The following is a 49,658-nucleotide window of genomic DNA, read 5'->3' as shown; positions in this document are numbered from 1 at the left end:
GTAAAAAATGAGCGTAAGGCCTTTAAACAAAAGGTTTGCGCTCATTGTTGCGTTATATAACTGTCGAAAACGGGATAGTATAACACTATGTATACGATTGTGCAAAAAGAATATTAACATTTGTTTCTTTAACTGATGGTTTTGCCTAATATATAGCGTGATTATATATTTTATTTTTTGATTATTCTATAGTTATAGAACCATAAAAAACAATTTTTGTGATTTTTGCAGATTCGTTATACCATACAAATCCAACGGCACCACCGTTTTTAATCATCTTAAAAGCTTCATTTTCAGTCAATTTAGTAAAGTTTGATTCAATATCCGATTGATCCACATTATGAGTCCATAAATAAAATTGGGCATTATCAACTAGTGATTCTGAAAGCTTATACTCCTTAAATTCTGGATCATCTCCATCATAATTTGCAGGGGCAGTCGTAATTTGAGAGTCATTCTTATCAAGAATTGCCAGATAAGAACTAAAACCATTTGTTATATTATCTGTATCATACGCAATATCACTTGGATTAGCTCCATCCATAATCTTATCTTTTTGATCAAAAAACTCTTTGACATCACCATCAATATTTAGAAGAAGTCTTGATTTTTCATAGCGTAACACCTGAATTGACATATCACCAGTTGGTAAAAGATTAATCTTCTTACTATTTGAATCATAAGAATACTTATCATACAAATCTGAATCATTCACTGGATTTCCTTCATCACTATAATATGAAAAGTGACCATCCTTACCAAAGTAGATGGTTTCAATACATGTAGAGTCATAGTGAACCCAATCGTGTTCCGTCAAGAAATCTGTTTTACCACATCCGACAAGCAATATACTAATCATCATAATCGCAAACATTCTTTTCATACCTATACCTCTAAACCTATTTTAAATCATTCAACAAAATTATGTTGAAAAAGATATATATCTTAGAGATAATTAAGAAAATAAATGGGAAGAAGTGTTTGATATGATAAATAAATTACATTTAGCAATGATTGAACTTTATAAAGGAGACGCAAAAAGAATTCAGCATTTTTGTAAGGTGCATAGCTACGCAAAATTAATTGCAGAAACAGAACATGTTGATGAAAGAACGCTATTTATTATTGAAACCGCAGCATTAACACATGATATTGGTATTCATGTGTGTGAAGAAAAATATGGTGATTGTAGCGGTAAATTACAAGAGAAGGAAGGGCCTGCACTAGCTGAACAATTGTTGAAACAATTGGGATTTGATGATGATATATCCAAACGAGTTCAGTATTTAATTGCACACCACCATACGTATGATCATGTGGATGGTATTGATTATCAAATATTGATTGAAGCTGACTTTCTTGTGAATATTATGGAAGATCATTTATCAAAAGAAGCTGTAAAAAAAGCTTATAATCGTATATTTAAAACAGATTGCGGTAAAACAATTTGTAGGGAAATGTTTGGATTATAGGTGGAATATGGAAAACAAAAATACAATAACAAAGAATGAATTTAAAAAAAGTTTTGTTAAGCATTATAGAGTTGGAGAAAAAGTTGTTTGTTCTAATAATATGATTGTAGAAATCATCGCATATAGAAACCATAAAGATATTGATGTAAGATATGAAGATGGATATATTATTGAGCATACAACATATCAAAGTTATTTCCAACGAAGCTGTCCTAGATCAGATAAAAAACCGGTAATATGGTGTAGAGGTTTCGATGTTGTAAAAAAGATGATTGGAAAGAAAAGACGTACTTTACACGGATACAGAACGTTACTTAACGTAAGAAATTATTTCGATGTTGATTATATAGATGATAATGGTGAAACTGTATATCACAAATGCTTTGCGACATTTTATTATAATAATACAATGCTTCATCATCATATGCGAAAAGGGAAATTGGTTGCCTATGAACAATAAACCAATCTAACGTTTTAATGAAGCAGAAGTAAAATAATAAGCTCCAACGCCCATGTGATTACATCTCGAATGTTTAAGAACAAAGAGACTTTATGTTTCTTTGTTCTTAGGCATTCAAATGGATTTTATCAGTTTGACAAATTGGAAGTTGTTACATTGGCGAATGAATCCACATGTGTCCCAAAATCAAGATACTAAGCACTATTACAAGCAACAATGCTATACCAATTGCTTTGTGCTTTCGCTTAAAAGCGATAAAACTTCCCACACCCATTACTATGTATGCGAGAAGCAATAACATCGTAAAACTCATATGACCTCCTTAAATACCGATTTATTGATTTATTTTAACACAAAATATAAGTGGTTTGTAGAGAGGAAATATATCGTGTTTAATTTTCATACAAAAAATTTGAAATACCATCATATTACCAATTTGTAAACGTAATTCTAAGTTTAACCGTTTTAGTGCCAACTCACTGAATCACTTTTCTAAAAGAAGCTCTTAGTTTAAGAAAAACGAGCAAACGGACATAAAAAACCAATAATGGAAGTTGTTAGTTTTGGAGAGACAAAATGTGTCTCCCTCAAACTAACGACTTCCATTATGAAGTCTTTTTTTACGCTTATTTTCCGTTTTACAAGAACTTAACGACCCCTATAAGAAATCCAATCAGTCAGAAATGACTTTTTTAACCAAAGTAATAATCACCTAAGCAAAATCAAAACAGTGCAAACGTGTCAAAACGGGAAAACTAATAGGGAACTGATAGGAGAGAGACATGAAAAAAACAGAACCTCTATAATGAGATCCTGTGTGTTCTTATTTGTAGTTGACTGTTCCTGTTACGGTGTAATCGACTTTGGATAGGTCTATGACAAAGGCAGGACGGACACCAACCCAATCATACGTCACATAGCCGGTGCTGCTGTCCATTGAACGATCGGCGTAAATCAAATACACTGTGCTGCGAGGCGAGCAGGAGTTGCTGTCTCTGAGCCACATGTGGTATAAGGAGTTATTTGTTCCTTTCAAGAAATTATAAACCTTGTTAGCGTTGTTTAGATCCACAAGATTGGATACTTCTTCAACGCTTGGCAAGAATACACGTCTTGAAATCGTGTTATAAGTTGTGTTGTTATAGCCTTTTTCACTATACTTCCAACTGTTCATAGGATACGCTCCTTGTGCATCGTCTGGAATGTTTGCCTTATTATAAATGACCCATTTGGGATTTTCTGTAGTACCTTCATTATAATACCAGTCTGTGCCAGACCATCTCCATTTTGGATTTGACGAAGTATTATTATATGCAACCTGTTTGATATCCGTTGCCTGAATCGCTTTCTGTAGTTTCTCAGGAAGCTGTTTATACCAAGTGTTTTCTAGATAGTTATCAATATAGCTACCTTCATAAGTGTTGGAATACTGACCATCAGGACGCGTCTCATTCGGCGGTTCATATGTTCCAACTTTGTAGTTTCCATCTGAATCCACATTTGGCTGGTACTGTATATTTCTAATATTTGTTCCTGAAATCAATCTATAATTTCCGTCTTCAGTTTGACCCATAACTATATAATCATTTCCCTCAATATTTAGAACTGTACCAGTAGAATAAGGTGCTTTTTTCCATTGAGCGTAAACTGTTAAATTATTAGGATTTACATAACTAGAATCTTTCCAATAATTTCCATTGTTTATACATTTTCCATTAGAATCGTAAACTATATTTCCATTTTCAGGAGCGTCATACCATCCAAGAAACTCGAATCCTTTTCTAGTAGGTTTCAAATAATTTATATCCCAACAATTTCCAGTATCGAAATATAATTTTGTATCCAATACTTTCGAGCTTCCATCACCATTTATTAATCCACCGTTAGGATTAACAGTAAGAGTATATGTGTTTGCTGTCCATATTGGATACAAGTCTATCACTGTATCATTCTTTTTGAATTCATCCAACACTCCACAGTAATCTGCGACATCTTCCATTTTGGCCAACCCAACATTGTCCATTACCTTTTTATTTCCAGCCTCTTTAATCGTCCAAGTATTAGCGGCAGCTGTGTATCCTTTTTTTATTAATCTATTAATGTTAGCTAAACCATCTTGAGAATCAAATGTATCTCCATATTTTTTTTGTTTCAGAATATACCACATCTTTGTTTGAAACGTTTTGGACAATATCCCCAAAATCATTCCAGCTCTGTGCTCCATCTGCATGGTAATTAAGCGTTAATTTATTTGTATCAAATTTTAAATTTATTTCTTGATAAGGGGAGTCAAATGTTCCTTTTATAATTGTGTCTCCAATATAATGCTTTCCGTCAGTAGCTTTAATGTTGAATATTTCATAAGTTGTTCCTTCCACTTGGCTCTGATAAAAATCAGTCAAATCGCTTATGGTTCGTCCGTTAATTTTAATACCAAAGGTTCCGTATCCATTTAACCAACTGACTGTATTTCCATCCAATAATCCATTTACATTTAGTGTATACAGTTGTTTTTCTTGTATATTAAAGGTAAGCGTGTCTTTATAATCACCGCTATACATTGGATTTTTACTCTTATCAATGAAAATGTTCAATGATTGAGAAACAGTATTACTAATGTCAGGACGACTATTAGACAATGTTATTAAGTTGTCGGAAATAGAGTATGGGATAGTATCATCTCTGTTTGTTAAATTAAAACCGTTTTGAGAACTAGCTGTAATAATAATTTGTGTTGATTTATCTAAGCCAGCTGAAATATCAAAATTGGTTGTATCAGTTGAAAATGAAATTTCAGATGGGATTGTAATCGTATAACCAGACGTATCAGTTGTCTGTTCATTAATAGCTTCAGCTTTTACAACATCTGCATCACCACAGGTAATTGATCCTAAGATTAAGAAGCCACATAATGTTATAAATTTCTTCATGTTTTTCATCTCATCACAAATACCTCCTTACTGCCTACATTGAACCACAATTCGAATCCAACCAATTTCTCGTCATTTCTATGGATAAACACAAACAAAATCCTTGCAATACAATCAAAATCCACGTCAAATCTTCTAAAAGACCTTCTCGTAGCCCTCGAATCTATATCCAGATCAAAACATTACTATACAAAATGTGTAAATGAATAGAAAACTAAGGGAAAGGGCGGGGAAAATGTTTGTTTTTAGGTTTTACGCCAGCGTAAACTCATTAATAGACGGGAAAATGTTTGTGTTCAACGGGATTTTGTTTGTTTTCTGTCTTGAATCAAGAATATTGCAGTCATGTTCTGTATAAAAAAAATCCAGAAGTCTCATCATATGATGATTTAAGCTATTATACATATATAGATAACATATGTTTTTTATATGGAGCTAACAAAAAAATTAAAAAATTTTATGGATGCTATTTTTTTATTGATAAGATGTCCTCAAATGAATTGGAAAAAATGGAGCAATTTCTCAATTCAAAAAACCTAAGACCTAGAAGTTTATTATTTTAATCCAAATCTTTATCAGGTTTGGCTTTTTATATTCTTGATTTTCATCTATTTAAGAACTATAGTATCCATGAATTAGAAACATAAATATATAGATGTTCTTTTGCTTGTATTTAAATACACTAATTCAGGATATTTGTCATCCAAAATTGTTTGATAAAGAAAGAAGGCTTTAATCATGAAATTATTCAAATATATTCTCTGCTTATTTTGCGCTATATCTTTAACAGCTTGTCACCAAGATGAAAAGCAAGATTTTTGGGAAGCTACCATTGATGCTGTTCAATCCAAATCCAAAGATAATGCGTACTTAAAAAACAACTGGAATATTGGTATAAGTTCAGATGAAGGCAAAAAGCATCAAAATATGGTTGCCCGCTATATCGTAGAAAACGACAATGAAACAACTACTACCATATTTGCTTTGCAAAACCAAAATGATAAAGAATATATATCCTATACATATACAACAGATGTAATTGAAGATACAAAAGAATATCAAAAGACAATAACTATTAATTCAACGAATAAGAAATATACAAAGTATGATATCCAATATAATTACTACGAATTTGAGAATGGAAACTACACATATGGAGAAGACGCAACTGGCTCAATATCAATCAATAAAGATGGCATTACATATGATAATGTTCCACTTTTAAATGAAGCAATCCAAAGCTGCTGTACAATAATTGATGATTTCCAGGAAGAATTTGATATCGATTATGAAGAATATGATTTTGATCCTCTACCATATCAAATGAAGGATTTGAATATTCCAAGTATAGATGAGATTCAGGAGGAAACCGCAACTTCTACAGACTACTATGGAGAACAAAGAATCAACGCAAAAGGATATACACTTGTTGATTGTTTAAGTATTGATAAAGATACAAATGAAGCAACCTATTCAACTTTCAATTACGAAAGACAGAGTGATGAGGAATCAATTCCATGTACACTTTCATTACAAGGTAATAACATTTATCTATTGACGCCAGATATGGATATTGATTTTACTTACTATATTTATAAAACAGACGACACCGTTTACATGTATTCCATAGACTATTCAAGTAATGAAATCATTGAGGATATTACCAACAACGGCGGAAATATGGCCGAGCAAGTTTTAAAAACCACAAATGACAGCTTACGAAAAAAGATTGCAGAACAATAAAGGCTATGACTTGTTTGATAGGAACGATATCAGGCAAGTCTTTTTTGTTTTCTTGGAAAAGCTAAACTATTTCTCGATTAGTTTGAGAGCGGTCTTGTAAGACGGATGTTACTTTTATAGCTAATCCTATGAAAACATTATTTCCAAAGTGTGCAATTTGTCGTTGTTGGTTTTCGAGGACGTTGTGAGAGAAATCGAGAAAGGAGAAGGGTATAAAAAAAAGGACTCCATTTAAGGAATCCTAATGTGTTATATCGTGTTTTATCCGATTTCTCTAGTATAAGCATACACAATTTTCGGAGCTTCAGCAGCCTTTGCAGCTGTTTCGGTATAATACTGAGTCAGTTTGGAAGTATCGTTCAATTTTCGAGCTTCTTCAGAAAGTGTCTTAATAGTTCGGTTCACATCTTTCAAGACTTCATATAATGAGTATTGATTATCTCGAATCTTTTCCAAGTTATCAACAATATCTGATGATTTGTTTATGATTAGGTTTTGCCTTAGTTCGGTTTCATTCAGTTTTTCACAGTATTACGGTGGTGTTATAAAGCAATATAGGTTTTTACAAGTTTTTATTGGTAATATGATGGTGTTACAAATTTTTTGTATGAAAATTAAACACGATATATTTCCTCTCTACAAACCACTTATATTTTGTGTTAAAATAAATCTATAAATCGGAATTTATGGAGAAGACAATGATGGATAAAAAGACACAAAAAAAAGGCTTAAAAATTCAGTATAATACAAAAAAAAGTGTGATATATCTGATCATCGCAATTCCCACTATTGTGTTTACTATATGGGATTTGTTTTGTGGAAGCATTCAGATTCGTTGTAATGATCGTGATTTTAACATTGAAGCAAAAGGATGGAATGATTATACAGGGGAGTATTCGCAAATTGACAGCATTTCTTATGAAGTAAATGTATTGCAGAACGATAATGATTACAGAACTAATGGTTTTGGAAACCTGAAGTATGATATGGGAAACTTCAAAAACGATATCTTCGGAGATTATATCCGCTACACTCATGCCTCCTGCCATTCATATGTTGTCATGGACATAGATGGAAAAATATTAGTTGTAAATGGGGAAAATGACGCAGAGACAAAGGAAATCTATCAGAGAATAAGTGAGAAGGTGTCAAAGGAAAGAAAATAGTTGTCGAAACGCTGATGTATAGACAAAACTAGTAACGGGTAAACCTCATCAATTTACCCGCTTTTTTTATGCCCTCTATTTAACTATTGGGAGTGCTTTGGAGGTTTCCGTGAGGATGGTTTGTCCAAGTTGTAAAAAGAGAAGACCTTCATCGAAAGCACCTGCATCTAAGAACATCTGTGATTACATCTCGAATACCTAAGAACAAAGAGACTCAATGTTTCTTTGTTTTATTGTGCTTTTACAAACAAACGAAGCAAACTTTGGAAGTTCTTAGTTTCATGAAGTTAGAACAAATCTTTTTCGTAAAAGAAGTTCTTAGTTTCATAATGAAGAAACAAGATATTTTAGTAAAAGAAGTTCTTAGTTTCATAATGAAGAAACAAGATAATTTCTTAAAAGAAGTTGTTAGTTTCTTAAAGAAGCTGTTAGTTTCATGAAAACAAAATGATCGCTACGTATATATTGTAACATATATAGCACTTCGCATAATCTTACTTATGTAATAATTATGGAATTAAAAATAGAGCAGAAATTTACAAAAATCTGCTTTCTTAAATGATTTAGAATACTTAAACACATAATCTTTATTAATATTTCAAATAACATATCTAATTATTTGAATCAAGACATATAATTATTCATCTATTTGACTTTCACGGTAATTTATCAAACCTCTTAGATCATACTATATGTTTTAAACAAAACCAGATTTTAATCGCATCCTCTGATTTGATTTAAGACGTATAGTTGTCCATCTTTTTTGATTTCACGACAAATCAGAGAGTCTTGTTAATCTCTAGTTCTTACATAATATAAAGAACCTAACGCAACCTCGATAATCATATATGGTATTGCCATCAAATAAGCTGAATATGGATGAAGATCTGATGCAGCATACTGCATATCTGCAATTTTAAGTTTACCAGATTGAATTTCTTCAATCTTGGTTTTATACATATGAACACGATACGGACATACCACAGCTAATACAATCATAATTGTTAATAGAATACGTCCAGGCTTATTAAAAAAGTTCATATTCATCACTCCTAAATATTTTTTAAAGTATATCACAATTCAATATGTGAAACACTTCACAAATATATCTTTAAATCTTCTAAATAATGTAATGCATCCTTTCTTCCAATATCATAGATTTCTTGTAGATGATTAGGATCCTTCTCAATCATGGCACACGCAATCGGTTTAGATGGACGAATCACAAATATTCTACCTTCCCTTTCCAATTGTTCTATTCGATTCAATGTTTCATTATATACAATATGTCTATTTTCTAATGCATGTTGAAGATTTGGATATTCCTTAAAAGCCTTTTTTAAAAGATTGATATATTTCATCGGCTTTTTACGATATGTTTTATCTCGAGTTAATACTACAACTGTTTTAGTTGATCTATCTAACATCCAATCAACTGGAATCGAATCACTTACACCGCCATCTAATAATTCATACCCATCTAGTTTTACTGGTTTAGAAACAATCGGAATCGATGCTGATGCACGAATCCACTCAATATCTGTCGCATCACCATTCTTTATTTCATGATATACCGGTTTTCCCGTATGAATATCCGTACATACTAAAGTAAATTTTAATGGATTTTCTCTAAATGTTTTCGTATCAAACGGATCTAATATCGTTGGTACTATCCCGTACGCAAAGTCTTTGTTATATAAGTCACCGGTTTTAATAAAACTCTTTAATCCAGAATATCTTGGATCTCTACAAAAACGTTTGTTATAGCGAAGCGCTCTACCAATCTGTTTGGACTTGATGTTACAACCAAATGCAGCACCCGCACTAACTCCAACTACTTCATCGAAACAAATGCCATTTTCCATGAATACATCTATAACACCACAAGTATACATACCTCGAAAGCCTCCGCCTTCAAGAACTAATCCTTTCATTTCTTTCATAATCATCACCGCAAAAAATTATACAACAATGTGAACTAAAAAGAAAAGGACTTATTCAAGTCCAATCTTAAATGTATTCGATTTTCCAAAAGCCTTCGAATTCATATTGACCACAAAAGGCTTTGTACTCTTATCCGTAAAATCAGGCGCTGCATCCTCAAAATGAAATTCAATATCTGCATTGATTGTTTGTTTACTATCCAAGAAATACAACATATAACCCGTTACTTTAGCTTTAAAGCTTTGTGTTTTAGGCGCCATTCCATTCGTTGTGAAATCATGTTTTTGAATCTCTTCCATACTCGAAAATTCACCATTACCACTCAAATCAATACCCTCTAAAGTAGCACTAGGCGTAATATAAGGAACTGTGATACGACTATCCGTTTTATTTTCATAACAAATTTTAATATTTTTTAATACCGTTTCATTATTCTCATATACATATTTTGCTTTTGAACCATCCACACTAATTTTTAAAGTATCATCCTCAAAGAAAACATATTTCTTATCCTTCGAATCCTTTACATTTTTATCACTTGCTTTACGAATATCAATAGCTTTGAAAGGTAAAAATTGTTTTTTATTGTTGAAGGATAAACCTAAATTTTTCTGATCATTATTTGGAAAACCAATATAACCATAAATATAAGTGCTTTGTCCTTTAGTAATCGCATACGTTGGCGTAGATTGATATTTATCAATGACACTAATATCTTTTTCATTATTATCCGTAACCGTATAATAAAGCTCTTGTGTATTAAACGTCTTTTTACCTTTATTTTTTATACTTGCCAAATAATAATAGTACGTTGAATTATCTGTTTCATTTGTCACAGTTAAAACATCCAATAATTTACAAGATACATTTGAAGTTAAATCCACATGATTCTCTGGCTTTGAACAACCAAATAAAGATAAAGATAAAACACATACGCATATTAGACTTATTATTTTTTTCATGTTAATTCTCCTATGGATTACAGTTTTTACAAGGCAAATAGCCCTGGTCAATCAAAACATCTCTAGAATCCTTTGTTTCAATCCTATTTGAAGCCTTCATTCTTTTCACACTTGAACAAGTAGGCTTATGAAACTTATGCGTATTTACATTTAAAACATACGTCATATTTTCTTCACTTGCCTTATATTCCTTTATAATATTCTCTTTCGAACGACTCGAATCGCCCGTTTTATAATCAATTTCAATACCTGGCTGCACATTGTAACAATATACATTAAACGATATGCCCTGACCTTTATCTTCAATTGAATAAGCCTCCATTTGAACGCCACTCGCAATTAAATTATCACCATCATATATAGGTGTAACTCGATATAATACGTGATGATTTGTCTTTTTTATATAATCAGACACCTCATTTTCAAAAGGAAGCATACCCTCTACATTTAGATACCGTGTACCCGTAATTAAGTTTTTGCGATTCGCATTCTCACCCGTCAATTGATATCCAATCAAATGACAACGATTATATAAATACTTTCCATCAATTCCCTTATAACGAATGGTATGCCATCCAGCCGGCTTTACAGTACCAATACTGCCACGCTTTGTGTTTGGCATTAAATCCCTTGATATATTCGCATATGCGACTTGTGGACGATCTAAATCATCCAAATTCGAATACGATTCAAAACTCTTTTTATTCATATCACTCGAATTAAATTGAGGCTCATTATCATGAATCTTTACATAAGGCGTTCCATTATATTCTGGAATATCGTCCAATTCATAAGCGGATATTGGCGTAATTAAAGTTGAAAGAATGACGACAATGGATAAAATAAATTTTCTCATACTATTCCTCACATATTTGACATAAATAATGTCAATATAACTCATATACTAAAACCATGAAAGGAGTGAGTGTTAAAAAACATAGTACGCAATTATCGTTCGAGTCAAAAATTATAATAAACCCCTTATGTACTATGTTTTTAGATGTCTAATGACATCTTTTTTTATATTTCTAATTTTTTAAACACAGCCTCACGAGCCATCTTTTCAAATTTATCTTCCAAAGGTTTTAAATCACTATATTTAAAATCTGGATTCCTTTTTTGTATTGCTTTTGAAATCACAAAATCCGCAACCTCAGGATTTTTAGGAAGCAATGGACCATGTAAATATGTTCCTAAGATCTTACCATCATAGAAACCTTCAAAGCCTGCACCAAAACTATTACCATACCCCTTAACAACTTTACCTAAAGGATGTGTCACATTCAATGTTTGACCTCCATGATTCTCAAAACCAACAATACGCGTTTTTAAACCATCCAAATTGGCATCAATCACTACATTTCCAATACAACGACTACCAGCTTTACCTGTATCCGTATAATAATCATAGAACTGTAAACCTGAAATCTTTTCATTATTAGCCGCAATATAATATTGACCAAACAATTGATATCCACCACAAATCAAAAGAACAAACGTCTTTTCATCCATGGCCTTTTTTATATTTTCTTTACGCGATAATAGATCCGGAATCAAACTAATTTGTTCCTTATCCGCACCACCACCTAAGAAAATCAAATCATATTCACTTAAATCTTTTTCTTCACCAATACCACAAGTATCCAATTCAAAAGGAATACCACGATCTAAACAACGCTTCTTTAGAACCATCATATTTCCCTTATCCCCATAAAGATCCATGATATCATGATACATCCAAACTACTTTCATAGACCCATCTCCTTTTTGATCGCATTACGCGTAGGAAGCAATGCCGTATATGTCGCAATCGCATACGTTGTACGCTTTGTAGCTAAAGCCGCTTTAACGGCAATATCCAAAGTATCAACAACACTTAGAGGACCTTTATAACCTCCATAATAAATTCTTAAAGCCATATCATTCGCACGAAGACCCGTACAAATAATTTCTTTGGTGCTATCCTTCATGATCTTTTCAAAGAAAGTATCATAGATCCAACTTACATCTGTACCATCCTGCTCACGATCATTTAATACGATCACGATTGTTTTATCCGATTCATCTTTTTCAATGACCTTCATGACCTCGTTAGCTCCCGTAGGATTTTTAACTAGATTTAAAATACAAGTTTGATCATTCGACTTAAATGTTTCATTTCTTCCTGCAGGCTGAGGCGCATGACTAAAGACAGACTTTACACAATCTACAGAAATACCATAGTTTTTCGCAACATTTAAGACAACCGCACAATTATACATCGAATACATGCCTTCATAAGGCGATTTATAATTGACTCCATCACTCGTGAATGTTTCTTTATCTAAATCAATATCCTTTAGACACACATCCATTTCAGGTGTTTTAAAATCACATCTTGAACAATGGAATTTACCAATATGCGAATATTGATAATAACTATATTCAAGTCTAGCCCCACACTTTGGACAAAACTTTCCTTCACTCGCTTCTTTTGTGGTTTTCACAGAATATTTATTTTCATCCATCCCAAAATAAGAACAAGAAGCATTTTTCGCTATTAAATTTAAACGCACAACATTTGGATCATTCGCATTTAAAATTAGACGACCCCTATATTCAGGTAATACCTTTTCAATGGAATCAATCAATTGTTCCATTTCACGAGCACGATCTAATTGATCACGAAAGAAGTTGTTGACCACAAAATCCGTAACCGGAATAAAAGGAAGAATGTGTCTTACATTCAATTCATCGCACTCTAATACAACCGCATTGGCTTTGACTTCACCGTTTAATTTACAATTCGTTAAAAGTGTAGTCACAATACCGGCTTTTAAGTTATCGCCTTTACGATTTGAAATCACATTGTATCCTGCATTTTGAAACAAATCCGTAATCATGTTTGCGGTACTCGTTTTACCATTGGTACCCGTAACTAAAATGACAGGCCCATTAAATTTTAATTTTGTTAATATATTTTTATCAACCTTACAACCAATAGATCCCGGCATAGATCCACCTCTTCCAATAAGATGTAATCCCCAGGCACTTAGCTTTGTAGATAATATAGATAAAGTTTTCATTAAAATCTCCTTTTCCATACTTCTCTATTATACAACAATTGAAGTTGAATTTAAAAATTGAAACACATATAATATTGATGTTAGGAAAAAACTAACTAGAATAGGTGGAACAAATGAACGAATATTACCAATCTCCTCTTTCACAGAGATATGCATCTAAGGAAATGCAGGCATTATTTTCAAACGACAAAAAATTTACGACATGGAGAAGACTTTGGATTGCTCTTGCAGAATCTGAAAAAGAATTAGGATTAGATATCACAGAAGAACAAATCGAAGAATTAAAAGCACACGCTTTAGATATTAACTATGATGTCGCAAAAGCTAGAGAAAAAGAAGTACGTCATGACGTAATGTCACACGTATATGCATATGGCGTACAATGCCCAAAAGCTAAAGGAATCATTCACTTAGGAGCTACAAGCTGCTACGTTGGTGACAACACTGATTTGATTATTATGCACGAAGCTTTAGAGCTTGTACAAAAGAAAATTGTCAATGTATTAGAAAAATTAGAAGAATTCGCATTAAAATTCAAAGATATGCCATGTCTTGCGTTTACTCACTTTCAACCAGCTCAACCAACAACTGTAGGTAAAAGAGCTAGCTTATGGGCACAAGACTTATATATGGACTACGTTGAAATCCAACACTTATTAGACAATAAAAAACTATTAGGATGTAAAGGTACAACAGGTACACAGGCAAGCTTTATGGAATTGTTTGAAGGAGATACAGACAAAGTTAAAGCTTTAGATGAAAAAATCTGTGAAAAATTAGGTTACGACCAATATTTCGCAGTCAGTGGACAAACATATACGCGTAAATATGATACACAAGTATTACAAGTCTTAGTTCAAATCGCACAAAGTGCACACAAATTTAGTAATGATATTCGTTTATTACAACATATGAAAGAAATCGAAGAACCATTTGAAAATTCACAGATCGGTTCAAGCGCAATGGCCTACAAACGTAACCCTATGCGTTCAGAAAGAATGGCTGCACTAGCTAACTACATCATTGCCGATTCAATCAACCCTGCAATTACGGCAAGTACACAATGGTTTGAAAGAACATTAGATGATTCCGCAAACAAACGTATTTCAATTGCCGAAGCCTTCTTAGCTACGGATGGACTATTAGATCTTTACTTAAATGTAAGTGACGGTTTAGTTGTATATCCAAAAGTTGTAGAAGCTAACTTATTAAAAGAATTACCATTCATGGCTACAGAAAACATTATGATGGACGCTGTTAAAGCCGGTGGCGATCGTCAAGAGTTACACGAATTAATTCGTCAACACTCTATGGCAGCTGGTCGTGTTGTTAAAGAAGAAGGTAAACCAAACGATTTAATCGATCGTATCGCAGCTGATCCAAAATTTGGCATGACAAAAGAACAAATTCTTTCTATCATGAAACCAGAAAACTTCGTTGGACGTTCTGTTCAACAAACAGAAGAATTCTTCAAAGACTTCATTGATCCAATTCTAGCTAAAGAAAAAGATGCATTAGGAATGCATGCTGCAATTAACGTATAAAAAATCAGAGCTCATTTGAGCTCTTTTTTAATACAAATTTGGGATTGGCTTCTTTTTATTTTCCTTCATAATCTCTTTGTAGTTTGGCATCCAAGTACATAGTAAATCATAGAAATCTTTTGAATGATTCAAATGATACAAATGCGCTAATTCATGAAGAATGATCGCATCCACAAATTCAAGGGGCATGAAGATCAGGTTTACATTGAAACAAATCTTATGTTTACTAGGTGTACAACTTCCCCACTTACTTTTATAAAAGCCATATTGTAAAGAAATATCATGTATATGTAATTGTTCGCAAAAAAATTCAAACCGAAGATCGATATACTTCTTGGTATTTTGTTTCAAGAATTTTTGAATTAAAACTTTATCCGAATACACATACAAATCATGACCATCCACATAACACATTTTTTGATTGATATAATGCAGTCTGTACTCATTTCCTAATAAACAAATTAAATCATTTTCTTTCGATTGAGTATTTTTATCCAATTGATTCTTGATCCAAGCTTCTTGTTCTTGCACAAAATCATCGATGATCTTCTTAGAAACAGTGAAAGGAGCGCTTACACAAACCACTCCTTCAACTACACGTATTTTTATTTTTTTACAATTGGACTTACGATGAAGTACATACTCCATTACGCAATATCTTCTAAGATTTCGGATGCGATATCACTTAGATATGCATCTACTTTTTCTTGTTGCTCTTTAGAATAAGCATTATATTCATTGATATCACGAATCAAATCTAACATTGGAAGTGTTCCATATAATTTTGTACAAGTTGAATTACACAATGTTTCCACATCTTCCTTCTTATAGAATTCAATTCTTTCATGACAATTTGGACATTCTAAGTACGCCATATTTTCAATGATACCAAGTACTTTCACTTCCATCTTTTCACACATGTGACAAGCCTTTTCTACAATCATACTTACCATTGGCTGAGGTGTAGAAACCATCACAACACCCTGTACTGGAATCGACTGCATAATTGTTAGGGCAACATCACCTGTTCCTGGAGGCATATCAATCAATAAGACATCTAAATCACCCCATACAACATCCGTATAGAATTGTTTGACAACACCACCAATCACAGGACCACGCCAAATCACTGGATCGGATTCAGATTGTACCAAGAAGTTTAAAGACATAACTTTAATACCTTCTTTGGATTCAATTGGAATCAATTGTTGTTTTTCGTTTCCATACGCATGTTGGTTTGTTAAAGCTAAAAGTCTAGGAATACTAGGACCTGTAATATCCGCATCCATAATACCAACTTTTAAACCTTTTTTTGCCATAGCCTTCGCTAACATAACGGTAACAGTAGATTTACCAACACCACCCTTACCAGACATTACAGTGATAATATTTTTAATGTGGTTATCTGGATTCGATTGAATTCCACATGTTTCACTGTTCTTACCACATTTTCCTTGAGAAGGACAACCTTCACATGACATATACTACTCCTCCTTTGATTTTTTTATTTTTTGAAAACAACGATCATAAACACTCGATAAACGCTTATCTTGAATATGCGTATAGATTTGCGTTGTAGAAATATTGGAATGGCCTAAAAGCTCTTGTACAATTCTTAAATCTGCATCTCCATCTAATAAATGTGTCGCAAATGAATGTCTGAAACTATGCGCAGATATTTGTGGATTTAAATGTAACTCATTCACTTTTTGTTTGATCATCAAATGAACATATTGCCTTGTACAAACATGACCTAAACGATTCACAAAAAAATACGAAACATTCTTTAAATCCCAAACACAACGAATGGAATCTAAATAATATTTCATCTGTGATACACAATACGAAGATATAGGAATAATTCTTTCCTTATCTCCTTTACCAGAAACTTTTAAGATTCCCTCTGCCAAATGCACATCATTTAGCTTTAATTCACAAAGCTCACTCACACGCAAACCACAAGAATATAATACAACTAATATTGTTTTATTATATTGGTCGATCTCATTGTCTTGAAAAGATGAAAAAACTTTTTTTACCTCATCCACACTCAAATATACAGGTAGATGCTTTGATGATTTCATCCCATGAATTAATAAAGACACATCTTTGATTTCAGGATGCGCAATCGATATCTGTAAATGAAAAGAATGAATACTCGCAATCATGCGATTCAGACTTGACGCAATATGATCCTCGGCATAGACATCCAAAAAGGCTTCAATATCCAAAACGGAAATATCTTCACACTTGGTGATATTTTTTTTACTTAAGAAATCTAAGTAGACCTTGATATCATGAAGATACGATTGTTGCGTTTTTTTCGATTTTCTTTGCACAACACTCAAATATAAACGATAATCCTCGAATGCATCTTTTAATTCCATAAAAGTATTATAACACAAATTAAATATAAATAGGTTCTAATACACTCATATCACAATTAGACTCTTTGATGGCCTCTATCAATACGGATTTCACCTTATTGTCACGATGATCATACGCAAACTGTAAATTACGAATACTAAAGTTATTTTTATATAAAACTTGATTGATCTCATTTAAACGATTTGGTCGATGCACCATATAAAAACGCCCATAACTTTTCAATAGACGATTCGCATGAAAAACCAATTGTTCTAACGTTAGATTTTCTTCCATTCTACCCAAATGACGAAAATTTAAGTGTTCTGGTTGCTGATTCGCATTCATCTTAAAATAAGGCGGATTTGAAACAATGACATCAAACAATTCATCACTATATTCCTGAATGGGTTGATTGACAATTTTAACGGGATGCTCAATAAAGGTATCCGCATTCAATTTAGCCACTTTACTCGTTTCTTCTAATACCTCAACACCCACTAGCTCTTTTACATTAAACTGGTCAAAGTACACTAATAAAGCACCATTATTAGTACCAATATCTAAAATGCGCTCCTGCTTTTTTAAATGCACAAACTGCGCCAATAATTTCGTATCCGTATTAAAACGAAAGTGTTCAGGATCTTGGTATAACTTTAAATCTTCATCAATAAAATAATCCAATGTTAAACTCAATTCGACCCCTCCTTCTTCAATAAATCACTTGCCTTTATAAAACACTTACTATCCATTTTCTCATTTAAACGATTCAATATAAAATCTGTATTTTCTTGTGGCACTTCAAACATGTCAACCTGCTCTACAATTTGTTTGGCATCCTTTAATGAACCAATATGAACACCAATATATCGATATCCGATGGGTTCAAAATAAGCTTCTAATAGCTGCATACAAGCCCCATAGATCATTGGATATGTATTTGAATATGCACTTAAATTCATACTGTGACACACATTATGAAACGCCGTATCTCTTAATGTTAATGTGACAAGTTTTCCTTTTTGATTCTCTCGCTGCATCTTATGTGTCAATTCATTCACAATTGTTTGAAGATTACTACTCACCTCATCAATTGAATATAAATCATTTGAATACGTTCTAGATATTGAAATACTCTTTTGCGTTGTCGAATAACACAAAGCGGCACTTGAATTGCCACGCGCTTTTTGAATCAAAGAATAACTCGATTTACCTAATTTACGCAAAATCATTTGTTCATTCTTTTCATCCGCAAAATCCCCAATCGTATAAATACCCATCTCATTTAAAATAGGTACACTCTTTTTGCCAATACCATGCATTTCAGAAATTTTCAAAGGCCATAGCTTAGTTGAAAGTTCCGATTTTCTAAGTACAGTGATTCCTTTGGGCTTACGCATATCACTTGCCATTTTTGCTAAGAAACGATTGGGCGCCACACCAATCGAACAATTCAAATGACACTTTTCATAAACACCATTTTGAATTTCAAACACCAAATCTAAAGGCCTTTTATAACGCTTGATAATATCCGTTACATCCATATAACACTCATCAATACTGGCAGGCTCAATTTGATGGGTAAACGTCTTTAAATACGCAAAAAACTGAGCCGACATTGAACGATAATACCCATAATCACCTTGAATCAAGACTAAATCAGGACATAGACGCAAAGCTTCATAGACAGGCATTGCACTATGAACCCCATATTTTCGCGCTTCATAATTAGCCGTAGAAATCACGCCACGCTTAGAAGTCGATCCTACCGCAACCGGAAATTCTTTTAAATCAGGATTTTTTATTTCTTCACAACTCGCAAAAAAAGCATTTAAATCAATATGCAAAATCACTCTAGCCATGAATCTTCACCCATAGATCTTGCATGGATTCTTTTGCCTTTACACTCGCTTGCCCACTTGTCATGATGGCTAATTCTTGGATTGTTTGATCATAATCTAGTTCTTGCACACTTGTGATCGTTTCATTAGATGTCGATTTTTTACTAACTAAATAATGCGTATTTGCCATTACGGCAACACTAGCTAAATGCGTGATACATAATACTTGATATTTATTGGATAAAGCCTTCATTTTAGCACCCATCGCAAGAGCTACTTTACCACTAACACCCGTATCAATTTCATCAAAAATAATTGTTTCAATTCCGTTGGAAGCCTGGAAGACCACTTTTAATGCCAACATCAAACGAGAGAGTTCACCACCACTGGCAGATACACTTAAACTCGAAAAATCCTGTCCTGGATTCATGGACACTAAAAATTCAATATCATCAATTCCATTTGAAGATGGTTTCTTTTCTGTACAAGAAATCTTAAAACGAGCATTTTCTAACATCAAATCTTTACAATGTTCCATCACACTCGATTCGAGTTGAGAAAAGACAGCTTTTCTTTTTAATGATAATTCTTTTGCGAACTTCATATAAGCCGCAAAAGATTCTGCTTTTTCTTTTTCCAACTTATCAAACACATCCTGACGATGAATGATTCGATCGATCTTATTCATAATATTTTGTTTAGATTCCATTAAAGATTCATAAGAACCACCATACTTACGATACAGTTTCTTGATCAAATATTGACGGTTTTGAAGGCTATCCAAATCTAAGACATCGCTTGAATGCGTATCACGCACGTGTTTAAGCTCTTCATCGACAGTTTGTAAAGAATAATACAGATTTTTAAATGTTTCTTCATATTCATTTAAAATCGATGATTTTGAAGCTTGTTTATACAAAGTATATAAAGAATCCAAGGCACCATTTTCTTTATCCATTTCATATAAACACGAAGAAAGATCTTCTTTATTTTTATACCAATTTGAAGCATCATGAATTTGTTCATTTAAAGTCTCTAATTCATCTTCTTGTATATTCGCATTTTCAATTTCATCGAGCTGCGCCGTTAAAAACTCCAATTCTGCATCGGAAAACTCTTCATTTTTTAATGTTTCTAATTCATTTAAAATATTTGAATATTTAGAATATGAATCTTTAACACTCGATTTTAAATTCTCAACGTTGGCATAACTATCCAATAATTCCATTTGAAGTTTTGTATCCATTAAACGATATGTATCCATTTGCGAATGAACATCCACTAATAAATTGACGATTTTACGAACAAAAGAAAGCGTTGTGATCTGTTGATTGATACGTACAGTACTCTTATTATTATTTAAAATTGTACGAGAAATAATCACTTGATCATCTACTTCAAAGCCATTCTCTTCTAAAATCGAATTTACTTTTTCATTCGAAGTTAAAACCATAGATAATATGGCCTTATCTTTTCCATTACGAATCACATTGGATTTAATGCGATCTCCACTCAAATATCCAATCGCATCAATCAATAATGATTTACCGGCACCTGTTTCTCCGGTAATCACACTCATTCCATTTGTAAAATCTATGATACAAGATTCGAATAATACATAATCTTTTACTGACAATTGTTCAATCACAAAACCACCTCAAGTCTACTTATTATTTTAACTTAAATTCAAAGGAAAATAAACGATTATAATCCATTGTGAAACCACAAATAAAAAAATAAGAATATCTTCACATTAAGATACTCTTAAATCTTTGGCATACACCATATATTCTTGATTGCCACTTCTTCCTTCTAGAATACTTGGCATGGCTTCAACACTTTTATAATACTGAAATAAAAATGCTTTTACATCTTCTACAATTTGTAAGGCAAGCTTAGAATTCTTAAGCACTCCATGCTTATTCAAAGCAGCAGGCCCACATTCAAATTGAGGCTTTACAAGAATCGCAATATGAGCTATGGATAAAACTTTTAGTACATGCTCTAAAATGGTCTTACAAGATATAAAACTTACATCCATACACATAAAATCAATCGATTCATCAAACCATTCAGGAATGATTTCACGAGCATTGTGCCCTTCCATTTTGATGACACGAAAATCTTGGTCTAATTCTTTTGCGAGTTGTAGATGACCCACATCCAGTGCATATACTTTTTTAGCGCCATAACGAAGACAAACATCGGTAAAACCACCCGTACTCGCTCCAATATCAAGTACAACTTGATTAGAAATATCGACATTGTACTTGTCAATACACCCTTTTAATTTAAAAGCACCACGAGATACAAATTCATCTTCTGTATGTGTTACGACAATATCATCTTCCTCACTCACTAAAAAACTCGCTTTTGTGATGACTTTTCCATTGACACTGACTTTACCTTCTTTAATCATATCCTGCGCTTTTGCACGAGAGGATATCGTCTTAAGTAAAGCTTTATCTAAACGTATCTTATCCATGTTTCTCTAATTCCTCAAATAAACACTCTGTACTAATACCTTCTTGAATACGTAAAGAACGAATAGAACCATGACATACATAGTGATCATCAATACCTAATATATGAATCTTTTCATCGCGTGTATTCATATATTCTAAAATAGCACTGGATAGTCCTCCAATTTTAACATCCGTTTCATATACCGTAATCGGAAGTTCCATCTTTAATAAATCTTTCATCATAACTTCATCTATCGGTTTAAAGAAACGTGCATTCACGACAAGTAAACCAATTTGATTTTCTCTTGCCTTATTGATCACATGATCTACATCCGGACCATACGTGATTACGATTTGTGTAGGTGTTCCAACTACAAATTTTTCCCAAGAACCAATCGGAATCAATGAATACGATTTATTTTTGGCATACAACGCATTTCCTCTAGGATAACGAATACAGAATGGTTTCTTAGATTCAAAAGCTGTATATATCATATTCTGCGCTTCCTTGGCATCTTTTGGTTGCGATAAAATCAAATTAGGAACGCTTCTAAGCATGGCGATGTCAAATACACCTTGATGTGTTTCACCATCATCACCAACTAAACCACAACGATCGATCCCAATCACAACAGGTACATTCATTCTTGCCATGTCATGATTAACTTGATCATAAGCTCTTTGCAGGAATGAAGAGTAAATACTTACGAATGGTTTTAACCCACCTAGTGCCATTGCACAAGCCATTGTAACGGCATGTTGTTCTGCAATACCACAATCAAAGAAACGATCTGGAAACCGTTTTTGAAATTCTAATAACTTACTTCCCTGCGCCATAGCCGGTGTAATCGCAACGATTGTCTTATCTTTTTCAGCAAGATCCATTACAGTATTAGAAATCACTTGTGACCATGAAATTTCATTTGGTGGTAAAAGACTTAATGATTTTCCTGTAGATACATCAAAAGGACTTACACCATGCCACTTTCCAACCTTATCTTGTTCGGCATATTTATAACCTTTACCCTTTTGTGTTAATACATGGACTACAATAGGTCCATCATGTTCTTTGGCAGCTTCAAAAACCTTAATTAAACTTTGAATATCATGACCATCTACAGGTCCCATATAGTCTAAATTAAATTCTTTAAATAAAGGCGCATCAATCACTTCATCTTTGATTTTATCTCTAAAATGAGACAGTGTGTTTAATACATTACTACCTAATTTGTTCGATTTTAAGTTATTCTTTACATCATGTTTTAAATCAATATATAAATGGGATGCACGAATATCCGTTATACGTTTTTCAACTCCACTATAATTCTTTGAAATTGACATATTATTATCATTAAATATGATGACCATCTTCTTTTGTTTAGAGCCAATATCATTTAATGCCTCTAGTGCCATTCCACCTGTCAATGATCCATCTCCAATTAAGGCGATGACATTATAATCCTCATGTTTTAAATCGCGTGCAATCGCATAACCGAGTGCAGCCGATAAAGAAGTTGAAGAATGCCCGGCTTCCCAACAATCATATTTACTTTCACTACGCTTTTGATAACCTGAAAGACCACCTTTTTTGCGTAATGTCGCAAATTGAGTGGATCTTCCCGTTAATATTTTATGTGTGTAACATTGATGTCCAACATCAAAAATCATTTTATCTTTAGGTGAATCAAAGACATAGTGCATAGCCACTGTGACTTCAACAATACCTAAGTTACTTGATAAATGACCACCTGTTTTTGAGATTGAATCAATCAAAAAGGAACGAATATCATCACACAATTGTGTAAGTTCATCGATTGACATATCCTTGATTTGACTCGGTGATTCAATATCATACACTTGACTAATCTTTTTCATTATAAATCCCTCGTTAAAAAAACTAGTCCGCTAAAGACTAGTTTTAGCTACTATTAATATAACTCTTTTTGTGAAAAATTTCTATATATTAATATGTACGCTTTAATAAAGTATCCAATACTTTTGTGAATGCTGTTACATCACAACTGACTTGATCCAATGACTTACGAATGGTTTCATCATAACTTTTAACCATGTCTCTAGCTCCTTCAAGACCTAATAAAGATACAGCAGTTACTTTATGATTATCTTCGTCACTCAATGATTTTCCAACTACTTCTTCACTTCCAGTCACATCTAAAATATCATCCTGCATCTGAAATTCAAGACCTAAGACAAGACCAATTTTACGGAAGTGGTCAATATCATCAAATTTATTTGCCAAAATACAACCACATACCAAAGGCAAAGTTAATAATTTACTTGTCTTATAGTGATCAATTTCTTGTAATAGGGCAAATGTTGGATTCTTATCGTTTTCAGCCTGCAAATCTAATGTTTGACCATAGATCATACCATCAATACCTGCATACCAAGAAAGTGCTTTAACTAATGCTACTTTTTGTTTTGCACTACATTCACTATCTAATACCACTTCAAAAGCTTTCGTAAGTAATCCATCCCCTGCAAGTATAGCTGTAGCCTCATCATAAGCTTTATGACAACTTGGTTTACCACGACGTAAATCATCATTATCCATAGCTGGAAGATCATCATGAACTAATGAATATGTATGAATCATTTCAATGGCACAAGCACAAGGATATCCAACATGAGCGTCGATTCCATAGCCTTCTAGTACCGAAAACAACAACATAGGACGAACTCTTTTGCCACCATTCATCAATGAATAGGCCATCGCATCTTTTGTGCGACTATCATCATTTTCTTGTACACGCATCAATAAATAATCTTCAAATTCTTTATTCACCATCATCTTGATTCACCTCCATCAACTGATCCATCTTCGTTTCAAATTTCTTCAATTGCTTTTCACATTGAGCACTCAATTTTAAACCCTCTTCAAATAATGACATTGCCTCTTCTAGCTCTAATTCATTATTATTCAACAACGCCACAATTTCATCTAATCGTTTCATGGCTTCTTGAAATTTCAATTGTTTTGCGGCCATTTTATTCCTCCTTGCATGATGTAATACAAGAAGTAATCACACCATCATGCACTCTAGTTACCATTATATCATCACAAGTGACTTCACTCACGCTTTTAATCACTTTATCTTCTACTTTAGAAATACTATATCCTCTAGAAAGAACTTTTAAAGGAGAATATGCATCGAGCAAAGCACAATCTTTTTTAAGTACATGCCTTGCTTCTTGTATTTTATTAGACATACTCACTTCTAATTTTTCGGGAACTAAAGAAAGTCTTTGTTTAGAATCCTTTAAAATTTGATTCATGCTAAAACTTAGCTGTTCCTTATAATTCTGGATTACATTTATCTTTTGAAGTTCTAAAGAAAGCGCATGTTCCATTTGTGTATGATATGCATCTAATTTTAATTGTTTATCCACGATAAAAGCTTTTGGATCTTTTAAATACGGATGACTCTTATAATATTCTAATTTTGATCTATAACCATTTAAAATCAAAGACATATTACGACAAAGTAGATCGCGATTTTTTAAAACTTTATCCATCACTTCATACTGATCTAAAGTTACCCATTGAGCAGCTGCTGTAGGTGTTACACTTCTATGATCACAGACAAGATCACATAGAGTCGTATCTACTTCATGACCTACTCCAGAGACAATATAAGTATTTAAACTATAAATTGTTTTTATGAGTTCTACATCATTAAAACAAAATAAGTCTTCAAAACTTCCTCCACCACGAACGATCAATAAGGCATCATGTCCACAAGTATCCGCCTTTTTCAAAGATTGAATCAAACTTTTAGGTGCAAAATTACCTTGTACTAAGCTTGGATATAAAGTCACTTTCATCATCGGCCAACGCCTTTGAATCGTTGATAAAACATCTTGTAAAGCAGCCGCACCTGCGCCTGTAATCACACCAATATTTTCAATATATTCCGGTTTTGTTTTTTTATGATTTTCATCAAAATAACCAGCTTTTAAAAGGTCTTGTTTTCGCTTTTCAAACTCTAAATAAAGATCGCCTAGTCCATCTTGTTTCATTTGGCGAATGACAAGCTGTAAACTTCCTCTTTGTTCGTATACATTAATACTTCCAGAAACTAAAACGCGCATGCCTTCTTGTACATTAAAATTTAATCGCGATACATAGCTTGAAAACATAACACAACTCATTTCACCACTTTTATCTTTTAAAGAAAAATAATAGTGTCCAGATCTGTGCTTTGTAAGGTTGCTGATTTCACCTTGAATCCAGATACCATCTAGATCCATAGTTTGTGTTAATACATTTTTTATACGAGCAATAACACTTGAAATACTTACAACCATTTCATTTCTCATAGTTGGTCAAGAACTCCATTTAATAATTTGTATGAGTTATCATCGCAATATTTTTTTGCCAATGTAACAGCTTCGTTGATGACAACAGCCTTTGGAGTATCATTAGCTAAAATTTCCTGGAAAGAAATTAATAAAATTGCTTGTTCTAACATACTTAAACGATCAAAATCCCAATCATCACGTAATAATTCATTGATTTTTTGTTCAAAAGCTTCTTTGTTTTCAATCGTTCCCATTGTTAAACTGTATAAATATCCATCAATGTCATTTGAACCTTTCATTACGTCAAATACGCATTTACGAATATCCTTTCCTAATAATAAGTGTTGGTATACACTTTGCATCGCAATTACACGTTGTTCATGTCTATTCATCTACATTTCTCCTTCTCTATATGGTACACGAGCACTCGGCACTACATCACTTGCAGGGCCTGCATGCACGTCTTGATCATCAAAAAATATGTTGGCACCAAAACAAGCTAAGACATCCGCTTTTTTAGCACCTTGCATGAAGAATACTTCATCCACGACAATATTCCATGCTCTTAAAGTCTTGATCACACGAACTCCCGTATCTTTGTTTCGGGCGGTGACAATGGCTGTTCTTAATACATTTAAATCTTTCGTTTCATTTTGAAGCCAAGATAAACTCTTTAATAACGAAGCCATAGGACCTTTTTTCAAGGCTACATCTTGATTTAGAATTTCATTTTCAGTAAAAGCTTCTAAACCATGTTCTTGGTAGATCTTTTCAGATTCTGCCGAAAATAAGACGGCATCTGCATCAAAGGCAATACGAATCTGATGATCTGGAAAGTTATATTTTGTATCTCTGGCATAGATCATACCGGCCGCAAAGCCAGCATGGATCGCGTTGGATACATCATTTTCATTACACGACAAGAATAAATCAACACCAAAAGCCGATAAATAACGACTGATGTCTTCTCCACCACTTAAAACCATACGACCAATATCCATATTATAGTGCTCAAGTGAATGGATAATACGCAAAGACGTATCTGCACTATTTCTAGACATCACGATGACTTCAACCAATTTTCGTTTGGCCAGTTTATTGATGTTTAATAAGTTTTGTACTAACGTAAAACCACTTCCAGGACTTAATACATCATTCTCGTGAACAATTTGATATTCACGATATGCATCCAATCCTTCTTTTTCAAAAACTTCATTCTCTTTTTCTAAATTAAACAAAGCTCTTGAACTAATACCTACCACAAGATAATTTTCAAAAGATACACTCATAAATTTTAAAAAAAGGAAACCTTTGAAAGATTTCCCTAAAAAATAAATCCAGTAACCTGAATTTCGATGGCTTCAGGCTTAAAGTCTGTCATATAAGAAATACTTTCAAAGATCTTGTTTTGTAGATTTAAACATACGTCACTCACATTTGACTTGTGATTGACTTTAACAGGAATCGATAATGTCAATTTATTATCATCCACTCTTGTGACAATTCCTGTTTTAAATGGTTTTGTTCCCTGGGCAATCTGTACATTTTCATCTTCTTCGATTACGTTTTGTGCGATTGTAGAAAAAACTGTCTTATTTAAAGAAATAACACCATATTCATTTCCTGGTTCTAGTTCAATATATTCTTTCGCCATAATTTCACCTTCACTTCTCTTTTAGTATATCAAAAAAGTGATTTAAACTCAAAAACTTTCGCATCCCAAAGTGTTGCAGTTTTTTGAATATACTTCATTTCTTTTAAAATCACTTTTTTACAAGTAATAATATCACTCTCTAATTGTTTTTTTAATTCTTCAAATCCATTAAAACGAATTTCATTTCGCGTCTTTTTTAAGAAAAAGAAACGAACTCTTTGATCATAAATATCTTGGTCAAAATCAAAGATATGTGCTTCAATGGAAACCTTTTTATTTTCAAAAGTAGGATTGTTTCCTACATTGATCATAGCTCCATAAAATGTATCATCCACATATACAAAACCCGCATAAACACCACTGGATGGTACTAAATAATCTGGATTTGCGCCAAGATTTGCGGTTGGAAACTTCAATAGTGTACTCCCTCTTTTAAAGCCATGTTCAACGACTCCTTCGATGGAATACATATAGCCTAAAAGCTCATTAGCCAAATCAATTTTACCACTTTGAATCAAAGGCTCAATACGACTCGATGAGATCTTTTCATTTTTTGAATTCACGCTCTCAATCACAGATACACCAAAATAATTCTGAGAAGAAATTGTGTCTACATTTCCTGAATTTTTTGATGCATATTTAAAATCAAAACCACATGTTATGTAAGATACATTCATTTTATGCAGCAGCATATGAAATGCATCTACATCTAAAGCTGCAAAATCTTTAGAAAATGTGATGACATACATCACTTCAATACCCATCGCATTTGCCAAATGGATACGATCTTGAAGTGTTGTGATATGTCTACATACACGTTCTGGAAAGAAAATCTTCCAAGGATCTGGATCAAATGTAATCAATCCACTTTGAATATTTAATTCTTTTGCCTTCTTAATACAATTTTCTAGTAATGCCTGATGTCCTGTATGTAAACCATCAAAGAATCCTATGCAACAAGAGCTTTTTGATAAATCTTTAGGAACATTCAAATAATCAATACGAATCACTTCCATTACCATAGACCTCTTTTACTTTTATATAAGCCTTCACGCTCTTTTTCATAGATGGCAACAGGCTCTTCACCATCTAAAATACATACTTCTTGATTTGGATTATCTAAACGAATGCGTTTTCCCTGATACACATCTTCAATTGGTTGATAATTGATTTTATCTAAATGGTCAAGTACATAGATTGAAGGATATAATACAGGTTCTTGTGTCTCTAGATCTTCTAAAGTTTGTGCCTGATCAATTGTAAAGCGACCAACCTTAGTTCTTCTTAAACTTTTCATACAACCTAAATTATTTGTGTGAAGAGCAAGATCTCTACAAATACTACGAACATACGTTCCACTTGAACATGCCACTCTAAAGCTATAATCACCTAAATCTTCAATTGAATAAATTTCAATATCGCTATAGACTTTAGGAACTTCAAGCCCCTCTCTTTGATAGTCCATTAATTTTTTACCATTTACTTTTTTATTGGAAGTCTTTGGCACCAATTGATGATTCTTTCCAACAAATTTTTGAAGTTCATCGTTAAAAGAAAAATCCCAATTTATTTCTTTTTCAGCTTCTACTTCACCCCAAATATCATCAGTTGATGTACTTTTTCCAAATTCAATCTGACCAATATATTCTTTATCTGTATCACTTAAAAACTGAAGTAATTTACAAGATTTACCACAAAGAACAACTAAAACACCAGTTGCGTTAGGATCTAATGTTCCTGTGTGTCCAAACTTTTTTTGTTTATATTTTCTTCGAAGCCAATTTACAACATCATGGCTTGTCATACCATACGGTTTATCAATAATTAAAATTCCATCCATAATTTCACCTTTTATATTTTACTTGTTTTTAAAGGTACTTGCAACTATGCACATTTGGTACTAAAAAGTCAAGACTTGTATTCTATTATGAAGTTCGCTATTATAAAAATGCCTAAGGACATTAATTTTTCCTACACTCGAGATAAGGGAAATCGGATGTTGAATTGTTGTGTTGAAGACCCGCTACGCGTGGGGATCCTAATGCTGTTCACAGATTACCCACCTGTACTTAACAGGGAAAGATCTCATGTTCTTGGGCTTTTAATTTAGGTAAAAAGTATGAACGCAAAAGAAGAATTTATTCAAATTTATAAAGAAAATATCCATCGTGAAGGTGCGGATGCCTTTCTAGAATTTCTAGAAGGTCCTCACTCTGATTTTTTTACTGCCCCTGCAAGCACACGTTTTCATGGCAATATGGAAGGCGGCCTTTGTGCACATAGTGTACATGTCTATCATTGTTTAAAGGATTATCTAGATAGACAAAGAGTAAAGGACACGTATAAAATGAACTACAGTGATGAAACCATTACACTTGTTGCTCTGTTACATGATATATGTAAAATTGGTGTCTATAAAAAAAGTACACGAAATAAGAAAATTAATGGTGAGTGGCAACAAGTAGATGTCTTTGAATTTGATGATGACATTCCTTTTGGACATGGTGAAAAAAGCGTCTATATGATTCAGCCATTCATGCGTATTAGTCGTGAAGAAGCCTTTGCGATTCGTTATCATATGGGATTTTCAGGAAGTGATCCTGTTAATAATGTAGGTAAAGCTTTTGAAATGTTCCCTTTAGCCTTTGCGCTAAGTACAGCCGATATGGAGGCTACATATTTTCTCGATGAACAAGTCTAAGGACTTGTTTTTTTATTGAAAAATTAGTTTTGGAGAAGACTGATTTATGAATTTGATCACAGAAGAATACATTCCTGTTAGATACAAAATAAAGCAACTACTATTAATAAGTAATACTTTTTATGTACATTAGCAATGAATTTGCATATAATTTAAATGTGGAGGTGATGCCGTATGTCTACTATTCAAGTAAGAGTAGATGATGATTTAAAGTCTAAGGCCGATGCATTATTTAAGGAATTAGGTACAGATACAACGAGTGCAATTCGTATGTTTTTAACTCAAGCAGTTGCTTATGATGGAATTCCTTTTCAAATTAAAAAATTCAATAAAACAAAAGAAATGAAAATTATGACAGAAGATGAATTTTTGGATAGACTTGCCTCTTCTAGAGCTCAATCTAAAGAAGGAAAAGTAATAGATGCAGATATAGCAATAGATAGCATTAGAAATAAATATGGATTATAAGGTGATATTTACTGAAAATGCAATGGAAGATATGGATTCTATTGTAGAATACCTTCTTTTTCACTTGCGTAATAAACAAGCAACAAATCATTTTATCGATTCTGTTGAAAATGGAAAATTCGTATTAAGTAATTCCGCTGAGTCATTTCAACTGTGTTTAAATCCTAGACTTCAAAGCTTGGGGTATCGAAGATTTAATTTAGATAAAACCAAATATTTCTTATTGTACCGTACTGAAAATTCAACAGTTTTTGTGGATGGTATTTATCATCAATTCCAAGATTACGAAAATACAATTAAATAATTTTTCTACTAGACGAGTTACACTCGTCTTTTCTAGTTATAGCCTCTATTCTACAAATGAAGGGTCATCGATTGCTTATTTAATGAAAGAAAAGAATCGTTCTTCGATCTTTTGAAGTATGATGCGTGCTAAAATGTACCAATTCAAACACAAATTGGTTTCATATTAAAAAGCAGTACTTAGTACTGCATATAGGCCTATTTTTCAACCCATTTCATCCTGACATCTTTTCCATGATGAGCTAAACCGATATAAACAACATTCCCCTTTAAATCAAACGAATAATTTTTAGATTGAATCTGTTCAATTGCTTCATTTGATAAATTATCAAGTTCAGATTCTAAGTCTTTAGAATTGTTTTTTAAATATTTAAATTCCAATACAAATGAAGTAGATTTACTATTCTTTGCCTTTAAGACTAGATCAAAGCGCCCTCTTCCAGCTTCCCTGTTACTTAAAACTTCATAATCATTAGATAAGCATAAACACATCCCAAGCATCATCATGTGATAACTATTCTCATTTTTTAAATCATGATAACTAGGTAACATTAAGATATTTCTATATTCTTTCAGAAATTGCTTTGGTTGTTTTTGAATTAAGAAACGCATTAGCCGGTTCAATTGACCTTCATTTAACGAAAGATAATATTCAGTTAAATTTCTAAATTCTCGATTCACTTCCTGATTCGGAATTTTGATACGATAGAAGCTATCTGTAATATCAATGGCTTTATCTACTGTTAAGTATCCCGCATTCACAAACAAGCCCCATAAGTTTGGAGTGCTTTTTACTTCATAGAAGCTAGTTTGTGTATTGACTTGTGTATCTAAATATCCATTTCTTATTAATTCTTCATATTGATCTTTAAAATCTAAATCTGCATTCTTGATATTCTCTTTTATCATTGTATTTGCACTTGTATTGATCCAATATGGAATTAACTCTTTCTTTTGAGCATAATTTAATATAGACCAAGGATTATATATATCCATATTTCCGATTTTGTATCCGTCATACACAGATTTAACTTCATCATTTAAAGTTAGACCATACGTATCTAACAATTGATTCACTTCATCTGCATTAAACCCAAAATACTCACTATAAGCAGTGTCGAGTATGGAATTCACATCTAGATTATTCAGATCACTAAAAATATTTTCTTTTGCAACTCTTTGAATTCCAGTAAGAAGTGCATATTTTAAACAATTCGATGTTTTTAAAGAATTATGAAGCAAACCGGATAAACCACCACGCAATTCCTCATAGCATCCATTCACATGAGCTTCAACAAATGGTGTATCATATTCATCGATAAAAACCATGACTTGTTTATTATAGTAAGCATAGAGTCTTTCCATCAAGAATGATAATGCATCATTGATTCCATTTAAATTATTACTGTGAAAATCCATTAAATTAGATTCAATATAATCATGTTCTTTCTGATCATATTTGTTTAAGCTCTTAAACACAAAATCATATTTTGCCCATTCATTTAGAATCTGCTTCTTAATGGTTGTGATAATTGATTCTCTATCTCTTTTTGCGTTCGCAAATGAAATGAAGATAGTCGGATATTGATTCATCTCATATACATAATCCGAATTCATGATTTTTGTATTTTCAAAAACAAGTTTAGAATTTTTTGTGACATCAAAAAACGAAGCCATCATAGACATATTTAGAGTCTTTCCAAAACGCCTTGGTCGAGTAATTAATGTGACTTTACTTTTTCTTTCTAAAAATTCCTGAATCATATTCGTTTTATCAACAAAATAATAATCATTATTTCTTAGTTCCTCAAAACTTGAAATACCAATTGGAATTGCCTTCATCTACATCACCTATTTAATTATATCAGAAATAAATAAAGACAGGAAAAATTCCTGTCTTACTTTGTTTCAATACCTAATTCTTTTAATTGTGCTGCATCTACTGGACTTGGTGCCTGTGCCATTAAATCCGATGCACTAGCTGTTTTAGGGAATGCCACTACATCACGGATATTTTCAGTACCAGCTAGAATCATAGTTAAACGTTCTAGACCAATACCTACACCTCCATGAGGTGGAGTTCCATATTGGAATGCATCCATAAACCAGCTGAATTTTTCATGTGCTTCTTCTAAAGTCATGCCGATGGCTTCAAATACTTTTTCTTGAAGTTTTTGATCATGAATACGAATAGATCCAGATAATAACTCATAACCATTTAATACTAAGTCATAGGCTCTAGAATAACAATGTGCTGGATCCGACATCAATTTATCAACATCTTCTAAGTTAGGTGAAGTAAATGGATGGTGAGCCGCTACATAACGGTTTTCATTTTCATCATATTCAAACATTGGGAAATCTGTAACCCATAAGAATTCATATGCATCTTTGTTGATCAAATCTAAATCATGACCTAATTTCACACGCAATGCACCTAAAGATGTTTGAGCCACTTTCTTTTTATCCGCTACAAAGAATACGATATCGTTTTCTTCGATGTTCAACATTGTACGCAATGCCTCTTTTTCTGCATCAGACAATACTTTTGTGACACTACCCGCAAAGCCTTCTGCCGTTAATTTTAAGTTGGCAAGCGCTTTTGCACCATATACCTTTACATAATCTTGTAACTTATCCAATTGTTTTCTTGAGAACTTGTCTGCACCATTCTTCACATTCATAGCCTGAATGATGCCACCTTCATTTAAGCAGTTTTCAAACACTTTAAATTCAGTATTTGCGAATACTTCGCTCACATTATATAAAGGCATATCAAAACGTAAATCTGGTTTATCCGAACCATATTTTTCCATACAAGTATCGTAAGGAATACGTTTAAATTCTGGTAAATCAATACCTTTAATATCTTTGAAGATTTCTTTCATTAAACCCTCTGTCATTGACCAAATATCTTCTTCATCCACAAAACTCATTTCAATATCGATCTGAGAGAATTCTGGCTGACGATCGGCTCTTAAATCTTCATCTCTAAAGCAACGAGCGATTTGGAAATAACGGTCCATTCCACCAACCATCAATAACTGTTTATATAATTGAGGTGATTGAGGAAGTGCATAGAATTCCCCTTTACTAATACGACTAGGCACTAAATAGTCACGTGCACCTTCTGGTGTAGAACGACATAAAATAGGTGTTTCTACTTCTGTAAAACCATATTTAGCTAAATAGTTACGAACTAATAAAGTAATACGGTTTCTTAAAATCAAATTCTTTTGAAGACATGGTCTTCTTAAATCTAAATAACGGTATTTTAAACGCGTATCCTCTAATGCATCTGTTTCATCCGCAATAATCATAGGTGTAGTAATTGCAGAGTTCACAATTTTTACTTCACTAACGACAACTTCGATTTCACCCGTTTTAAGTTTAGGATTCTTGTCTTTTCTTTCTACAACTTTACCCTTAACTTGAAGTACATATTCATTACGTACATCACTGATTTGTGCAGCAATATCTTCATTGAATACTAACTGAGTAATTCCATAACGATCTCTTAAATCAATGAAAACTAAAGCTCCAAAATTTCTACGTTTACTTACCCATCCACATAATGTGACTTCTGAATTTACATCTTGAAGACGCAATTCTCCATTGTTGTGTGTTCTATACATTTCTATTCTCCTTCATGCTCGTGATGATGATGACTTTCTTCTTCTAATAAAGAGTCAACATAAGGAACTAATTCCTCAACATCAATTGCTTCTTGTTCTTTATGTGCAATATTTTTAACTGTGACTTTCTTCTCTTCCAATTCCGATTTACCAATTAAAATCGCAAGTTTTGCCTTTGAACGATCCACAGCCTTAAATTGTGCCTTAAAGCTTCTTTCCATCATATCCATATCACAACGATATCCATAAGCTCTAAGCTCAGTCAACACTTCAAATGCATACGTTCTAGCTTCTTTATCTAGGCACATTACATAGGCATCTAAAGCTGGTTTTGATTCAAGCTCGATACCTTCTGCTTCTAAGGCAATCAATAATCGTTCCATACCTAGAGCCCATCCAATACCGCTCATACCTTCTGGTCCACCAAAGTATGAAATCAATCCATCATAACGACCACCAGCTAAAACAGTTGATTGTGCACCCATTTCCTTATTCATAGATACGATTTCAAATACAGTATGCGTATAATAATCCAATCCACGAACTAATTTATCATCCACTTCATATGGAATTTCAAGTTTATCTAATAATTCACATACTGTGTTGAAATATTCTTGACTCGCTTCATTTAAGTAATCAGACATCTTAGGTGCATTTTTCATACATTCATGATCATGATCCACTTTGCAGTCTAAAATACGCAATGGATTTTGTTCATAACGACGCTTACAGTCACCACACAATTCATCTACATAAGGCGCAAAATATTCTTTTAATGCACTACGATAGTTTGCACGAGACTCATCATCACCTAAAGTATTTAAACATACTTTAATATCGTTCAATCCCAATGATTTAAGAATTGAGAAAGCAAGTACGATCGTTTCTACATCGACATATGGACTTTTTACACCCAATGCCTCTACACCAAATTGATTAAAGATACGCATTCTTCCTTTTTGAGGACGTTCATGTCTTGACATAGGTCCCATATAGTAGAATTTTGCAGGAAGATCAGGATTTGCGTACATTTTGTTTTCTACAAAACTACGAACAACACCAGCCGTACCTTCTGGACGTAATGTTAATGATGTTTTTGAGTTTTCAAGTTTAAAAGTATACATCTCTTTGTTTACCATATCACTTGAATCATTTTCTCTTTTGAAGACTTCTGTATGTTCAAAAATCGGTGTACGAATTTCATCGTAGTTGTACATGTAACAGAAACTTCTTAATGTTTGTTCAAGAGCTTGCCATTTGTAAGATTCTTCTCCAAATACATCCTGACAACCTCTAGGAATTTGATATGCCATGTGTTTTCCTCCTTTAAATAAACAAAAAAACGCCCTGATATAAGGACGTTTTAAACGCGGTACCACCTTATTTTATACGTAAAGTATACACCTCAAGTCTTAACGCGACGAACGGTTGGTTTTTGTCCAACTCCTCCAAAGTGTCCCAATAAGTATTCTACGAAAATTTTCACCAGCCATTTTCTCTCTACAGTATATCCTTATCTTCTTCTTTTTCTTAGGATTAATTATTCAGCTTCATCTAGATTTGAAACGTTGTGATATACATTTTGTACATCATCCACTTCATCTAGTAAAGTTACCAAACGTTTGAATAAAGTTAAATCTTCACCATGAAGTTCAACTTCTTCATTTGGGATCATCTTATCTTCTAAGACTTCAAATTTAACATCTGGAATCAATTTTTCAACAACAACTTTTGCGTCATCCAATTGAGTTGGATCTACAGTAATTGTCATATATCCTTCTTCGATTTCAATGTCATTTAATTCAATTTCAGCTTCTAATAAAGCATCCATCATAGTTTCTTCGTTATCATATTGAATTACGATTACACCTAAGTGTTCATATCCAAATGATACAGATCCACCAACACCTAATTTAGAGTGTGATTTGTTGAAACAAGCTCTTAAGTTAGCAATTGTACGGTTTGCGTTATCTGTTAAACAATCAATGATGATTGTAGATCCTGCACCTTGTCCAAAGCCTTCATAACGAGCACTTGAATAACTTTCATCTGCACTACTTTTAGCTTTTTCGATTGCACGTTTGATTACGTCAGCAGGCACATTGTTTGCCTTAGCACGATCAATTGCTTTCTTTAAAGTTTGGTTCATATCTGGATTTGGGTCACCGTTCTTTGCAGCAACTAAAATCTCTTTAGAATATCTAGAATAAATTTTTGCCTTCGCATTAGCAGTTTTCTGCATTGCAGCAGCACGTACCTCAAAATGTCTTCCCATAGATTTATCACCTTTCAATATATTTTTTACAGTTTTTAATTATAACAGTCAAAACCAAATTATTCAACCTTGGCATAACGTTCAATGATTTTTTGAACCAAAGGATTACGAACCACATCACTATTTTCTAAGTGAATGATCGAAATACCATCTATATGATCCAAGATCGTACAAGCTTGCATCAAGCCTGAGTCTTTTTTCTTGATCAAGTCGATCTGTGTAACATCTCCTGTCACAACCATCTTACAATTCTTACCCATACGCGTTAAAAACATCTTCATTTGTGCACAAGTCGCATTTTGGGCTTCATCCAAAATCACAACGGCATCATTCAATGTACGACCACGCATAAAAGCTAAAGGCGCAATTTCAATGACTTGTTTCTCCACATATTTTTCAACCGTTTCTAAACCAAGCATTTCATTTAACGCATCATATAAAGGCCTTAAATAAGGATCTACCTTCTCTTTCATGTCACCCGGTAAAAAACCTAGTGATTCACCTGCTTCAACGGCAGGACGTGTAAGAATAATTTTTTCAACACGCTCACTTTTAAGCATATTCACCGCATATGCAACAGCTAAATAGGTTTTACCCGTTCCTGCAACACCAGTCGCAAATACAATTTCATTATGACGCATCGCATCACATAAAATGGCTTGTCCAATTGTTTTTGGATAAATCATCTTACCGGTTTTTGTCTTGCATACGGCTTGTAGCTGATGTGCTTTAAAATCTTTTAAACGATTTTTAAAAGCCAATGAACAAATGTAATTTACATCTTGGCTGTTTAAACGATGCTGCGTATCAATGATTGAAAAACAGGCATCAATCACTTCTTCGACCTTATGTGTATCTAAAGTATCATTGACTTCTACTTTGATTCTCTGGTCACGGATCATAAATACAGATTTAAAGCACTTATTCAACATTTCCAAATTGGAATCTTGAAAACCTGCAAAAATCTGAATTTCTTCAAATGTTCTGTCGGAACAATCAAATTCTAAAAAAGACACAAATCTCCTCCTCAAGAAAAAAATCTGCATTAAAAATGCAGATTATTTACCTCTACGTGCTTTACGTGCAGCTTCAGATTTTAACTTTCTGCGTACACCTGGTTTTACGTAAAATTCTCTTTTGCGCGCCTCAGCAAGGGTGCCATTACGAGAAACCTGACGTTTAAATCTTCTTAAAGCGTCATCAAGTCCTTCGTTTTCTTTAAGAACTACTTTTGGCATATTCACAAACCTCCCTTCCCAAGATTAGCAAAAATATTATATCAAAGATTTCATATAATGCAAGTATATTTATAAATTTTTAGCCTAAATTTGCCTGAATACACTCTTTAGCCGCTACATTATCGCCTACCCAAGGAGCTCTTCCGTTTTCACGATAGATAAAGCTTTCATCACCTTTACCAAGAAGCAACACAGTATCCCCTTCTTGAGCTGAACTGATTGCTTGATGAATCGCTTCATAACGATCTTGTACAAATACATGTAATGTATCTTTAATACCAGACTTAATTTGATCCCCAATTTCTTTTGGATCTTCATCACGAGGATCATCCTCTGTAATGATAATATAATCACAATATTTATCAGCTAATTCACCAAATACTTTACGCTTATGCACATCACGTTTACCTGCAGAACCAAATACCGCAATCAAACGATGTCCAGGCATTGTGATACTTCTTCCAAACTGCATCATCTTTTCCATACCATCTGGAGTATGCGCAAAATCAACGATCACATTATATGGCTGACCACAATCGATACGTTCCATACGACCTTCTACTTGGGCAACATGACCACATTTTTCAATGATTTTCTCTAAATCATAACCCGTTTCATTTAAGGCTGCCATAGCTGCAAGTAAGTTATATACATTAAAGTTGCCCACCAAATTTGTCTTAACCGAATACATATGACCTGAATAAACTAAGTCAAATTCAGTTCCATTCGAACTCATCTTAATATTGATGGCACGATAATCCGCTTCTTTATTAATACCATAAGAAACAACACGAGCTTTAGAACAATCTTTTAATGCCTCATATTTTTCATCATCTCTATTTAATACGGAAACACCATTTTCTTTGACAAGATTTTTAAACAACAAACTCTTTGCCTCAAAATAATTTTCCATTGTTCCATGAAAATCCAAATGATCATACGTTAAATTGGTAAAGATTGCACAATCAAATGAAATACCATCCACACGATGTTGTGCTAAACCATGACTCGATACTTCTAATGCGCATGCCTTCATACCTACACGAACCATATCCGCAAGTTTTGATTGTAAAAATAGTGCATCCGGTGTTGTTAAATTTGGCTGTAATTCAATATCACCATATTTAATCGCAATTGTTCCAATATAACCGCATGGCGTTTTATCATTGATCATATCACGAATGATATTTGTGATAGTTGATTTACCATTGGTACCTGTAACACCATACATTTTTAATTTATCACTCGGTTTGGCATAGAAGATACGAGCCACCTTATTCATGGCATCATTGACATCTTCCACACGAATATAAACAGCGCCTGATGCCATATTCAATAATTCTTTGGAATGAACAATACATACGGCTCCATTTTTAATGGCTGAATCAATAAAGTCATGTCCATCATTAGTAAGGCCAGGTAAACAGAAATAAATATTTCCAGGTCTTACGGTTCTTGAATCAAAACTTAAACCTGTAATATTTACTGTAGGTGCATTTTTAAATAGTTTGCTTAATCGCATACTCAATCCTTCTTTCCATAGTACGTACCATCTTCAATACGTTGCCATTCGATTGTGATTCTACCACTTAATTGTGTATCACTCAATATCTTACAAGGATGATATTGATTTGTATAACCTGTATAGTAACCATCTTGTTTTCGTTCAATCAACACTTGTACAGGATTAAAACGCTTCATATCTTTTTCTCTACATGCATTTGAAAGTTCAAGTAGTCTAGCTACTCGAGCTTTCGCAATCTTACCATTGATTTCACCCTTCAAAGTACTTGCCTTTGTTCCATTACGCTTACTATAAGGGAAAACATGGAAGAAACTTAATTCTAGATCTGTAAGATTTTTATAAGTTGTTTCAAATTCTTCATCACTTTCTTGCACAAATCCAGCAATCACATCGGTTGAAATTGAAATATCTGGAATACAAGAACGAATATAATCTATTTTTTCTTTAAACTGCTCAATCGTATACGGACGATTCATACGTTTTAATGTTTCGTTACAAGCCGATTGTACAGGAATATGTAAATGATGACACATACGAGGATTTTCTTGCATCAACGCAATCAATTCATCACTTACTTCTGTAATTTCTATACTTGAAATACGATAATATACAGATTCTGGTGTATTTTCTAATAAGGCTTTCATTAGTTTAGCCAAATCGTATTCTCCATCAAAATAACGACCCGTATGAATACCTGTTAAAACAATTTCTGTATGACCTTTTTCACATAGATCTTTGGCAATTTGAATAACTTCGTCATGATTTAAACTACGCTCTCTACCACGCGCAAAAGGAATTGCACAATAAGAACAGAATTGATTACAGCCATCTTGTACTTTTAGAAATGCACGATGCATCGATTCAAAACAATGTACAGGCATGGCTTCAAAATCTTTAAACTGTGTAACTTCATGTACAACATCAATTTTTTCATGATCCTTTAATGCTTGTTGAATTAAAGTCACCAATTCATTCTTTTGTTTCGCACCAATAATAAGATCTGCATCTAAGGCCTTTCTTTCGTCCTCACTAGCACATTGCACGAAGCATCCTACCACAACACATAAAGCGTTTGGATTCATACGTTTTGCGTAATGAATCTTTTGACGCGATTTACTTGCGGCTGTATTTGTGACTGTGCATGTATTGATGATACAAATATCACAGGCTTTTTCTGACGATACCTGTTCATATCCTAATTTTTCTAATTGACCTGCATAGTATTGCGATTCATACGCATTTACTTTACAGCCTAGTGTAATAATTGAAAATTTCATTTATCCCTTATCCTTCCACATGATTTTGGTACTCAATAGCTCCCAATACATAACAAGCTGCTGTTTCGGCTCGTAAGATATTTTTACCTAAAGAACAATTCGCATACCCAAATTCATTTAATATTTGTATTTCGCTTTCCTCAAATCCGCCCTCAGGCCCAATACATACAGTAATGGTTTGAGGATTCTCTTTTAAATAATGTGCCATATGTTTTGAAGGATCACTTTCCTTTTCATAAGCCACAAGATTACATTCACTTTTATAGTTCGATAGATCCTTCAAAGAAATGACAGGCTCTAATTCCACCAACGTATTGCGGTTACATTGTTTTGTCGCCGCAAGTAAGATCTCATTCCATCGTGTTAGTTTCTTTTCCGCCTTTTTCTCATCCAATTTCACAACCGTATTCTTCGAGACAAAAGGAACGATTTTACTTACACCAAGTTCACATGCCTTTTGAAGCATCCATTCAAATTTATCTTGTTTGATCAAAGCACAACATAATGTAATGGATTGATTTTCATCAGACACATCCACCTTTGAATCCACCACAAGATTCGGTTTAGTTTCTACATGTCCTAAGAAAACACCTGAGTTTTTTGTGATGATACGAATCTTTTCTTTTGGTGTTGTACGAAGTACATCGAAAATATGATGGGCTTGTTTTGCATCTAATGAGATCAAATCATTCACCGAAACAGCTTGATCTAAATATACTTGTTTCATTATTTTTGTTCGCCTTCCATAGCTAAACGATTTAATTGCTTGATTTCATAAGGCTTTAAGCGACGATATTCACCCGCCCTTAAATCTTTAACATCTAAGAATGCAAATTTAACTCTGTGTAAACGACGAACTTCATGACCTAATGCCAACATCATATTCTTTACCTGGTGATTTTTACCTTCAGAAATAGTAAGTTCAAACTGTGTACGATTACGCGTTAAATCTTTTTGAAGCACAAATACTTTAGCCGGTTGATACTTCTCTGTTTTTGTCTTTAAACCTTTTTTTAATTGTTTAATATCATCTTCTGTTAAGATACCTTGTAGATTTACGACATATGTTTTTTCTAAATGATAACGAGGATGAATCATGTGGTTACAAAATTCACCATCATTTGTCAATAATAAAACACCACTAGTATCATAATCTAAACGTCCTACCGAGAAGATTCTTTCATTTTTAGGCATATAGTCTAGTACAGTTTTTCTTCCTTTATCATCACTATTTGTACATAAACAACCTTTAGGTTTATTCATAATGTAGTATACTTTTTCTTCTTTAGAAATCATATTTCCATTGACTTCGATCATATCTTGTTTCGATACTTTCGTACCTAACACATCACATACTTCCCCATTCACTTTGACTTTTCCATCCAAAATCAATTCTTCGGCTTTTCTTCTTGAACAAATACCCGCTTGGGCAATTACTTTTTGTAGTCTTTCCATTGTCTATTCTCCTTCAAATAATTCTTCATTATTGTTTTGTGTTTGTGGTAATTCCGGTAGTTCTTTTAGATCCTCTAACTGAAACGCATCTAAGAACTCATCGGTTACACGATATAATAAGGGTTTACCAATCGCATCCAAACGATCTTTAGCTTCAATCAAGCCACGAGCCACTAATTTTTTTAACATCATTTCACAATTTACACCACGAATTTCTTCAATTTCAACACGTGTGATTGGTTGTTTATAGGCAATGATAGCCAAAGTTTCCATGGCCGCTTGTGAAAGTGTGGGTTGTTTATATTCTTCAAATAATTGTTTTCCATAAGGATATACAAATTCTTTTGTGACAAACTTAAATCGATTCGCATATTCAACGAGTTCAATTCCTTTGGCATTGCTCGAATATTCTTCTTTTAATGCATCTAATAAAACGCGGATATCATCCATTTCTAAATTTTTAAGACCGAGCATCATTTGATCCATGGTCAAACCTTCTTCTCCGCTTAAGAAAAGTAAGCCTTCTAGTATTGCCTTCGCATTATCCATATCTACAAATCCTCTCTTGCGACCCAAATCATTTGGGTTTCATCAATGGAATATGTCATCCATTTCTCATGTATTAAATCAAGTATCGATAAAAAAGTAACGATAACCATATGTAAGTTTGTACAATCGCTACAAAGATCTTTAAAAGATATCGATCCATTTATATGTTTCATTCTATCTTTGATTTGAACCGCTCTTTCTTCCAAAGACAATTCTTTGATTGTTACCTTTGTTTCATAAGGCTGTAACAGTTCCATACGTACGATACAATGGCGCATAGCCTTCATTAAATCGTAAGGCGATTGATTTTCTAAAGTATCACTTTCGACAGGAATTTTCCATTCTTCAACTAAGCTTGAAACTGGTCGAGAAAAATGTAGTTGCCTTTGATCATAGCCTTCTTTTAAGGCAAGACTTACCTCCTTATATCTTTGATACTCCAATAAACGAGCTACCAATTGATCACGTTGATCTTCTTCATATTCTTCTTCTACCTCGACGGTTTCTCTTGGCAAAAGTTTCTTCGACTTATATGCGATAAGACTCGCAAGTTCTGATAAATATTCACTGGCCACTTCTAAATGCATATTTTGCATGGCATGAATATATTCAATATATTGTGTTGCCAAAACATTCATATCCAAGTCAAAAAGATCTAATTTATTTTCTTTGATTAAATGCAGCATCAAATCCAAAGGACCTTCAAACTGATCTAATGTTATTAAAAAATCCATACTATCACCCATACTACCCATTATAACAAATTTTAAAAAGCTTTTCATCCTTTACGACTAATGTTAAAATAAGAAAACAGGAGGTTAATCATGCGTAGAGCCATTCTCTTTTTAATTTTTGCACTATTTTTGGCGATGGTCATTCAGCCAAATCTAAATAAACAAATCAAAGAAAAATCAAAAATCGATGTTCCCGAACAAACAGAATCTACTATTATCACTAATGATACGGTTTCAAATTCGCGTTGTAAATCAAAAGCTGTCATTTGTATTGATGCAAGTCATGGAGGAAGTGATAGTGGATATACAAGCGATGGACATACAAGTGAAAAAGATCTAAATTTGATTATAGCTAAAAAAATTGGCGATTCACTTTCTAGTGTTGGCTATAATGTAGTCTATACTCGTAGTGATGATTCAACACTTTCGACAGAAGATCGAGTTACTTCTATCAACTCGCAAAAGGCAAATTATTTAATTTCAATTCAAATGAATTCAAGTTCAGATTCTTTATCAAAAGGATATTCTATTTTCACTCAACCAAACGATAAGATGATTCAATTGGCTAAAAACCTATCCAATACAATGAACGCAATCAACCTATCGCAATTTGAAGGTATTGATTCGGACCATTATGAAAACTTCCCTATTTTATATGATAGTCAAATTCCATCGATTCTTTTGGAACTTGGATATTTAAGTAATAGTGATGATTATTCAAAATTAGTAGATGAAACGTTCCAACAAAAAATAGCGGATGCGATTACAGAAAGCTTTTTAGCTAAAATCAATTAACACTCTTAGGAGTGTTTTTTTGTGCTATAATTTTAAGAAAAAAGAGGTATTGTATGGAAGAGAAATTGATCTATAAAGGAATTATTTTTGATTTAGTTCAAAAAGATGTAAAAATCAAAGATAAAATGTATAAAAGAGACATCATACGTCATCCAGGAGGTGTGGGTGTCATTTGTATTATCGATGGCAAGATCTTACTTGTAAGACAAGAGCGCCCTGCCATTGGAAAAGAAACACTTGAAATTCCTGCAGGTAAACTCGAATATGGTGAAGATCCTATGGAATGTGGTCTTCGTGAATTGAATGAAGAAACCGGTATGGCATGTGATAAATTAGAACTATTACTTAGTTTTGTTTCAACGCCTGGCTTTTGCGATGAAAGAATTTGGATCTATAAAGCCATTAATCCAAGAATTGCCGATAAGAAGCTTAGTTTAGATGAAGATGAAGAAATTGAGACTTTATGGCTTGATTTAGAAACGGCTTATGAGTATACAAGAAACGGAAAAATTGACGATGGAAAGACTGTCATTGCGATTAGTCAAATGATGGCAGAAAGGAATTAAGATTATGAATTTTGTGGTGATTTCACCCAACTATCCAGAAAGTTACTGGATGTTTTGTAGAGGGTTAAAAGAAAATGGAGCTAGAGTATTGGCTATTGTCGATACACCTTACAATCAATTAAAACAAGAATTAAAAGAGTATTGTGATGAAATTTATGTTGTGAAAAGCTTTCATGATTATGATGAAATGATTAAAGCATGTGGTTATTTCACATTCAAGTATGGAAAGATCGACTGGATCGAATCCAATAATGAAGCTTGGCTAGATTTAGATGCGCGTCTTCGTGATGATTTTAATGTAAAAACAGGTTTTTCATTAGAAAGAATCGAAGAACTTCAATCGAAATCACAAATGAAAAAGTATTATAAAGAGGCCAATGTGCCGGTTGCCGATTATAAAGTATTACATACCCTAAAGGATGGACTTGATTTTGCGGATAAAGTGGGATATCCACTTGTTATGAAGCCAGATCATGGTGTTGGTGCAAGTATGACTTATAAAATCATGAATGCCGAACAATTAGAATCTGTCTATATGCAAACAAAAGATCACGTTATGATTTTAGAACAATATATTGATGGAGATGTCTTTACCTTAGATGGTATTTGTGATGAAAATGGAGATATACGCTATCTAAATAGTTTAGAATATGTCGGTAACTGCATGGATTCTGTGCTTTATCAACAAAGCATTGGATGCTTCACAACATTTGAGATCAGCGATAAATGTCGTGATATTGTTCAAAGAACGATTCATGCCTTTAAAATCAAGAATCGTTTCTTCCATTGTGAATTCTTTCGATTGAATCATGATGTACAAGGATTAGGTGAAAAAGGTCGCATCTTTGGCTTAGAAGTCAACTTTAGACCTCCAGGAGGATTCTGCCCAGATTTAATGAATTATGCGGGTGAACTCGATGTGTATCGGTTATGGGCTGAAGTCATTTTAAAACAACGAGCATCGTATTCAAAACTTAGAAGATATTCGGCTGGTTTTGTAGGAAGAAGAAATTCCATCAAATATCGTTTTACAATCAAAGAAATCCAAGAGATGTTTAAAGAAGAATTAATTGAAGTCTTATATCTTCCAGAAGCCATTGCGGCTGCCATGTGTGATATTGCGATCGTTGCCAAATTTACAAGTCCTTCAAGACGCGATGAATTCTTTAAGACTGCATTATTAAGAAGGGATCGATTATGATAGTTGAAAAAGAGCTTTTCATGACAAAGCTCAATGAAAAAAGAAAAATCTTTATTTATCTACCCGATAATTATGACACGAGTAATAAACAATATCCTGTTTTATATGCCTTTGATGGTCATAATATCTTTTTAGATGCCTATGCCACATATGGTAAGGCCATTCATATTCAAGAACATATTGAAAAGCTAGGTATCGATATGATCGTAGTGGGACAAGAATGTAGCCATACTGGAAACAATCGATTAAAAGAATATGCTCCCTACTCTTTTTATGATCCTGAATACGGATCTTTTGAAGGTTTAGGCGATGATACAATGGATTTTTTTGTGAATGAATTAAAACCTTATATAGATCAAAATTACAGAACTAAAAAAACAAGAAAAAATACATTTATTGGTGGAAGTAGTTGTGGTGGTTTAATGGCCTTATATGCAGCCTATGCCTATTCCAATATCTATTCAAAAGCTATTGTGATATCTCCTTATGTTTTAGAGAGCATGGATGCGATATTAAGTGATATAAGCCAAAGATACATTCAAAAAAATACTTCCATCTATTTATCTTGGGGTTCGAATGAAACAAGTGTAATGCATGAGTTTGTCTGGCAAACTAAGGCATGTACAGAAATTGGTAATGCCTTATCAAAAAAAGGAGTCAAAGTCTTGTACAATGTAATTCCAGAAGGAAGACATTGTGAGGAGGACTGGGAAAAAGAATGTGATACATTCCTTCCGTTTTTAGTTCAATGAACCGAAATGTAGTTATTCAAAAACTTAAAACAAATGCCAAACGAAAGATTGTGATTAGTGATATTCATGGAAATTTAGATCTATACTTAAAATTATTAGACAAAATTTCTTATAAGCCCAATGAAGATTGTCTGATTCTTTTAGGTGATTTAATTGAAAAAGGAAATAGAAATCTAGATACTCTTCATTACATCATGCATCAAGTACAAACTGAGGATGTACATTGTATCATGGGTAATTGTGATTTCATTGCGAAAAATGTTCTTTACTCCTATCGTTTGGATTTTTTAAAGCATGTTCTTGGGTTTCGAAAAGCGAGTTTGATTCATGAAATGGCTAAAAATCTAAATATCGAAATCAACCAAAATAGTAATATGTCTGAAGTTTGTCAAATTTTAAGAAAACATTATCTAGCTGAACTATGCTTCTTAAATGATCTACCCCATGTATTAGAAGATGACGAGCATATTTATGTACATGCAGGTATTGAAAGTAATGAAAATTATGGAACGGATTTTAAACAAGTCATGACACACGCCTTCTTTTTAGAAACCAATCAAGTATTTAAAAAGAATGTCGTTGTCGGTCATATGCCTGTGACTGAATATTGCACACATATCGCCTCTTTTGATCCCATCTATGATGCAAAACATAACATTTATAGTATTGATGGAGGCAACATGGTTAAATATGGTGGTCAATTAAATGCACTTATATTTGAAGACAACAAGATTTTGATGGAAAGATGTGATTTTCTTAAAGAAAGAAAAGTCATTCGGGATGTAGATTATCATACACAAATTCCTTTCTTTATCACTTTTAATCATGGACAAATTCAAGTATTGAAAAAAAACAATCTACAATCAAAAGTATATTGTCCCTACAACAAGCGTACTTTTTGGGTTGAAAATGAGTTTGTGACAAAAGATATGAAGGCTTATGATTATACAAATTATGAGATTCCATTAAAAAAAGGCGATACCGTAAAAGAGGTATTCGCCTATCAAGATAAAGTTCAAATCAAAAAGAATGGTATTTTAGGTTGGACCTATCGTTCAAACCTAGAATGATACTATTCTTTTTTTTCACTAGCTTGTTCTAAGTAAGTGAATAATGCATCGACTTCATCTTCAGTTGTATGCCAGCTAGTCACAAAACGAATGACATAATGATCATCACATTTTTCCCAGATTTCAAAATCAATATTTTCACTTAAGAATTGGTATTGTTCTTTTGTGACATTGACAAAAATCTGGTTTGTATCACTCTTCATAAATAAAGCATAACCTAAATCTTGAAGTTTGGATTGAATTTTTTGTGCTAATTCAACCGAATGTTTGGCATAACTAAAGAAAGCATCATGTTCAAATAAGCCTAAGAATTGAATTCCTAAAAGCCAACCTTTGGCAAGCATTGCTCCATTTTGTTTCATCACAAAGCGGAAATATGGTTTTAATTCAGGATTTGAGATGACAACCGCTTCTCCAATTAGAGCACCATTCTTTGTACCACCAATATAGAACACGTCACAAATATTCGCTAAATCATTTAATGTATAATCCACAGTCGATAAAGCAACACCAAGTCTTGCCCCATCCATCATTAAATATAGACCTAATTCATCACAAACACGTCGAATATCCATCAATTCGTCATATGTATAAACGGTTCCATATTCTGTGGCATTTGAAATATAAACCATTTTTGGATAAACCATATGTTCATACGAAAGCATATGAGTATCAAACACTTTACGAATATCACTCGGATTGATCTTTCCTGCATAGTTATTAACAGGAATTACTTTATGTCCAGTTGCTTCAATCGCACCTGTTTCATGTGTAGCAATATGTCCTGTATCACAACTGATAACAGCTTCAAATGGTTTTAAACAAGCTTTGATGATGGTTTGGTTTGTGATCGTTCCACCTACAATAAAGTGAACATCCACATCATAATCTGGAATATGTTTCTTTATGGCTTCTTTTGCGCTTTGACAAATTTCATCCATACCATATCCAGTAAAAGAATGGCCATTTGTAGTATTCATATATTCCATAATTTCAGGAATACATCCTTGACCATAATCATTTCTAAAAAATAACATTTTTATCAACTCCCAAAACCATTGTAACACAAAAACAGGTCCTTTGACCTGTTTAAGCATTTTTATTGACTATATAAAAATAGTTAGGGTCTAGATACGCTATAAGATTACATAGGGTAATGCGCTAGGCAGCTTAAAATTCGC

52 protein-coding genes and 1 other annotated feature are annotated in these 49,658 nt (G+C 33.2%); of the genes, 14 read left to right on the top strand and 38 right to left on the bottom strand.

Features of this window, described 5'->3' with window-relative positions; all coding sequences use genetic code 11:
* Positions 1 to 181: 181 nt before the first annotated feature.
* Positions 182 to 883, bottom strand: a complete 702-nt coding sequence (locus Q0E86_RS05860; protein ID WP_295755279.1) for a hypothetical protein — start codon at positions 881 to 883, stop codon at positions 182 to 184.
* A 103-nt stretch (positions 884 to 986) separates the two neighbouring features.
* Here Q0E86_RS05860 and Q0E86_RS05855 point away from each other — a divergent pair, with 103 nt between their 5' ends.
* The gene (locus tag Q0E86_RS05855; protein ID WP_295755276.1) at positions 987 to 1,472 is read left to right on the top strand and encodes an HD domain-containing protein; all 486 of its coding nucleotides are present in this window, start codon (positions 987 to 989) and stop codon (positions 1,470 to 1,472) included.
* Positions 1,473 to 1,479: 7 nt separating this feature from the next.
* Positions 1,480 to 1,932: a hypothetical protein gene (locus tag Q0E86_RS05850; RefSeq protein ID WP_295755273.1), complete on the top strand. Its 453-nt coding sequence runs from the start codon at positions 1,480 to 1,482 to the stop codon at positions 1,930 to 1,932.
* Positions 1,933 to 2,755: 823 nt separating this feature from the next.
* Here Q0E86_RS05850 and Q0E86_RS05845 read toward each other — a convergent pair.
* Both Q0E86_RS05845 and Q0E86_RS05840 read right to left on the bottom strand, forming a co-directional pair.
* Entirely contained in the window at positions 2,756 to 4,138 is a 1,383-nt protein-coding gene (locus Q0E86_RS05845; RefSeq protein WP_295755270.1) for a DUF6273 domain-containing protein, read from the bottom strand.
* Entirely contained in the window at positions 4,056 to 4,862 is an 807-nt protein-coding gene (locus tag Q0E86_RS05840) for a hypothetical protein (RefSeq protein ID WP_295755267.1), read from the bottom strand. Before Q0E86_RS05840 ends, Q0E86_RS05845 begins: the two co-directional genes overlap by 83 nt.
* Positions 4,863 to 5,600: 738 nt before the next feature.
* Here Q0E86_RS05840 and Q0E86_RS05835 point away from each other — a divergent pair.
* The 3 genes from Q0E86_RS05835 (at position 5,601) to Q0E86_RS05825 (ending at position 8,211) form a co-directional block, all read left to right on the top strand.
* Positions 5,601 to 6,605: a hypothetical protein gene (locus Q0E86_RS05835; protein WP_295755265.1), complete on the top strand. Its 1,005-nt coding sequence runs from the start codon at positions 5,601 to 5,603 to the stop codon at positions 6,603 to 6,605.
* A gap of 698 nt (positions 6,606 to 7,303) precedes the next feature.
* Positions 7,304 to 7,771, top strand: coding sequence for a hypothetical protein (locus Q0E86_RS05830; protein ID WP_295755262.1), 468 nt, complete (start codon positions 7,304 to 7,306; stop codon positions 7,769 to 7,771).
* 281 nt (positions 7,772 to 8,052) lie between these two features.
* Positions 8,053 to 8,211 carry a hypothetical protein gene (locus Q0E86_RS05825; RefSeq protein ID WP_295755259.1) on the top strand — a complete coding sequence of 53 codons (159 nt, stop codon included), beginning with the start codon at positions 8,053 to 8,055 and terminating at the stop codon, positions 8,209 to 8,211.
* Between the two features lie 352 nt (positions 8,212 to 8,563).
* Here Q0E86_RS05825 and Q0E86_RS05820 read toward each other — a convergent pair whose 3' ends face one another.
* The 6 genes from Q0E86_RS05820 to Q0E86_RS05795 all read right to left on the bottom strand — a co-directional run bounded on the left by Q0E86_RS05820 (position 8,564) and on the right by Q0E86_RS05795 (position 13,742).
* Positions 8,564 to 8,812 (bottom strand): hypothetical protein, encoded by a 249-nt coding sequence (locus Q0E86_RS05820; protein WP_295755257.1) that lies wholly within the window; start codon positions 8,810 to 8,812, stop codon positions 8,564 to 8,566.
* Positions 8,813 to 8,868: 56 nt separating this feature from the next.
* Positions 8,869 to 9,714 carry a patatin family protein gene (locus Q0E86_RS05815; protein ID WP_295755254.1) on the bottom strand — a complete coding sequence of 282 codons (846 nt, stop codon included), beginning with the start codon at positions 9,712 to 9,714 and terminating at the stop codon, positions 8,869 to 8,871.
* A 51-nt stretch (positions 9,715 to 9,765) separates the two neighbouring features.
* Entirely contained in the window at positions 9,766 to 10,677 is a 912-nt protein-coding gene (locus tag Q0E86_RS05810; RefSeq protein ID WP_295755251.1) for a hypothetical protein, read from the bottom strand.
* A 10-nt stretch (positions 10,678 to 10,687) separates the two neighbouring features.
* Positions 10,688 to 11,533, bottom strand: a complete 846-nt coding sequence (locus Q0E86_RS05805; RefSeq protein ID WP_295755249.1) for a DNA/RNA non-specific endonuclease — start codon at positions 11,531 to 11,533, stop codon at positions 10,688 to 10,690.
* Between the two features lie 164 nt (positions 11,534 to 11,697).
* Complete coding sequence (locus tag Q0E86_RS05800; protein WP_295755246.1) at positions 11,698 to 12,429, bottom strand: type 1 glutamine amidotransferase; 732 nt, start codon at positions 12,427 to 12,429, stop codon at positions 11,698 to 11,700.
* Positions 12,426 to 13,742 (bottom strand): Mur ligase family protein, encoded by a 1,317-nt coding sequence (locus Q0E86_RS05795; RefSeq protein ID WP_295755243.1) that lies wholly within the window; start codon positions 13,740 to 13,742, stop codon positions 12,426 to 12,428. The genes Q0E86_RS05800 and Q0E86_RS05795 overlap by 4 nt, the downstream gene beginning before the upstream one ends.
* Before the next feature lie 113 nt (positions 13,743 to 13,855).
* On the opposite strand from Q0E86_RS05795, the gene purB reads away from it, so the two are divergent.
* Positions 13,856 to 15,286, top strand: coding sequence for an adenylosuccinate lyase (purB, locus tag Q0E86_RS05790; protein ID WP_295755240.1), 1,431 nt, complete (start codon positions 13,856 to 13,858; stop codon positions 15,284 to 15,286).
* 27 nt (positions 15,287 to 15,313) lie between these two features.
* Here purB and Q0E86_RS05785 read toward each other — a convergent pair whose 3' ends face one another.
* The 16 genes from Q0E86_RS05785 to truB form a co-directional block, all read right to left on the bottom strand.
* On the bottom strand, positions 15,314 to 15,934 hold the full coding sequence (locus tag Q0E86_RS05785; RefSeq protein ID WP_295755237.1) for a M48 family metallopeptidase: 621 nt from the start codon (positions 15,932 to 15,934) through the stop codon (positions 15,314 to 15,316).
* Positions 15,934 to 16,767, bottom strand: coding sequence for an Mrp/NBP35 family ATP-binding protein (locus tag Q0E86_RS05780; protein ID WP_295755234.1), 834 nt, complete (start codon positions 16,765 to 16,767; stop codon positions 15,934 to 15,936). Before Q0E86_RS05780 ends, Q0E86_RS05785 begins: the two co-directional genes overlap by 1 nt.
* 3 nt (positions 16,768 to 16,770) lie before the next feature.
* Positions 16,771 to 17,673, bottom strand: coding sequence for a tyrosine-type recombinase/integrase (locus tag Q0E86_RS05775; protein ID WP_295755232.1), 903 nt, complete (start codon positions 17,671 to 17,673; stop codon positions 16,771 to 16,773).
* Between the two features lie 19 nt (positions 17,674 to 17,692).
* Positions 17,693 to 18,346 (bottom strand): tRNA1(Val) (adenine(37)-N6)-methyltransferase, encoded by a 654-nt coding sequence (locus Q0E86_RS05770; protein ID WP_295755230.1) that lies wholly within the window; start codon positions 18,344 to 18,346, stop codon positions 17,693 to 17,695.
* Positions 18,343 to 19,512, bottom strand: coding sequence for a DNA polymerase IV (gene dinB, locus Q0E86_RS05765; RefSeq protein ID WP_295755228.1), 1,170 nt, complete (start codon positions 19,510 to 19,512; stop codon positions 18,343 to 18,345). The genes Q0E86_RS05770 and dinB overlap by 4 nt, the downstream gene beginning before the upstream one ends.
* Entirely contained in the window at positions 19,505 to 21,139 is a 1,635-nt protein-coding gene (gene recN / locus Q0E86_RS05760; RefSeq protein WP_295755226.1) for a DNA repair protein RecN, read from the bottom strand. The genes dinB and recN overlap by 8 nt, the downstream gene beginning before the upstream one ends.
* A gap of 105 nt (positions 21,140 to 21,244) precedes the next feature.
* Positions 21,245 to 21,976, bottom strand: coding sequence for a TlyA family RNA methyltransferase (locus Q0E86_RS05755; protein WP_295755224.1), 732 nt, complete (start codon positions 21,974 to 21,976; stop codon positions 21,245 to 21,247).
* Positions 21,969 to 23,831 carry a 1-deoxy-D-xylulose-5-phosphate synthase gene (gene dxs / locus Q0E86_RS05750; RefSeq protein ID WP_295755222.1) on the bottom strand — a complete coding sequence of 621 codons (1,863 nt, stop codon included), beginning with the start codon at positions 23,829 to 23,831 and terminating at the stop codon, positions 21,969 to 21,971. The genes Q0E86_RS05755 and dxs overlap by 8 nt, the downstream gene beginning before the upstream one ends.
* A gap of 88 nt (positions 23,832 to 23,919) precedes the next feature.
* A complete protein-coding gene (locus tag Q0E86_RS05745; RefSeq protein ID WP_295755219.1) occupies positions 23,920 to 24,768 on the bottom strand; it encodes a polyprenyl synthetase family protein in 849 nt (282 codons plus the stop codon).
* Complete coding sequence (gene xseB, locus Q0E86_RS05740; protein ID WP_295755218.1) at positions 24,755 to 24,964, bottom strand: exodeoxyribonuclease VII small subunit; 210 nt, start codon at positions 24,962 to 24,964, stop codon at positions 24,755 to 24,757. Before xseB ends, Q0E86_RS05745 begins: the two co-directional genes overlap by 14 nt.
* Position 24,965: 1 nt before the next feature.
* On the bottom strand, positions 24,966 to 26,297 hold the full coding sequence (gene xseA, locus Q0E86_RS05735; RefSeq protein WP_295755215.1) for an exodeoxyribonuclease VII large subunit: 1,332 nt from the start codon (positions 26,295 to 26,297) through the stop codon (positions 24,966 to 24,968).
* Positions 26,294 to 26,671 (bottom strand): transcription antitermination factor NusB, encoded by a 378-nt coding sequence (gene nusB / locus Q0E86_RS05730; protein ID WP_295755212.1) that lies wholly within the window; start codon positions 26,669 to 26,671, stop codon positions 26,294 to 26,296. The genes xseA and nusB overlap by 4 nt, the downstream gene beginning before the upstream one ends.
* The gene (locus tag Q0E86_RS05725; protein WP_367117381.1) at positions 26,672 to 27,568 is read right to left on the bottom strand and encodes a 5'-nucleotidase; all 897 of its coding nucleotides are present in this window, start codon (positions 27,566 to 27,568) and stop codon (positions 26,672 to 26,674) included.
* Positions 27,569 to 27,603: 35 nt separating this feature from the next.
* The gene (locus Q0E86_RS05720; RefSeq protein ID WP_295755207.1) at positions 27,604 to 27,933 is read right to left on the bottom strand and encodes an Asp23/Gls24 family envelope stress response protein; all 330 of its coding nucleotides are present in this window, start codon (positions 27,931 to 27,933) and stop codon (positions 27,604 to 27,606) included.
* A 29-nt stretch (positions 27,934 to 27,962) separates the two neighbouring features.
* The gene (gene ribF, locus Q0E86_RS05715; RefSeq protein ID WP_295755206.1) at positions 27,963 to 28,949 is read right to left on the bottom strand and encodes a riboflavin biosynthesis protein RibF; all 987 of its coding nucleotides are present in this window, start codon (positions 28,947 to 28,949) and stop codon (positions 27,963 to 27,965) included.
* A complete protein-coding gene (truB, locus tag Q0E86_RS05710) occupies positions 28,949 to 29,773 on the bottom strand; it encodes a tRNA pseudouridine(55) synthase TruB (protein ID WP_295755203.1) in 825 nt (274 codons plus the stop codon). Before truB ends, ribF begins: the two co-directional genes overlap by 1 nt.
* Positions 29,774 to 30,052: 279 nt before the next feature.
* Between truB and Q0E86_RS05705 the strand changes: the two genes are divergently transcribed.
* From Q0E86_RS05705 to Q0E86_RS05695, 3 genes are all read left to right on the top strand, one after another.
* Entirely contained in the window at positions 30,053 to 30,634 is a 582-nt protein-coding gene (locus Q0E86_RS05705; protein ID WP_295755200.1) for a hydrolase, read from the top strand.
* A gap of 174 nt (positions 30,635 to 30,808) precedes the next feature.
* On the top strand, positions 30,809 to 31,102 hold the full coding sequence (locus Q0E86_RS05700) for a type II toxin-antitoxin system RelB/DinJ family antitoxin (protein ID WP_295755198.1): 294 nt from the start codon (positions 30,809 to 30,811) through the stop codon (positions 31,100 to 31,102).
* Positions 31,092 to 31,406 (top strand): type II toxin-antitoxin system RelE/ParE family toxin, encoded by a 315-nt coding sequence (locus Q0E86_RS05695; RefSeq protein WP_295755196.1) that lies wholly within the window; start codon positions 31,092 to 31,094, stop codon positions 31,404 to 31,406. The genes Q0E86_RS05700 and Q0E86_RS05695 overlap by 11 nt, the downstream gene beginning before the upstream one ends.
* 197 nt (positions 31,407 to 31,603) lie before the next feature.
* Here the strand turns inward: Q0E86_RS05695 and Q0E86_RS05690 are convergent, their stop codons facing one another.
* From Q0E86_RS05690 to Q0E86_RS05635, 12 genes are all read right to left on the bottom strand, one after another.
* Complete coding sequence (locus tag Q0E86_RS05690; protein WP_295755194.1) at positions 31,604 to 33,247, bottom strand: AAA family ATPase; 1,644 nt, start codon at positions 33,245 to 33,247, stop codon at positions 31,604 to 31,606.
* Between the two features lie 56 nt (positions 33,248 to 33,303).
* Positions 33,304 to 35,040, bottom strand: a complete 1,737-nt coding sequence (gene aspS, locus Q0E86_RS05685; RefSeq protein WP_295755191.1) for an aspartate--tRNA ligase — start codon at positions 35,038 to 35,040, stop codon at positions 33,304 to 33,306.
* A 2-nt stretch (positions 35,041 to 35,042) separates the two neighbouring features.
* On the bottom strand, positions 35,043 to 36,353 hold the full coding sequence (gene hisS, locus Q0E86_RS05680) for a histidine--tRNA ligase (RefSeq protein WP_295755189.1): 1,311 nt from the start codon (positions 36,351 to 36,353) through the stop codon (positions 35,043 to 35,045).
* Between the two features lie 38 nt (positions 36,354 to 36,391).
* Positions 36,392 to 36,581, bottom strand: a binding site (T-box leader).
* Positions 36,581 to 37,315 (bottom strand): YebC/PmpR family DNA-binding transcriptional regulator, encoded by a 735-nt coding sequence (locus Q0E86_RS05675; protein WP_295755187.1) that lies wholly within the window; start codon positions 37,313 to 37,315, stop codon positions 36,581 to 36,583. (Overlaps the previous feature by 1 nt.)
* Positions 37,316 to 37,374: 59 nt before the next feature.
* On the bottom strand, positions 37,375 to 38,361 hold the full coding sequence (locus Q0E86_RS05670) for a PhoH family protein (RefSeq protein WP_295755186.1): 987 nt from the start codon (positions 38,359 to 38,361) through the stop codon (positions 37,375 to 37,377).
* A 12-nt stretch (positions 38,362 to 38,373) separates the two neighbouring features.
* Positions 38,374 to 38,553 carry a 30S ribosomal protein S21 gene (gene rpsU, locus Q0E86_RS05665; protein ID WP_003865021.1) on the bottom strand — a complete coding sequence of 60 codons (180 nt, stop codon included), beginning with the start codon at positions 38,551 to 38,553 and terminating at the stop codon, positions 38,374 to 38,376.
* Positions 38,554 to 38,632: 79 nt separating this feature from the next.
* Complete coding sequence (locus tag Q0E86_RS05660; RefSeq protein WP_295755185.1) at positions 38,633 to 40,075, bottom strand: UDP-N-acetylmuramoyl-L-alanyl-D-glutamate--2,6-diaminopimelate ligase; 1,443 nt, start codon at positions 40,073 to 40,075, stop codon at positions 38,633 to 38,635.
* A 2-nt stretch (positions 40,076 to 40,077) separates the two neighbouring features.
* Entirely contained in the window at positions 40,078 to 41,355 is a 1,278-nt protein-coding gene (gene mtaB, locus Q0E86_RS05655) for a tRNA (N(6)-L-threonylcarbamoyladenosine(37)-C(2))-methylthiotransferase MtaB (protein ID WP_295755183.1), read from the bottom strand.
* Positions 41,356 to 41,362: 7 nt separating this feature from the next.
* Positions 41,363 to 42,082 carry a 16S rRNA (uracil(1498)-N(3))-methyltransferase gene (locus tag Q0E86_RS05650; RefSeq protein ID WP_295755182.1) on the bottom strand — a complete coding sequence of 240 codons (720 nt, stop codon included), beginning with the start codon at positions 42,080 to 42,082 and terminating at the stop codon, positions 41,363 to 41,365.
* Entirely contained in the window at positions 42,082 to 42,810 is a 729-nt protein-coding gene (locus Q0E86_RS05645; protein WP_295755180.1) for a pseudouridine synthase, read from the bottom strand. The genes Q0E86_RS05650 and Q0E86_RS05645 overlap by 1 nt, the downstream gene beginning before the upstream one ends.
* Before the next feature lie 3 nt (positions 42,811 to 42,813).
* The gene (gene scpB / locus Q0E86_RS05640; RefSeq protein WP_295755178.1) at positions 42,814 to 43,359 is read right to left on the bottom strand and encodes an SMC-Scp complex subunit ScpB; all 546 of its coding nucleotides are present in this window, start codon (positions 43,357 to 43,359) and stop codon (positions 42,814 to 42,816) included.
* A gap of 2 nt (positions 43,360 to 43,361) precedes the next feature.
* Positions 43,362 to 44,093, bottom strand: coding sequence for a ScpA family protein (locus Q0E86_RS05635; RefSeq protein WP_295755176.1), 732 nt, complete (start codon positions 44,091 to 44,093; stop codon positions 43,362 to 43,364).
* 90 nt (positions 44,094 to 44,183) lie between these two features.
* Between Q0E86_RS05635 and Q0E86_RS05630 the strand changes: the two genes are divergently transcribed.
* The 5 genes from Q0E86_RS05630 to Q0E86_RS05610 are packed head-to-tail and all read left to right on the top strand — an operon-like array spanning position 44,184 to position 48,477.
* Positions 44,184 to 44,888, top strand: a complete 705-nt coding sequence (locus tag Q0E86_RS05630; RefSeq protein WP_295755174.1) for an N-acetylmuramoyl-L-alanine amidase — start codon at positions 44,184 to 44,186, stop codon at positions 44,886 to 44,888.
* Between the two features lie 53 nt (positions 44,889 to 44,941).
* Complete coding sequence (locus Q0E86_RS05625) at positions 44,942 to 45,454, top strand: NUDIX hydrolase (RefSeq protein WP_295755173.1); 513 nt, start codon at positions 44,942 to 44,944, stop codon at positions 45,452 to 45,454.
* A 4-nt stretch (positions 45,455 to 45,458) separates the two neighbouring features.
* The gene (locus Q0E86_RS05620) at positions 45,459 to 46,655 is read left to right on the top strand and encodes an acetyl-CoA carboxylase biotin carboxylase subunit family protein (protein WP_295755171.1); all 1,197 of its coding nucleotides are present in this window, start codon (positions 45,459 to 45,461) and stop codon (positions 46,653 to 46,655) included.
* Complete coding sequence (locus tag Q0E86_RS05615) at positions 46,652 to 47,407, top strand: alpha/beta hydrolase (RefSeq protein WP_295755169.1); 756 nt, start codon at positions 46,652 to 46,654, stop codon at positions 47,405 to 47,407. The genes Q0E86_RS05620 and Q0E86_RS05615 overlap by 4 nt, the downstream gene beginning before the upstream one ends.
* Positions 47,404 to 48,477 (top strand): metallophosphoesterase, encoded by a 1,074-nt coding sequence (locus Q0E86_RS05610; RefSeq protein WP_295755167.1) that lies wholly within the window; start codon positions 47,404 to 47,406, stop codon positions 48,475 to 48,477. The genes Q0E86_RS05615 and Q0E86_RS05610 overlap by 4 nt, the downstream gene beginning before the upstream one ends.
* A 2-nt stretch (positions 48,478 to 48,479) precedes the next feature.
* Here the strand turns inward: Q0E86_RS05610 and Q0E86_RS05605 are convergent, their stop codons facing one another.
* Complete coding sequence (locus tag Q0E86_RS05605; protein WP_295755165.1) at positions 48,480 to 49,514, bottom strand: low specificity L-threonine aldolase; 1,035 nt, start codon at positions 49,512 to 49,514, stop codon at positions 48,480 to 48,482.
* Positions 49,515 to 49,658 lie beyond the last annotated feature (144 nt).

It is taken from the genome of uncultured Holdemanella sp. (assembly GCF_934754935.1).
Taxonomy (GTDB): Bacteria; Bacillota_I; Bacilli_A; order Erysipelotrichales; family Erysipelotrichaceae; genus Holdemanella.
This window is presented reverse-complemented; position numbering and strand designations above follow the sequence as displayed.

Coding starts and splice junctions, on each gene's coding strand:
- Q0E86_RS05860 (WP_295755279.1), bottom strand. CDS start 883: ATGAAAAGAATGTTTGCGATTATGATGATTAGTATATTGCTTGTCGGA.
- Q0E86_RS05855 (WP_295755276.1), top strand. CDS start 987: ATGATAAATAAATTACATTTAGCAATGATTGAACTTTATAAAGGAGAC.
- Q0E86_RS05850 (WP_295755273.1), top strand. CDS start 1,480: ATGGAAAACAAAAATACAATAACAAAGAATGAATTTAAAAAAAGTTTT.
- Q0E86_RS05845 (WP_295755270.1), bottom strand. CDS start 4,138: ATGATTTTGGGGATATTGTCCAAAACGTTTCAAACAAAGATGTGGTAT.
- Q0E86_RS05840 (WP_295755267.1), bottom strand. CDS start 4,862: ATGAAGAAATTTATAACATTATGTGGCTTCTTAATCTTAGGATCAATT.
- Q0E86_RS05835 (WP_295755265.1), top strand. CDS start 5,601: ATGAAATTATTCAAATATATTCTCTGCTTATTTTGCGCTATATCTTTA.
- Q0E86_RS05830 (WP_295755262.1), top strand. CDS start 7,304: ATGATGGATAAAAAGACACAAAAAAAAGGCTTAAAAATTCAGTATAAT.
- Q0E86_RS05825 (WP_295755259.1), top strand. CDS start 8,053: ATGAAGTTAGAACAAATCTTTTTCGTAAAAGAAGTTCTTAGTTTCATA.
- Q0E86_RS05820 (WP_295755257.1), bottom strand. CDS start 8,812: ATGAACTTTTTTAATAAGCCTGGACGTATTCTATTAACAATTATGATT.
- Q0E86_RS05815 (WP_295755254.1), bottom strand. CDS start 9,714: ATGAAAGAAATGAAAGGATTAGTTCTTGAAGGCGGAGGCTTTCGAGGT.
- Q0E86_RS05810 (WP_295755251.1), bottom strand. CDS start 10,677: ATGAAAAAAATAATAAGTCTAATATGCGTATGTGTTTTATCTTTATCT.
- Q0E86_RS05805 (WP_295755249.1), bottom strand. CDS start 11,533: ATGAGAAAATTTATTTTATCCATTGTCGTCATTCTTTCAACTTTAATT.
- Q0E86_RS05800 (WP_295755246.1), bottom strand. CDS start 12,429: ATGAAAGTAGTTTGGATGTATCATGATATCATGGATCTTTATGGGGAT.
- Q0E86_RS05795 (WP_295755243.1), bottom strand. CDS start 13,742: ATGAAAACTTTATCTATATTATCTACAAAGCTAAGTGCCTGGGGATTA.
- purB (WP_295755240.1), top strand. CDS start 13,856: ATGAACGAATATTACCAATCTCCTCTTTCACAGAGATATGCATCTAAG.
- Q0E86_RS05785 (WP_295755237.1), bottom strand. CDS start 15,934: ATGGAGTATGTACTTCATCGTAAGTCCAATTGTAAAAAAATAAAAATA.
- Q0E86_RS05780 (WP_295755234.1), bottom strand. CDS start 16,767: ATGTCATGTGAAGGTTGTCCTTCTCAAGGAAAATGTGGTAAGAACAGT.
- Q0E86_RS05775 (WP_295755232.1), bottom strand. CDS start 17,673: ATGGAATTAAAAGATGCATTCGAGGATTATCGTTTATATTTGAGTGTT.
- dinB (WP_295755228.1), bottom strand. CDS start 19,512: ATGGCTAGAGTGATTTTGCATATTGATTTAAATGCTTTTTTTGCGAGT.
- Q0E86_RS05755 (WP_295755224.1), bottom strand. CDS start 21,976: ATGGATAAGATACGTTTAGATAAAGCTTTACTTAAGACGATATCCTCT.
- dxs (WP_295755222.1), bottom strand. CDS start 23,831: ATGAAAAAGATTAGTCAAGTGTATGATATTGAATCACCGAGTCAAATC.
- Q0E86_RS05745 (WP_295755219.1), bottom strand. CDS start 24,768: ATGATGGTGAATAAAGAATTTGAAGATTATTTATTGATGCGTGTACAA.
- xseB (WP_295755218.1), bottom strand. CDS start 24,964: ATGGCCGCAAAACAATTGAAATTTCAAGAAGCCATGAAACGATTAGAT.
- xseA (WP_295755215.1), bottom strand. CDS start 26,297: ATGAGAAATGAAATGGTTGTAAGTATTTCAAGTGTTATTGCTCGTATA.
- nusB (WP_295755212.1), bottom strand. CDS start 26,671: ATGAATAGACATGAACAACGTGTAATTGCGATGCAAAGTGTATACCAA.
- Q0E86_RS05725 (WP_367117381.1), bottom strand. CDS start 27,568: ATGAGTGTATCTTTTGAAAATTATCTTGTGGTAGGTATTAGTTCAAGA.
- Q0E86_RS05720 (WP_295755207.1), bottom strand. CDS start 27,933: ATGGCGAAAGAATATATTGAACTAGAACCAGGAAATGAATATGGTGTT.
- ribF (WP_295755206.1), bottom strand. CDS start 28,949: ATGGAAGTGATTCGTATTGATTATTTGAATGTTCCTAAAGATTTATCA.
- truB (WP_295755203.1), bottom strand. CDS start 29,773: ATGGATGGAATTTTAATTATTGATAAACCGTATGGTATGACAAGCCAT.
- Q0E86_RS05705 (WP_295755200.1), top strand. CDS start 30,053: ATGAACGCAAAAGAAGAATTTATTCAAATTTATAAAGAAAATATCCAT.
- Q0E86_RS05700 (WP_295755198.1), top strand. CDS start 30,809: ATGTCTACTATTCAAGTAAGAGTAGATGATGATTTAAAGTCTAAGGCC.
- Q0E86_RS05695 (WP_295755196.1), top strand. CDS start 31,092: ATGGATTATAAGGTGATATTTACTGAAAATGCAATGGAAGATATGGAT.
- Q0E86_RS05690 (WP_295755194.1), bottom strand. CDS start 33,247: ATGAAGGCAATTCCAATTGGTATTTCAAGTTTTGAGGAACTAAGAAAT.
- aspS (WP_295755191.1), bottom strand. CDS start 35,040: ATGTATAGAACACACAACAATGGAGAATTGCGTCTTCAAGATGTAAAT.
- hisS (WP_295755189.1), bottom strand. CDS start 36,353: ATGGCATATCAAATTCCTAGAGGTTGTCAGGATGTATTTGGAGAAGAA.
- Q0E86_RS05675 (WP_295755187.1), bottom strand. CDS start 37,315: ATGGGAAGACATTTTGAGGTACGTGCTGCTGCAATGCAGAAAACTGCT.
- Q0E86_RS05670 (WP_295755186.1), bottom strand. CDS start 38,361: ATGCAGATTTTTTTCTTGAGGAGGAGATTTGTGTCTTTTTTAGAATTT.
- rpsU (WP_003865021.1), bottom strand. CDS start 38,553: ATGCCAAAAGTAGTTCTTAAAGAAAACGAAGGACTTGATGACGCTTTA.
- Q0E86_RS05660 (WP_295755185.1), bottom strand. CDS start 40,075: ATGCGATTAAGCAAACTATTTAAAAATGCACCTACAGTAAATATTACA.
- mtaB (WP_295755183.1), bottom strand. CDS start 41,355: ATGAAATTTTCAATTATTACACTAGGCTGTAAAGTAAATGCGTATGAA.
- Q0E86_RS05650 (WP_295755182.1), bottom strand. CDS start 42,082: ATGAAACAAGTATATTTAGATCAAGCTGTTTCGGTGAATGATTTGATC.
- Q0E86_RS05645 (WP_295755180.1), bottom strand. CDS start 42,810: ATGGAAAGACTACAAAAAGTAATTGCCCAAGCGGGTATTTGTTCAAGA.
- scpB (WP_295755178.1), bottom strand. CDS start 43,359: ATGGATAATGCGAAGGCAATACTAGAAGGCTTACTTTTCTTAAGCGGA.
- Q0E86_RS05635 (WP_295755176.1), bottom strand. CDS start 44,093: ATGGATTTTTTAATAACATTAGATCAGTTTGAAGGTCCTTTGGATTTG.
- Q0E86_RS05630 (WP_295755174.1), top strand. CDS start 44,184: ATGCGTAGAGCCATTCTCTTTTTAATTTTTGCACTATTTTTGGCGATG.
- Q0E86_RS05625 (WP_295755173.1), top strand. CDS start 44,942: ATGGAAGAGAAATTGATCTATAAAGGAATTATTTTTGATTTAGTTCAA.
- Q0E86_RS05620 (WP_295755171.1), top strand. CDS start 45,459: ATGAATTTTGTGGTGATTTCACCCAACTATCCAGAAAGTTACTGGATG.
- Q0E86_RS05615 (WP_295755169.1), top strand. CDS start 46,652: ATGATAGTTGAAAAAGAGCTTTTCATGACAAAGCTCAATGAAAAAAGA.
- Q0E86_RS05610 (WP_295755167.1), top strand. CDS start 47,404: ATGAACCGAAATGTAGTTATTCAAAAACTTAAAACAAATGCCAAACGA.
- Q0E86_RS05605 (WP_295755165.1), bottom strand. CDS start 49,514: ATGTTATTTTTTAGAAATGATTATGGTCAAGGATGTATTCCTGAAATT.